Below are 55,370 nucleotides of genomic sequence, written 5' to 3'. Positions count from 1 at the left end.
CGACAGTAAAATAATGCAAGACACACAAGCAGGGTCGCTCTTCGGAGCGACCTTTTTGCCATGTTCAAGCGTAGTTGTTCCCTTACCGTAAACTGGATAGGTTACATACCATTATGGAGTCGGAATATCGTTGTTATAGTTCAGTCCCAAGTGATGCGCATGGTTCAGCAGTGCCTCATAATGCTCAGGCTTGGATTCCAACGTTTCATATAAAAACTCAACCCTTGATTGGGACACGCCACAGTAATCGGCAATACCCACATTGAGCAGATTGGCGATTGATTGCCCATAGTTGCGCTTATGCATCTGTTCTTCCGTCACGCCGGAAAGAGCGATCCACAATATCTGCTGATGAGGAAGTTTGTTCGTGCCATAGGCAAACCCGTTGTTCATGACACGATCCACATAACCTTTCAACATGGCTGGCAGATGCCACCACCAAAGAGGAAACACAAAAGCCACAGAGTCGTGCTTCTTCAATCGCGCCATCTCCGTTTCAACCTCAGGCGAGAACACCTGATTTTCTTGGGTATAGTCTGGTTCATCCATCTCTCGGAGAATTGGGTCGAAGCCAATCCCATGCAAATCCAATATCTCATAACCGTGACCAGCCTCAGTAAGACCCTGTGCAAAACGTTGAGCTACCTGAAAGGTCAAGGAGTCTTTTCTTGGGTGGGATACTACAACGAGTACGTTCATCTTATCTTTCACTACCTTTCTGGATTGCGGTCTTGTAGCCATAAATCAATGGCTGATGCTATTATAAACAAGTATGAAAACATCTGGAAGTACGCACTTTGATGTTCTATAGGAAGAATGAAGTGCCATAGGAACATTAAAGTACCCTAAATGAATGCCTCGAAATGAGCTTAATAATATAAAGAAGAACAGCAAAAAGTTTATATTCTCACTTGGGATACAGCCTGATTATGGAGGGGTTCAAAAATGACGGAACACGGAGAAACAAGCACTCCAAAGAAATATAAAGTTGGGGTAGAAGCGGCCTTGGAAGTGATGGGCGGGAAGTGGAAGCCTTTGATTATTTATCATTTAATGACCGGACGTAAACGCACATCGGAGCTTCGAAGATTGATACCGGACATTACGCAAAAGATGCTGACAACGCAGCTCAGAGGTCTGGAAAAGGACGAGATCATACAGCGCAAGGTATATTCGGAGGTGCCTCCCAAAGTGGAATATGAGTTGACGGACTACGGCTGGGGACTCAAGCCCGCGCTGGACCATTTATGTTATTGGGGAGAAGAGCATCTGGATAAAATCCACGGGGATAAGTTTAAAGTATTGGAGGACTTCGATTCTGAAGAGAAGGGGGCGAGAAATTGAATGGTACAGAGCACGTGAAACAGGCAGTTCCCATTCGTTGTGAAGGCGTGGCTGTAGTTCTGTTGAAGAAGAGCCTCGATCAATACCTTGTACTTATGCTGAAGCGGGCTGGTCGTATGTTGCATAATGAGTGGTGTTATGTTGGCGGCGGGATAGAGAAGGGCGAGAAGGCATGGGAAGCAGCATTGAGAGAAGTCCAAGAGGAAACAGGTATTACGGAAGTCCGTTTGTATTCTGCCAATCAATTCGAACAATATTATTCACCCTTGGAGGAGTATATCTATATTGCTCCCGTATTCGTAGGATATGTGGACGAAGGCCAGCCTGTCCGGTTAAATCATGAACATACCGAGTACCAATGGATGACGTTTGACGAAGCCAAAGAAAACGCGGCATTACCCGGAATTGATGATATTTTGGATTTTGTTGAAAAGCATTTTGCCAGAAAAGCCCCTTCCGAATGGCTTTGGATTGATGGAGAGAATGATTAGGAGGTGGAACTCATCACATACAAGACGATCTATCCAAGAGCATGGTGGAGCCTACTATGTATGTTGGTCATTGAAGCTATACTTTTCAGGGATGGTATTTACGATGAAAATGGTATTCTGAAGTACTCTCTGATCGTTATATTGACCTTTATTCTGGGTTATATCGTTTTCCTGATCTGGCGTTTATTTTTCACTAAACCCAGTATTACGCTGGAAGGTGATCATGTGATTTCTACCAAACATCAGAGATATGATGCATCTCAGATTGAGTGTATTTATATGAATTACAGACGGATTGGCATCAAACTTTATGGTAAACGGTTAGTGCGGATGGATCTATGTTTTTATTTTCAACGAGGTCAGGAGTCCGCAGGCATAGAAGCTGTGCATGAATGGGCGGCGCGAAACGACAAAGCAATCAAACACAAATTTTTTCAAACCTTGGCGTAGACCAGTACGTCTGTTAAATATAAGGAATCGTTGAGGCTGAAGATTTTGGAGGAGTAGCGATGAAAACAATAGAGCAGTTTCTAACGAGCGATTGGTATAAACATGTAACAGCTGAAATCGTTCAGCTTAAACCTCAGGTCCAATTTGTCGAGCATGCCAGTTATGAAGCATCGTGGCTGATGGATTCATTTAAAGAACGAAAATATGTGTTGGAGGGCTTTGGCGTCTCGGCTCCAACCGAAGAAGAGTGTATGCAGTGGATCATGGAGCAGATGGCTGGAGACAAGGCTAACATCATGTCCTATATTGTGGCTCGCTTAACATTTAGTGAGCACTTGAAAGATGACCCGGACGGAGAATTTCCGGAAGGCGAGGAGCCTGATGAAGGAGATCGATCTGAAGTGGTCGAGGTGCTAGGCTTTACGAGATCTGTTATCGCTAACACGATCATTGAATATGATTTTGTCAAAAATCATCCTAAGCAATTAACAGCTTATTTTAAACGCACACGAATTCCAGGTGCAGCTAAATTCTCGTCACAAATTAAAAAGCTCTACGCTTCAATAACAAAGTAGATTTCAGGAGAGATGCATATGAGATATCTAACGAAAGAATGGTATGAGTTGTGTCAGCAGACACATCTTCATTTTGGTTTAAGAGTACATAACGGAGCTTACGAGTTCGATGAAAATCTATTTTTAAGGCTGTATAAAAGAAAGGAAAAAGCGCATGTGAAAGAGGAACGCGGAATGTATGATCTGGACCCACGTTTCATGCTGGAGCATGATGGTCAAGTGCTCACTCGCGTAGACAAAGCTTTCGGTGAGGAAGAAGTGACTGAAGAGGATCAGATCGTTTACCACATGCCTCCGGAAGAACGAGCGCATATCGAGAAACTCATTGCAGAATATGATATACGCCCTCCTTTTGATGAGAAGAAATGCAAGGAAGAGTACAAAGAATCGATGGAGTGGAATTTTCAATACAAGGCGGAGAATTTGCCACAGGAAATCGTTGAACAAATTGCGGATATTCGTGTGTTTACGTTGGATTATTGCACGAGAGAGATTTTACAGCAATTAAAGAAACAGAGTGCGGAGAATAGGAGACAGCTGGATCACGTATCGAAAGAATTTAGAGAAGTGATGATGGTACAGGATATCCCCGATGAAATTCGTAGCCGGGTTCAATTTCATGATTGTACAGTGACGGAACTGTTGACAGGGGATGAAGTTGTCATTCGTTTTGACACCCGTGGGGGATTCACCAATATAAATAAACTCACGCTCGTTGCGCCGGAAATCCTTAAGCAAGATGGGGGAATTGTAGGCAGTTACTGGCTGTATCAAGAGCTGTATCGGATCGAAAACGGATATGAACTTCATGTTCTATTTGATGGAGAGAATATGCCTGAATTGATTGTTCGCTGTGCAGACATTCTTGCAGAAGAGGAGTAGGGTGCAGTGATGCTAAGCAAGAGTCGTCAACTTGGTAAAATAAGTGTACATCACGAACTCTACCGAAAAAGTGACGACTCTGATGAGAAAGTTAAATGTACAATCCGGTGTATCTTGCAATCGGTTCGAAGCATGCAGAACACGTATCATCGTTTCGAGAGTATATTAATCCCGTCATCCAATTGTCCTGATAATGAGAGAACATCATAGTAGATCCACTTGTCCGAATCCATGGTTTGCACTTGACCTTGACGGACAGCGGACAATTGCCTCCACACAGGGTTGTGCTGCAGTTGCTTATAGGTTAGGGCAGCTTCGGCCCCATATACAATGACAAATATCCGGTCTGCTTCATATTGCCAGAGCTGTTCCACCTCTACTTTTCTACCATACTGGTTAGGGTGTTCTACAAGCAAATGTTGAACAAGTGGCGGTGGCTGCAAGCCGAAGGAACGGTACATGACCTCGCCCGCATTCCGGTCTCCCAGCACATAGATTTCTGAACCTTCAATCAGGAGCAGGCCAACGGTCTCATCATTACTTACATAACTTTTGATTCGCTGATGTGCCACCTCACGCTTCAGTTCGTAATCGTCAATCCAGCTCTTTGCTTGTTTCTCCATCCCAAATACATCACCAATGGCTTGTAAATGTTCCGTGGCGTGGAGATCCATCCAAGGGATCGTCACGATGGGAGCGATATGCTCCAGTTGTTGTTGTGTTTCTTGGTCTAGCGTGTCACAACTGATAATAAGGTCCGGTTTCAGAGCTTTCATTCTGTCATAATAAAAGATCGATTTGTCTCCAATGTTCGTAATGTTCTGTCCTAAACGCCCAGCATAATAACCCAAATGATAGGCAGGTGCGCCAATCGGTTTGATGCCAAGTGCCAGCAGCGCACATACATAACTCATCGACATGATTTTGTACTGTTTCGTGTTCACATATACTCGCGGCGGGACGCCTGTGATCTGCTTAAAACGACGGTTAAAATAATAACTGTCCCGATAACCGACCTGTTCTGCAATTTCAGCAAGCGGTTGTCTGGAAACGATCAGCAGTTCCTTTGCCCTGCGTATACGAAGCGTTGATATATATTCATGAGGCGTTACGCCAGTGATTTGTTTGAACAAATGAATAAATTGCTTGATACCAATCCCGGCCTGTTCAGCCAATTGTTTTGTACTAATCTCTTCATTGAAATGGTCTTTCAAAAATAAAACACTTTGTTCCACCGCTTGCAAAGATGTCACGGTTTCGGATTTAATTATATTTTGCGTAAGCAATGTGTGCATCCATTTCTGGAAACGGAAATGGTAGCTTAGTTGTTCTTCTTCGCTCTCAGGATGCTTCAGGGCAATTAGCTTGCGTAGCACTGCAAGTGTACGAACAAAAGGATCGATGGTCATTTTGTTATTCGCGAAAGGATGCCGCATGCCGTCGTCAGACTGAGCAGAAATGATGTCAAAGGTCACGTTAAAATAATGCAAGTTCTCCTTTTCTTCAACAGCTGAAGTGATGATGAGCTTAGCGCCAGGAGAGACCGCATAACAATTGCCAGTGATAGCAGGGTAACAACTGTCGTCTATATGTATGCTGCCTGAGCCTTCAGATACAACAATCAGCCTGTAACTCAGACTAACGTCGGGAAGTGGCTGATGCGTAGTGTTAATTGTTACGGATTCAATATCAACAAACCTAAAGAAATAGGAATGAAAGGCAGTAGGAGGGTGAGGGGAGTTCCTATGCTCAGTACGTTTGTTCATGAAGTCACAGATTCCTCCTGCATACAATGAGAATTATTATCATTATATTAAATGACAAAGAAGAAGCTAGTCAACCATGAGGTGAACTAGCTTCTTCTTTGTCATTGTTTATTAGTCAGGAATGATCGCCTTCATGACATCTTGCATTTTTTTCTCATAAGCGAGTGGACCATTCGTGATCCATACATCACCACGGACTTCATAGACATGACCTTGTTTAACCGCAGGGATCGTCTTCCATAACTTGCTTTCTTTAAGCTCTGTAGCCTGTTCTTCTCGTCCTTCATCTACAGCGAGGAAAATATAGTCTGCATCGATCTGTGGAATAGTTTCCATCGAGATGGCTTGGATATCCATATCCTCTCCCCATGCCAACTTGCGTACAATCGGAGCAGGCTCCAATCCAAAGTCGCCATATAATGCTGTGCCTACCTGACCTCCGGGACCTCCATATAATCGCATTTCTTTACTGGCATGAATGCGAATCATAGCGGCTGTTTTTCCTTTAGCGGCGACCTGTAATTGCTCTTTGGCAAGCTTCGTTTCTGCTTCGCGCTTCTTGATTACGTCTTGTGCTTGTTCTGTCTTTCCGAGTAGATCAGCTACAGTAAGCAGGTTCTTTTTCCAGTTCTGCGGGTACTGAATTTCGCTGCCTGTAAATACATAGGTGGGAGCGATTTTAGATAATTTCTCGTACGTGCCGCCATCTGCCCAACCTTGGAAGCCCAGAATAATGAGATCTGGCTGTGCCGCCATGATTGCTTCAAAGTTAAATGCAGCTGTGTCGAACTGCGGTACATCTTTTAAATAATCCTCAAGATAGGTCTGGTAATAGGTCCCGCTTGAGTATTGCATGATTGGTTTAACACCAAGGGCACTCATCTCGTCTTCGACGAATAATCCAAGAACGCGCTGAGGCTCGGCAGGTACCTCAATTTTTCCAAGGATATGCTCCACAGTACGCGGCTCTATAGATGTATCTTTAGAAGATACAGGTGTTTGTCCTGTCTGTACCGCCCCAGCCTCCTCCTTCACAGTTCCCCCGCCGCATGCAGTAAGTACGAAGATAAGCACAAAGATCATGCTAATTATAGAAAAGCCTTTTTTAGTAAATGTCATTCATCTGCCACTCCTTCTACTGATACCTATTCTCATTTAGGTGCTTTGCTTATCTTAAGTAGCAGGACTGATTAATTCAATGGACTTTTGAGTGAAAATGACCCTTTTTCGAAATATGTCTTAAATGTACATTTAACAAGAGCGGTTCCGTTAATGAATTAAAGAGGATATTTCCTTTATTTTAATTTCAATAAAATGGTACTATTAACCAATGTTCGTTGTGCTGACATTCTCATAGAGGAAGACTGAGAGAGCTTAAGAGGCAAAATAGGAGGGAATGTAGTGAAGATTAGCACCTTAGAAACCAAATTAGCTTCAAGATACAATGAGTTCGATCCTGAACAGGATGGGAATAAAAATACGAAATTTGCTGACATCATTATTGATGGTACATCGCTTTATCAAAGGCTTCTTATTGATTATTTTTTACTTAAGAAACCCCATGAATCCATGTATTATAGATATCCCATTTTAGTGTGTCCTTGGTGTGGGGATGAAGAGTGTGGATATATTTCTGTAAAGATTGATAGAGAAGGTGATGTTGTGATCTGGAGAGACTTCTTATTGAATGAGAAGAAATTACAGGTAGGCCCGTTTTATTTTGATTGGGAAAATTATAAACAGGCCATTGAACATACGTTTGGTACGGCGGGAATTCAGTAAGATAAAAGGAGGATGAAGGAAATAGAGATGGAATGGACCACCAGTACCTTTGGTTATTTATCTATTCCCGTATTTGTCGTAGGCATTGCGTGTTACTTCTTTCCTGATTTTCTATACAAAATATTTGTTCTGATGAGATATCGAGGAATTAAACCGAATTACGAGTTTGAAGATAATCCACCTAATAGTGATATCCCTAAACATATAGAAGTGATCTTAAAAGTGCTAGGAAGCATTATGGTTACACTAGGGATCATATGGTTTTGGTTTTCGGAAGAGTTTTACTATTTATTATTTTGACAGCGAGGAGTTAAACAACAATATGGAGTTTTTATGGGCGTTAATCATCGTATCACTTATAAGTTTAATTGTGGTTCTTATCTTTGCTGCAATTGTACGTTATGCGATAGATTCATCCAAAACGTCGAGAAAGCTGGATGTATTGATCAAAGAAGTGCACCATCTGAAAACTGAAATTAAACAACAACAACACCTTAAGCAGCAAGATGATAGCAAACATATTATGATGAGAAAGTATAAAAAGCAAAACGGAGATACATCTATGTGGGGATGCTTTACCAAATGAATCAAGATCCTAGTTATATGAGGAGAAGCATATGTTAATCAATCCAACGATAAATGAGATCAATGACCTATTCAAGATGCATCATATCAACGAAGAAATCACTGAAATTCAAAGTTTCTCAGGCACCACAGCTGGACGTGTTTATCGGTTGAGTACGAATCTGAATAAGCAATATATTCTGAAATCGGATGAACCGGAGCAGACTCACATCGCTCAGCAGTTTCTAGACACGTATAAGAATTCCCCGTTACTGCCTGAAGTTTTGTTGACTGATCCGGATAACACTTATTTTATCTATACGTATATGGAAGGCACGACCCATTTCAATCGGGGACAAAAAAGAGACTGGTTAACTCGTCTGGTGAAAGAGCTGTTTAATACATATGTGCGTTCTTCAGATACGAAATCATGGGGCAGAATAGAGTTCCCACAGAGGACCTGGAAAGATTTCAATCAGATTAGTATTCAAGAAGCAAAGATGAATATCGGAAGTATTTTAACAACAGATGATTATAATTTGGTTCAATCCAAAGTGGATCGTCTCTTTCGTGAAAAAGAAAAGAAGTTTCTTTTACATGGCGATACGGGGATTCATAATTTTGTATATGATCAAAATGAACTCATCGGCGTCATTGACCCATCTCCAATGGTTGGACCTATCCTCTATGATTTCTTGTATGCGTTTAGCTCCTCGCCAGATGATATCAACACCGAAACATTATTTGCTACATTCGAACTTCTGGAACAAGTGGAAATGGAAAAATCCAGATTGATAGAGGAAACTCTGGTCCATCTGTATTGCCGAATTGGGCTGAGTAACAAGCATCATCCGGATGATCTGCCTGAGTATTTGGAGGCATGGAATGAATGGAAAAGACTATGTCAGGGATGTTAAAATAGTAAAGTTTTCACTTTATCATTTAAAAGTGAAAGAAAAAATCTGATTATAGGTAAGTAGAATATTGGTGAGGTATGAATATGAGATGGAATATTGATTTAGATATATTGAAGAGAAAGGTAATCACCTATGGAAAAGACAATTAGTAGTAGAATAATAGGCTCTTTTATGTACAAAGAGGAATTAAACTCCTATGAACATACGGAAGGGAAAGTATATTACAGTTTAAAGCTTGAGAATGAAAGCATGATACAGCAGATCTGGGAGACATCGTAATATGAAGGCATGACTGAAGAAAGAGGAGGTGAGTTTATGAATATTTATAGTCATATTAAGAAGGCTAACGAAATACTTGCGACGTATGTAATATTTGAACAGGGGACGGTAAACCCATTGAAAGTTATCGAGGGGATACAACAATCGTGGCCTCACATCGAGAAATTTATAAAGAATACATATCCGGATTGGACAAAATGGCTAAATGATCAACTTATGCAGATGAATATTGAGGAATTAGTATTTTCAGACGACATGGTTGAGGAATCCAAAAGGTTAATCGAGAGAATGCAGGTTGAACGAGAAGTGAAATATTATTTTCATCTATATATTTCTTTGATTGGGAATTTTCTTATATTCCATAGATCATGTGAAGAAGGGTGTGATGTTTGCGAGGGTGAGCTTCGATATTACACAAACTTAGGGAATGGTCGTGTGGTTAAAGAGTGTAGAACATGCCGAATGGTTTATAGCGGACAGACAGGAGAACGAATTGGATTGCCCAATGACGTCGTCCTAAGACCCTCAAGAAAAAGTGAACTCGTAAGAGAAGGTATTATCGAAGATACTTAGAATGAGGTGATTAGATTTAGATGGTGATATCATATAATACGATAGATTTATTAAAACGGAAATATTCAGGTACGAGCAGTTTTTATTTTTCGTTATTTCGATACTCGAAGCCAATGGATTTTGCATCACACCAAAAGAACACAGATTTGCTGAAATGCTTGATATTAAGCGACGAGTTCATAGAAGAGTATTCTGACTTTTTGCCGATTAACGACGATAGACTGGACCAAGCAGTAGTGTTGAACAGGTATGAGTTTGAAGGTTCATTAATCAGCATGTTCCTCCAAGGAACGTGTACCGACCAAATAGTATCCAATGAGATAGAAGCAAGAGAATTAACAAAAACGCTACTTTCCGACCTTAAAGTTGATTTAGATCAATTGTTAATTTTTAAATTGGAAAATATAGATTGGTCAAAATTTACTATGGAAGCAACATTATCATGCTTTTATATTGTGTTTTACTCAGCACGAAGATGCTGGCTGATCCTAGGGTTCGATGATGTTTATTAGACAGATTCCGCTCAAGGTAGATTCATCAAAGAGCGGTTGCAAGAGCAACTCCAGCTGTTCCTCTTGTGTCAGTTGTGGAGATTAACTATAGGAGGTAAGGTATGCCGGGGAATTTTTATTTGAAGCGTGTTGATATAGAAGATCCTGCAGATGAGGACAGAATGTCCGGATTTGGTTTTCTTGATTTTTTTCAATGCGAGGTTGAGTATCACTTTAGTGCCCAAGATATGAGTTTGGAAGAAGCGGAGTTATATATCAAGCACGTGCTGAATTGCTTACCGGATAATACGATTAACGAAATATGCAAACGATCATATGAATGGAAAACAGAGAAAATGTCGTATGATACGGCGGAATATCCTGCTGGCTTGGCTGAAGCTGAAGGTAAGGGCATCCTGGCATTCATGTCGGTTGCCGACGTTTAACTTTATCGGAATCCATACGATTCGAATGATGAGAGATTGGGAGCGATTCTGGGTGGAGGGACCGAATGGGACGCTGAAAATGGCATGGAGATCGTGATACTTGGTGATAAGGTACTTGAGGTGCGTGAGTATTTGGGTTACGGAGAATTTGCAATCTGGGCTGAAACGGATGAAAACGAATAGGAGCGGAAAAGAGGGCTGAGTACGGTGAACAGTATATCAATGCCACGGAACCTTGACCATATGTTTGAATCAATACGCATGTCTAACGGATTAATGTCAGTTTTTATAGAGGTGCTAACGATCAGTGGTTCAATGTTAGCCAAGTCGAATCGGGAGAGAGAAATGACGATCTGGCTGGCACAGCGAGATCAGTCTGTCGTGGGGATCGGTACGGTTGGTTTCGATATTGATGAGATGCCATGGACTATAGACACCTTTGATGAAGAAAAAGAGTTTCTGCTGCGCATGATTACTAATGCAATCACCGAAGCAGGGTGGAAGAAATTAAGTTATGAACCACGTAAAGACTGGGTCATACAATGTTTGGAGCAGTTTAGGGTGATGATTTATGCCTTCGAAAAATATAATGTTAATCTGGATCATTATCTGCAATGGTCTGAGATTGAAGAGGATGATGATCAACCAACTATCCCGAGAGGGTACCCTAAATGTGGAAAACATGAAACGTATTTGTCATGCCATGGCTGCATTTTATGTAACAATGAAAGTTAGTGAGGAGGAGAATCCGATGAGAGCCTATATACAAACAAATAACAATGGGGACTTCTATAATGTCAATGCGTTTATTGCTAATGAAGGTTTTAGTTCATTGGGTTGGGAAACTATTAAGTTTTTTGATTTACGAGAGATCCAGGATAATAGCCCCGAAAGCCTACTGGTGGGAGGCATTGGCAATGTAAGAAAGCGTCTAGAACAATTAGGATGTGGAAGAACACAAGGAGAAATAGATTATCCAAATGCCTTAGCAGGTTACCTGGGAAGAAAAGTGTGGAGTACAACGATTAATGAACTTTTTCAAGATAAAGAAAGTTGGAATGTGTTCATCAAACCGAAGGATACGACCAAAAAGTTTGCAGGAACAGTGGTGAAAGAATACATCGATTTTATTGGACTTGTGGAGGAGAATGAGGATACTAGCATATGGTGTTCTGAGATTGTCGATTTCAAAACAGAGTGGCGCTGTTTTATTCGTTACGGAGAAATTCTGGATATCAGGCGCTATAAAGGGGCATGGGATTCAACGTTGGATGCTAGCGTTATCGAAAAAGCAATTAGCGATTTTAAGGATGCACCGGCTGCATATGGAATGGATTTTGGCGTGGATCAAGAAGGGGATATGAAACTGGTAGAGATCAATGATGGCCATTCTCTAGGAACCTATGGAATCAGTTCAGTAAACTATGCGAAATTCCTCTCAGCCAGATGGTCAGAATTAACGAGTACCACAGATTATCTAAGAGCTTTATAACCAAATGGAGATTGCCGGAAAGGAAGAGAACATGCGAAGCAACAAATTCACACCGTATTTAAGTTTTATAGGTTTTGGTTTAGTCATTCTGACTTTGAGTGTGAATGTAAGCTTTAAGCTAGGAATTGAGAAAGGTTTGGATGAAGGTTCCCTTATGCTGTTGTCGGGTGCAAGTGCGTCTTTATTGATGTTTACATTGGTATGGGGTGTATTTGGTGTAATCGAGTTGGTGCTGTTATGGAAAGAAAAACAAAAGATGAAGTCCAAGCTGGAACGCGGAAAAATGAACAAAGAGGATTTATTAGATCAGATCAAGAAAGTTAAGACCAGCTTAGGAATCAACATCAGTTATATTATGATTCTGCTGTTTCAGCTTGGATACGTCATAGTGAACTGGGACGAGATTGATATTTAGTCTTCTGACCGGCCTTTCCTGATTTTGATAGAAACATACATAACATTTAGGAGGAACATTCATTGAAAGCATTATCGATCTTCAGCCTTATTTGGTTCGTACTCAATTTTTTATTAATAGCAGTTTTTTTAGATGGTTCGCAAGAAAGTGCGGAGGCAGCGGCAGGTTTGGGACTTCTGGGTGTACTGTATGGTCTGCTTTTCTCAATTCTAGCCCTAGTCATATCTAGCAAGAGAAAAAAGACCCCTGTGAATGTACATGAACAACTGCTTCAGCTAGGTGAATTAAAAGAAAAAAATATCATATCGGAATATGAATTCGATCAAAAGAAAGAGAAATTACTCTCCAGATACAAGTAGTCCAGAGATTGCGGACAAGGTAAAGGCTATACCATTTTCCATTCATGAAATAAGCTGAACTTCTGCAAACAAAAACAGGGCGTTCCCTTTAACGGGAATCTGCCCTGTTTTTGTTATAACTATATTTTGTTACTCATCTCAATGGTGATGATGCGCATGAGCATCTGGTGCGTCACCTTTAACGGTACATAGTACCGAGGTGTCATGCAGATGTTTTTCGGACTCCACTTGGAGCGTCACATGTTTGATTTCTTTATGTTCCAGCATATGTTCAATCTTCTGAACCAGGATCTCGGATGCATAGACATCCATCGTTCCATCCACCACGATATGAGCGGTCAGCGCGTTCAGGTTACTGGTAATGGACCAGACATGCACATCGTGCACACCTTTGACGCCATCGACTTGTTTAATGGTTTGCACCAGTTCATTCACATCCACATTGGCCGGTGTACCTTCCATCAAGATATGAAGGGATGATTTGGTGACATAGAAACCACTACGCAATACCAGTGCCGCGACAATCACACTCGCCAGTGGATCGGCCCAACCCCAGCCAAAGAACATCATGAGCAGTGCCGCCGCAATGGCCCCAACCGATCCCAGCATGTCACTGATGACATGGAGATAAGCCCCACGCATATTCAGGTTATTCTCGGTATCGCTACCACGCATCATGATCCAGGCCACCAGAATATTGATGAGCAATCCAATGACGCTGATGATTAACATGCCTACGGTTGCCACTTCTGGCGGGTTGATAAAACGACCAATCGCTTCGTAGAAAATGTAGAGTGCAATGACGATTAACGTAATTCCGTTTAACGTAGCGGCCAAAATTTCAAAGCGTCTGTAGCCGTAGGTTTTGCCGGTATTTACTGCTTTTTCACCAAAGGTAAACGCCAGTAGTGCGATCCCTAGTGCAATGGAGTCGGACAACATATGACCCGCATCGGAGATGAGCGCTAGACTGTTGGTGACGAATCCCCCGATGGCTTCAACGACCATGTAGATGGTAATAATAATGAAGGAAAACAATAGTACTTTTTTGTTATTGGTTGTGTGAGCGTGGTTGTGTCCATGATCGTGGCCATGGTTATGATCGTGATGATGTCCGGACATATAAAATCCTCCTTTGGAGCGAGGCTCCGTTATGTAATATGATTTCTAGTGTGAAATATAGATGATTCTTGGCAATGTGTGATCACCTACAAATGAATATATGAGCGTATGTTCATATGTTATGGTTTTATTATAGTTGCGCCTCATAATAGTGTCAACCAGATTTAAGAAAATATAAACATGTCCAAGGTGTCTCCATGCATGTGCTGGCGAATAAGATTGCTTTTATGCTACCATCTGTGCAGGATCAAAGTGAGATGTACTCGCTACATAGAAGGGCGGACAACGATATGAAACATCTGCTGCTGGCAGACGATGATGCCAATATTCGAGCACTCCTGCGGCATGTCATGACCAAGGAAGGGTATCGGGTACATGAAGCGCAGGACGGACTGGAAGCGGTCAAACTGATGCAAGAAACACCGATCGATCTGGCAATCTTAGATGTGATGATGCCAGGCATGGATGGACTGGAGTTATGTGATTACATTCGACAGCATTACGACATTCCCATTATGTTGCTGACGGCTCGAGATCAACTATCGGACAAGAGAGATGGTTATTTGAAAGGAACAGATGAATATGTGACTAAGCCATTTGAACCGGAAGAATTAGTCTACCGGGTAAAGGCTTTATTTCGTCGGTACCATCGCACATCCAGCGATATCATCCGTATGAACCGGATCGTCATTGACCGTAACAATGTGGAGGTTACCGATGGGCAATCCATTCTCTTTTTGCCGATGAAAGAATTCGAATTACTCTCACAGCTTGCCCAGTTTCCAGGGCGGTTGTTCTCGCGGGATGAGCTCATTCGGCTCGTTTGGGGAGCAGACTACGAAGGAGATGACCGTACCGTTGATGTGCACATCAAGCGGCTGCGTGATCGTTTTGCCGATTATACGGACGATTTTGTCATTCAGACTGTGCGGGGCATTGGTTACAAGATGGAGGTGAAATCACCTTGAGGACCTTGTACGTCCGGGTATTCCTCATTACAATTGCGGTGATTATGGTCAGCGGCATGCTCGGTTTTCTTTTGTCCAACATCTACTATCATACAAAGCTCAAGGATTTCAATGATGAGAAGCTGGTGGGCATCGCGACGCAAATGAAGCAATTTGTGGAACAGCAACCCGGCACGATGGAGCAGTATTTGAACAATGCCGCCGCACTCGGGTACGAAATCTATGTGACGGATGGAAAAGGCAACGACCAATTCTACGGCCGTGAATTCCGTGAAAAAGATCTGGACAAGCAAGCTGTAGAACTGGTGCTAAGTGGTGAGGTATACCATGGCGTTGCCCAGTTTCCAAGCAAACCGTTCATTACCGGTTTCTTCGATAATCAATTAAGCAATACCGTGGGTGTTCATCTACAGCTGGACAATGCGAATTATGCTCTCTTTATGCGTCCGGATGTAATTCTGCAATTCGGTGAGCTGCGGATCTTTTTTGCGCTGATTGGAGCATTTACGATAGGTATTAGTATCCTGATCTTTCTGATTAGTACCCGCTATCTGGTCAATCCCATTGAACGACTGTCCGAGGCAACCAAACGCATTGCGCAAGGAAAATATAATCTGAGATTACCTACCGCACGGCGTGATGAGATTGGACAGCTGGCCCAGCATTTCATGACCATGAGTCGTGAATTGGAAAGGGTAGATCAGGCGCGACAGCAGTTTGTATCGAATGTATCCCATGAGATTCAATCACCGCTGACCTCAATTCAGGGGTTTGCCCAATTGGTGGCGGATCGGGATCTGCCTGAACAGGAACGAGAGCACTATGCATCGATCATTGAGGAGGAGAGCCGTCATCTCTCTTTGCTCAGCAAACAACTGCTTCTCCTGTCCTCCCTAGAACAAGGGAACGAAGATCTGAGCAAAGTAAAGTTCTCTTTGCGAGATCAATTCCGGCAAGCGGTTCAGGTGCTGCAATGGCAGCTTGAGGAAAAAGAACTGCTGCTTCGGATATCGGTGCCCGAATCCATCCAGCTAGTGGGCAATGAAGTGCTACTCTTGCAAGTGTGGATGAATCTGCTGGGTAATGCAGTGAATCATCTGCCACAGGGAAGAAGCATCGAGATTCATGCCGAGCAGACAGATAACCAGTGTGTGATTCAGATTCGGGATACAGGAGACGGGATTGCTGCGGAGCATCTGCCTTTCCTGTTCGATCGATTCTATCGGGTGGACCGTGCGCGGGAACGTTCTTCAGGACGAACCGGGCTTGGACTTGCCATTGTGCAGAAAATTATTCGAATTCATGACGGTACAATCGAAGTTTCCAGTTCGCCTGAGGGTACGGTCTTCACCGTGACCCTTCCGCAGATGTAATCTGTTATTCATTTGCCGTTCATTTTCGCCTCCTATACTTGGGTTATCAAGAGGGAGGTCACAGAACATGTACTTGGCTATTCGGGAAATGAGGTATGCCAAAGGGCGCTATGCCTTAATTGCTACAATCATGGTGCTGGTTTCATTTCTGGTACTTTTTGTTACAGGTCTTGCACAGGGGCTGGCTTACGATAACGCAGCTTCGGTCAAAAATATGGCAGCAACCCATTTTGTGCTGGAACAGGATTCGAATCATCGGTTTACCCGGTCACAAGTGGATCAGGATCAACTTAATCAAGCTCGCTCCGTGGTAGGGAAAGAGAACGCTGAGCCGCTCGGTGTGAAAATGACAACCGTCAGTCCAACCGGCGACACGAAAAAGATCGATGTCACGCTGTTCATGGTTAATCCGGAAGGTTGGCTTGCTCCAACCGTTACCGAAGGGTCTCCGATTACAGATCAGACAAACGGGCAGGTTGTGGTGGACCATAAGTTGTCTGAATCTGGCGTCACCATTGGTACCGTCCTGGTTGATCAAGCTTCGGGAACGGAGTGGACTGTGGGTGGATTTGTTCAAAATGAGTCCTTCAGTCACTCCCCAGTGGTGTTCCTGAATGAACAGGAATGGCTTACGTTTCAAGGAGGTTCACGAACTTCGCAAGGTTCAGCCGACACCAATGCTAATGCTCCTGTGTACAATGCCATTGCGATTAAGGGTGCAGGCGAGCAGGTAGACGGCCTGAATGCTGCAATGCCTAATACAGAAATCATTACGAAGTCGGATGCCGTATCGGCCATCCCTGGATATAAGGAAGAGCAGGGATCGTTGCTCATGATGATCGCTTTTCTATATGTCATCTCGGCGTTTGTACTTGCGGTATTCTTCTATGTCATCACGATTCAGAAAACGAGTCAGTTCGGCATATTAAAAGCCATCGGAACTCGGAATGGTTATCTGGCGGGTAGTGTTTCGTTGCAAGTGTTGGTTCTGTCGATTGGCAGTCTGGTGATCAGCGTGTTGTTGGTTCGACTGTTTGAGTCCATATTGCCAGCATCGATGCCGTTTCAATTAGGTTTATCCACCCTCGCACTGACCTGTGTATTATTCATACTCATGTCTGTGGCGGGTTCGTTATTCTCGGTGTGGAAGGTTACCAAAATTGATGCGCTTGATGCGATTGGGAGGACAGCAGCATGAGAAACCGATTGGTATTGCAGGGAATTACACAGACCTTTGAAGATGGCGGCAGCAAACGCACAATTCTGGACAAGCTGGATCTTGAGGTTGCTGAAGGGGAACTTGTAGCTGTGATGGGGCCTTCCGGCTCGGGCAAAAGTACATTCCTGTCCATTGCTGGCGCACTTCTTGAACCAACGGAAGGGCAGGTTCTACTGGATGGGGCCTCTATTATGGGCAAAAGCAAACAGGATATATCCGATGTACGACTTCAGCAGCTCGGTTTTATTTTTCAAAGTGCCAACCTCATTCCGTATCTGAAAGTAGAAGAACAACTTATGGTGGTCGCGAAGCTCGCCGGAACGGAGAAAAACAAGGCGGAGAAACGAGTGGATGAGCTGCTGGGTACGGTAGGCTTGACTCATCGGCGGAAGGCATATGCGGAGAAGCTGTCAGGCGGAGAACGTCAGCGGGTCGCCATTGCACGGGCGTTGATGAACGATCCGGCTGTCCTGCTCGCGGACGAACCAACAGCCAGCCTGGATGCGGAACGTGGGCTGGATATTGTCGGCATGATTGCACGGCTCGTGAAAGAGCAGGGCAAGAGTGCAGTGATGGTTACGCATGATGAGCGGATCTTGCCGCTCTGTAGCCGGGTTCTTTTTTTGGAAAAGGGAAAACTGGTGCAGCATTAGAAGGAGAATGGTCTGAGCGTCTGGAGAGAATACTGATCCAAGGCTTAAGGGCAGAGAGTATAAGAAGAGGGTCACGTATTCCCGGTGGGAAAGTGGCCTTCTTTCTGTGTTTTCGACTATAATTGGAAGAATAGTGGAATTAGATAGAGAGGATCGGGTGCGGATGAGTAGCTTGAGTGCGGAATTATATCCGGCGCTGAGTACGTCAATTCATTGGGGAATTATTGAGGCAGAGTTCAGATTAAACGAGATCGTGGATGAAAAGCTGGTGAGTAATATTAGCATCATTCCGTTTGTCGGGGATCAATGTGTCGTCTTTCAACTGGATAATGGAGATTGGGAGCTGCCTGGAGGCACGCTTGAAGCGGGTGAGCCGTATATGGATGGGCTAAAACGCGAACTGATGGAGGAACTTGGGGCAGAAATGCGGTCTTATCAGATTTTCGGTCAATTCCACTGTACATCCAGTGCGTTGGAACCGTATCGACCGCATATCTCGCATCCCCATTTCGTACGAATCATCGGATATGGAGATGTTGAACTTGTCGGTGATCCGCTGAATCCGGAAGATGGCGAGCAGGTGGTTGCAGTGGAAGTGGTAGAGATTGATGAAGCGATCCGAAGATTCCAGGAACAGAACAGACATGACATTGCAGAGATGTACAAACTGGCTTATGTACTTCGAGATGAAGCTAAACAGTCAGGCAAGAACTAGATGATCTAATTCCAATACCTTACGGAGGTAATGATGATTCGAGATAAAATTAACGAGCTGCTGGATGCGTTACCCGAAATGGAACTGAACCGAGCATATTGGGGGATTGAGCGTATCCATCAGGAATATATGTTCAAGAAGAATTTGCAGGATAAAGGGGTTGTCGTATACGAACTGTATGAGGAATCCGAAGGGATTGTACAGCAATGGGACAGCGTATTTGCCCATAATATCGATGATGTGGTCAAAGCGTCTATCCATTATAGCCAGTACAAGTGGCATTTGTTCAGTTATGAGCAACAAAAATGTCTGACACATGATGAAGCACGAGATGCTTTCGATGCCGAGCCGAAAGATGAAGTATATGTGATGTATGAAAGTGGTGGTTGGGTGCTTTTATACGAAAACGCGAATCGGGTCATTGCAGCGGATTTTGATTCGGAGCAGGATATCTATATCTTCGACCGAGCGTTTACATGGACGTACGTGTATACGCACGAATCCATGTGTGGCCCTTATTTTTATAAAATAGAACAAGCATGATTTTGAACAAATGGGGAGTGATATCTTATACAGGAACTTTTTAAGAAGATCATCCATACAGACGTCAAACCCTTATTTGCCAAACACGGCTATTCCAAGAAGAATCTGAATTTCTACAAAGCGGATGGAAACCTCACATATAAGTTCAACATTCAAAGAGCAAAGGTTAACACCAGTAGTCAAGTCCAGTTTTATGTTAATTGTGGTGTTCATTCCACCGAGCTTGCGGAGATGCATTCCGTTGGATTGAATGGAGACATATCGGAGTAAATATCTCATTTTACCTGCCGAATCAGAGAAATAGCCCCTTCCGCGTCCTGCTAAAGCCGGCGATACGGAAGAAGCCAAGCATTATTTACAGCAACTGCACACCAAATACGGAGCCGAAAAGCGCTGGGCGATATTAGAAGAGAAATATTCAGCCGTATTTGCCGAGTATGGATTGTAAGCTTATCCAAATGTAGCATAGCAATACTTAATTCAGAAGGAGACATCCACATGGCAAACGATAAAGGAACATTCAGAACATGCGAACAAGGACATTCGTATTATAAAAAAAGCGACTGTCCAACCTGTCCAACGTGCGAAGCTGAACGTAAACCGACAGAGGGATTTCTAGTCTTGTTGTCTGCTCCCGCCAGACGCGCCTTGGAGAATGAAGGTATTACGACACTACTGCAACTTGCGGAGTACACAGAAAAAGAGATTCTGAAGCTGCACGGAATCGGACCGTCTGCCATGCCCAAACTGCGGAACGCATTGGAAGAAGAGGGATTGTCTTTTAAGAAATAACCCTCTTCACTCCTGTCATTTAATCCAAACGAGAAGCGGAAGTAATCTCCTCCATCGTTACCCGATATAACAAGTTACCTTCACTAAGTAGCAGACGATGTTGGCGAAAATCTTGCCGTGCCTGCTTGAAGGGCTGATCATCTTCATTTAGAAATTCAATTTGCTGCCCCTTGCTCAATCGTCCGGGCTTCTCCATTTTCTTAAGCACAAACGTACCATGTTTACCGTACCCTGCATCGAACAAGAAATGATAACCATCCGTACTGAAGCCGGAGGAACTGGAGATGTTTGGATTCATGAATGTAACGTCGGGTTCACTGGTTCCCCCTGAGATACAACCGAGTTCAAAATCGGTATAGAAGTAGAACCAGACCTGCTTCTCATTCACCACATTGAGTGCGTAACAATCTGCAATATCAGCTGCGCTATTTTCGTACACTTTATTACCGTGCTCATCCCAGGCCAACAGACCGTTTGAACCAATTGGATCGCTCCATCCGTAGTTACCAAACACCCCTTCATCGAAGTAACTGGTCCAGATCGTTCCCTTCTCTGCGACCTGTACACTTTGGATACCATCTCCCAACAGAAACTCGCGGATCGTATTTCCGTCCAGATCACACACTTTGGCATTCAGATCAAACTTTTCATTTCCGTAATTCGCACACCGTGCTCCGACGAGCAGCAGATGATCATGTAATGGTTGTACGTAATGATAATTGAACGTCTGTCCCCAAATGACAACTTCCTCGATAGTTTGATCTGTCACAATAAGCACTTTGTACGTATAGCTTTGCTTCAATTTACTTTGGACGAACATACCTCGCTCTCTTTCGGGGATCTGATTCAGCAGCAGCACATAGACAAGGCCATCACCACCCCACTGGGTGGAAACGATATCGAAGCCCTCGACATAATTCGAAATGTCGGCAAAAGGTAAAAGTTTTACTTTAGGATTGGTCATATCCATATCCTCCTTCGTAGTCAAATGCAGAGTCACCATCTGCATCTGTATAAGAGCAATTATGACGTACGTGAACTTTGCTGAACATGGCGGAAGTATAGCGAAGGTCTTTTTTGGCTTTTGCAGCATCTGAATACGATGGTTTAAAATGGATGCTTTGTTCTTGACACTCGTAGTACAATAAGGAAGTTGTGTAAAATTCTATTTAAAAGAAGGATGGAGAGGTACCTATAAGGAAAGTGTGAGAATACATACAACGCACGTAAAGTAGGGTGAAAGAATTATCCGTAGATTCAATTGGCAATATTACGAGGAAGACTCATCTCAGAAAAACAAAACTACATAAGGAAGTGTTACAAGGTGGAACCACATATTCATGAGCAAAAAACAGACTACCGTCCACTAGGTGTATCGGGATTGGGTGGTTGGCTGATTCTCATCCAGATTGGATTATTTCTTACCATTATCCTGCTCGCAGTACAGTTGATGCAAAACACGTTACCAGCATTAACATCCGAAATGTGGGACTTATTTGTTTCCAAGGACTCCGAATACTATCACGTTCTGTGGGGGCCATTAATTATTTTTGAAGCTATATATAATGTGGTCTTTTTATTGTTCACCATATATATAGTTGTAACTTTTTATAGAAAAAAAGCAATCTTACCCCGGTTAATGATCATCTATTACAGTGTGAGTTTGGTGCTCTATATGGTTGATTATATACTCGTACTTCAGATACCTATGATGCGGGAATTGGAAGATGGAAGTGGAATACAGGAGATTGTGAAATCTGTCATTACTTGTGCCATCTGGATTCCTTATTTTATCAAATCCGAGCGAGTTCATAACACATTTGTAAGATAAATGGTAAGCAGGAAATGCCCGATCTTGGATAGAAGCTATCTGAGGTCGGGTTTATTTGATACAAGCGAAACCAGTTACATATATAGTTAGCCTGTTCAATGTGAAAAGGAGGAGAGATCTTGAAAATTTATCTGGTAAGGCATGGGATGGATGAGGAAGGGTATCGAGGCGGATGGAGTGATCGTGGACTTACGGAACAGGGACGTATTCAATCGAAGAAACTGGGAGAGCATTTGCATCATCATGCTGAGGAGTACAACATACATACGATCATGAGCAGTGATCTTCCTCGTGCAGTGCAGACTACACGGGAAATGGAGAAACAGTTAAACATGCAGGCTATCTTAATGAAAGATTGGCGTGAGATGAATAACGGAGAATTGGCAGGCATGCTCCATAAGGATGCTGAAGTGAACTACCCAGGGGTTTATTTCAATACCCTTGAGATGGATTCGCCTTTTCCGGGAGGAGAAAGTCCGAGAGATTTTTATAACCGGATAAGCATATCTTTCGAGAATCTTCTTAGAGATATAGAGGAACAAACAGTCAGGTCCAATGTTCTGTTAATTACTCACGGCGGAGTGATTAACATCCTGTATTATCTGCTTGAGAATAGGGAATGGAGCAATAAGTCCGGTTTTTATCCCATGGACAATACCAGTGTACATACCATTGAAAAGGGAAGGCATGGTTGGAAACTTAGCAACGCAAATGTGTTGAGTCATCTAGATTAGTCGTTTTTCTATAACAAGAATGGGTGAACCATGAATGATCTTGGGTATTTATTTGGAAGAAGACAATGATCTGTTTACATGGGAAGCGGAGAGTAAAGGATAAAAATAAACGGATAGTTAAATAGAAGACGGAGGCGATGGCATGACTGATCAACCCATTGAACTGCTACAACATTTGAAGTCTTTATCTGAACCATTTCCAACGTGGGATATGGGGCAGTTGCCGGAGCGGCCAGGGAAGCTATTCTTGGATTGGTTGAGAGTGGCAGTTGAGAACGAAGTGAAAGAACCTCATGCCATGACGATCTCGACCGTGGATCATGATGGTTACCCTGATGCGCGGGTGTTGATTTTGAAAAACGTAATCGACGAAACGTTTTATTTTGCCTCCAGTTCGGAGAGTAGAAAAGGACAGCAGTTGAAGGAGAATCCTCATGTAGCTCTGACATTCTACTGGCCTTCACTTGGAAGACAGATTCGGATAAGGGGAATAGCCGAGGATCGGGGAGATGAAGCGGGCGCTGATGATTTCCGCAAACGTTCAGCTGGAGCGCGAGCAGTTACTATGACAGGCCATCAGAGTGAGGTTTTGGATAGTGAAGAATTACTGGATAGTTCCATTGAAGCTCAGAAAGAAAAGATAAGACGTGACCCCAGTGTCGTTACACCTCATTGGAGATTATATGCTGTGAATGCACAAGAAGTGGAGTTTTGGCAGGGAGATTCGGAGCGCAAGCATGTACGAGTCCAATATGTAGAGCAAGATGGGCAGTGGAAGACACTCAGATTGTGGCCTTAATTTTAGAACAGATGAGTCAGGCAAGATGAAGCGAGCTGCTGTGTGTTTCTTTTTCATAACAATCTGAGGGAGGATAAATCTATGAAAACGATTGAAAGTTTCTTCGAAACATTTCCCGTGTTGGCAACCGAACGGACATTACTCCGACCTCTCACCTATGATGATCTGGATGATATGTACAGTTATTGCGTTGTACCTGCTGTATCGGAGTTCACTACCTGGGACGCGCATCAGAGCAAAGAAGACACCAAAGCTTTTTTAGATTTTGTCATGAGTCGCTATGAAATAGATCTAATAGGCCCGTGGGGGATTGAAGATAAACAAACCAAGAGGCTGATTGGTAGTTGTAACTATCTAGGGTGTGATAGCGATAACAGGAGAGTTGAGCTGGGATATGTGTTATCTGATCAATATTGGAATCAAGGCTTAATGACCGAGGTAGTGAAACGAATCATCCAATTTGGGTTTGACGAAGTGGGGTTAGAGCGAATTCAGGCCAGATGTTTAGTGAAGAACATGGGCTCAGCCAAGGTCATGGAGAAGGCAGGCATGCAATTCGAAGGTATTTTACGGAAATACATGAAGGTGAAAAATGAACTTCAGGATCTGAAGATGTATGCTATTTTAAAAGAAGACTTCTATACTCGTATTAAATAAAGAACGTGTTGTTGAAAAGTCGTGTGTCATTTATCATGCTGGCGAGCCATGGATTTTCCTATAATCCTGAATTTATCAGTGGTACACAATAAAAGCAGAAGTAAGAAAGAGCTTAAATTGCTGCATCAAAAGGTCAAGCTATCGTATTTTATATTGTCTAATTCATGCCAAGCTCTGGCCCATTCCTGATCATTGAGGAAATGGGTTTTATTTTTGTTTTTAACAACCAACGTACATAATGTCATATCGTGAACTGGGTGCCTTCCGCTATAATCTTCAAGTTATCCAAACGTGGATAGAATGAAGGAACCAGGAGGTACAACGAATTGATAGCCAAAAACAAATATAAATCACTCGAACTGGAAACCCCCGGCGTCTATGAGCTGGAAGGGCTTGAGGTGGGAGTGACATCGAACTGCAATTATAAATGCGACTATTGCTGCGCCTACAATCGGGATGATGGAGCATGTATCAATAGTGAGGAAGTCATCCGTATTATTAGTGAGCTTCCTCGTCTCAAGAGAGTGCGATTGTCAGGGGGAGAAGTTACTCTGAAATACCAGGATTGCCTGGAGATTGTGACGTACTGTGCGGCACATGGCATTGATACGCAATTGAATAGTAATGCCAGTCTGCTGACAGAAGAACGGATTCTCGCATTGCGTGATGTAGGATTGTCCAACATTCATATCTCTTTCAATTATACGGATGCGGAGGCCTATGCTGCGTACTACCGTGTGCATCCTCGCATGTATGAGAGACTGGAGCAGAATATCCGTTTGTGTACGGAAGCTGGTCTGGAGACGGTATTGGAAACGTTACTGTTTGAAGGTAACCAAGCGAACATGCAGGCCATTAGCGATAAGGTCTATGACCTGGGTGTGCGCATCCATGAGATCCAGAACAGCATTAAGATGCCGCATACCGATTGGAGTCAGATTGTATCCAGAGAGTCCCTCATTCGATCTGTAACGGAACTGATAGAACATAAGAAACCAGATACAACGCTCTATTTTACCTGTATGGATCGGTTCGCTGAACAGTTGAATTTGCGTGAACAACCCGGTGTGTATTTCTCGAATTGTGTGGATGGCACGAAACAGCTGCACCTGCACGGCAACGGGGATATTCTCATCTGTGAGTTATGCCATCCTATCGTGATTGGCAACATCTATAACGGAACGTCGTTGAAGGATATCTACGCCCAACAGCCACCAGCGTTAACGGAATTTTTGGAAAAGCGGCCTTGTCCTGCATACGATGCTCTATTTGCAGATGTATAACAGAATAGCAAGACCTATTGAAGATATGTTATATGTATGTTGAACGAATATGTACACGGTATTAGTGGCCTTTAGGGTTGTATAGATTGAAATTAAGGTGATCTGATTTCCTCAATAGGAAAACGGATGACCTTTTTTGATATGGTTTCAGATTCATTTAAGCTACTCGGCCTAATATGGCATTAAGAACTTAGATGAAGAGGTGAGCTTCACATGATGAAGATCTATGAGAAACCAACCCGGAAAGACCCACATAAACGACCGATTTCCCCAAGAAAGCGCAGATGGCTCATCATCACACTTGTCATCGTGCTCGCGGTAGGTGGAATTCTGTATAGTCTGGCTGACCGTTACCTGATCCGGCATGTACAGGTGGTTGTAGCGGATGAGAACACAGCAACGGCAACAACTGGCACTAACAATGATTCCAGCAGTACTTCGACCACCGCGACGGAAGTGAATGCAACATCAGATGATTGGAATTATTCGAGTGATGATATGAAAGTTAGTATTGAAAAGGTACAGACTGGTTCAGGCTCGGATCAGATTACCTATTATGTCGCTGATGTTCAGGTAACGGATGCAAGCAGCCTGCGAACTGCGCTGGCAGATAATAGTTTTGGTACTAACATTACCGAGAATACGTCAGAGATTGCCGCTGCCAACAATGCGATCTTTGCCATTAATGGTGACTACTACGGATTCCGCGATGATGGTGTCATTATCCGCAATGGAACATTGTATCGAGACAGCCCAACGCGGGATGCATTTGCCCTGTTCAACGACGGAACTATGAAAACTTATAACGAGAACGAGATTTCTTCCTCGGAACTGCTAGCCGAAGGTGCAACCAATACGCTATCCTTTGGACCGATTCTGATTCAGGATGGCGAGATCGTCAGTGATTTTAGCAGTGTGAAAATCGATAACAACTTCGGCAACCGCTCCATCCAGGATGCAAATCCAAGAACAGCGATCGGCATGATTGCTCCGAATCATTACGTCTTCGTGGTGGTGGACGGACGGCAGGACGACAGCCGTGGCATGACCTTGGCAGAACTGGCTGATGTCATGAAAGGCCTCGGGGCAACTGAAGCCTACAATCTGGACGGCGGCGGTTCATCCACGATGTATTTTATGGGCAGAGTCGTCAATAATCCGCTGGGGCGTAACCAGGAACGTGGCGTAAGTGACATTCTATATCTGACGGAGGGACAAGGATCATGACGATATTAATTCCATCATATGAACCCGATGTACGTTTACTGAATCTTGTTCTGCAACTGCAGACATTCAAACTTGGACCCATTGTGATTGTGGATGATGGCAGCGGCCCTGGTTACCGTGGAATTTTTGAAACGGCAGAAGCCTATGGCTGTACGGTCCTGACACATCCCGTCAATCTGGGTAAGGGCAGGGCGTTGAAGACGGGCTTTCAATATATTAAGGAGTACGGACCACAGGGCGGTGTGGTGTGCGCAGATAGTGACGGACAGCATCTGCCACATGATATTAAGCGTATCTTCGAAGTGCTGCTCGTACAGACGACACCAGGAATTGTACTCGGCAGCCGTCGCTTCAGCGGTAAAATTCCAGCACGCAGTCGTTTTGGCAACACAGTCACACGGGCGGTCTTTTCCCTCACGACAGGTACCAAAGTATATGACACGCAGACCGGTCTACGCGGTTTTCCTTACGCCATGCTGGACTGGTTGAACCAGATTCCGGGGGAACGGTTTGAATACGAGATGAACATGCTGTTAACGGCACACAAGGAAGGGTATGAGATTACGGAGGAGTTCATAGATACGGTGTATCTGGATCACAATGAGTCCTCCCATTTCCGCCCGTTGGTCGATTCATTCCGGATCTATATGCCGATCCTGATGTTCAGCACATCTTCGGTGCTGTCTGCTCTGATTGATTTTGGATTACTGTTCGTCATTCAGTATTTTACGCATAATCTGTTTCTGTCGGTTGTCGCAGCAAGGCTGTGCAGCTCCATCTTCAACTATACGATTAATCGGAAGTATGTGTTCTCCGCAGGACGAACTTCGAAGATTCGGCAGTCTTTGCCCAAATACTTCTCACTTGTCCTACTGGTACTGCTATTAAACTATGGTTTACTGTATTTTTATAATGAAAAACTGATTATCCCGCTACTCGCAGCCAAGCTATTGACCGAGGTGTCCATCTTCCTGTTCAGCTATTGGGCGCAGCGCAGATTTGTCTATTAACCTGAAGAGAGAGTGAGCTTATGGCTTGCTCTTTTTTTGGTTGAAACGGTTTCATATGCACCCCTTTATAGGGTACGATGGAGAAGGGTGAACGAGAAGCAGTGATCACAGATCAAGGTGAAATGGACGTGAACCGATGTTGAATCGTGTGCGCAAGGACTTGCGTTATTATCTTCAGGAGCATCAGGATCGGAACAACCGCATTTTGCATTATTTCGCGTTTTTGTCGGCCTTTGTGGCATGGATTTTTTTGTTTGTTAATATCAAAGTCACGCTGCTACTCGCTGTCATCCATTACGCTTTATCCTGGATTGGGCACTTCTATTATGAAGGCAATAAACCCGCAGCTTTTCGTTATCCTCATATCGGTTTTTATGCCGGGTTTACCTGGTTTTTCATGAAGACGATTGAGATCATTACCCGTAAGGATATCATTCGTCCGTGGCTTGACCAATCAGAGTGAACTGAATGTGAATAGGAAGATAAGTGCGAAGTTGGTGTGTAAATATTCTTTAGTTGAACTTATATAAAATAAAGGTGGGAGGTTGATTATGTATCTTCGAAGTGTAGAACTCATGTCGGCCAAGATCGAGAATCGGGACCAATACCCTTTTGACATCCCCGCGATCCAGTCCTTGGAACGATTGGAGCTCACGAATAACATTACTTTTTTTGTAGGTGAAAATGGTTCTGGGAAATCTACGCTGCTGGAAGGCATCGCTCATCAATGTGGATTCAATACCGCAGGGGGCGGCAGGAATAATGCTTATGAGACACATGCTTCGGAATCCTCGCTCGGGAATTACTTAAGACTGGCATGGCTGCCCAAAATAACGAATGGCTTCTTCATGCGCTCTGAATCTTTCTATCAATTTGCATCACATGTGGATGAGATGCCAGAGTCGCTTCAATATTATGGAGGGCGTTCATTGCATGAACAATCCCATGGAGAATCTTTTCTCAACCTGTTCGTCAACCGCTTCAGTTCCAAAGGCATCTATCTGCTCGACGAGCCCGAAGCCGCTTTATCTCCAGCTAGACAGCTCTCCTTATTGCGTATCCTTCATGATCTGTCTGGCACTTCGCAATTCATTATTGCGACGCACTCACCCATTCTGCTGGGGTATCCGGGGGCGGAAATTTTAAGTTTTGACGATAGCCATATTCAAGAGGTAGCCTATGAGGATACTGATCACTACCAGATTACCCGTAGCTTTCTGGAGAACCGAGACCGGATGCTGAATGAATTATTTAAGGATTAAGTTAAGTTTTCCGTGTAAGCAAGGGAATTTACAAGGCGCAAAATTTATTTGTGAGGAGAGATGGGATGAAAGTAGGTTTGCTTATTGTTGATATGCAAGAGAGTATTGTGCGTAAAAAGATGGACCAGACTTCGATAGACCATGCCTGCGAGTACATTAACCATGTGGCTAACGTGCTGCGATCAAGTGATCATGTGGTCGTTCACGTTCAGGATGTGGAGGGCATGGAGAAGGCCAAACCGGAAGAGTATCGTATAATTCCCGAGGTGGATGTGACTGAGAAGGATCTCACCGTTACCAAGGAAGCTTCCAATGCCTTCTGGCAAACGGATCTGGAGCAGGTGTTGAAGAGTCATGGCATTGAATTGGTGATTATCGCCGGGTTTGCTGCAGAGGAATGTGTTCTATTTACCTACAACGGAGCAATGGAGCGAGGATTCCGTCCGGTGATGTTGCAAAACGGAATTCTTAGCACGCGTCACGAAGCAGTGATTTCAACGTACAGAGATCGCAATGTGATCTCATATCCTGTAGTTGATTATCTGATTCAATAAGTGTTGGATAAATACAGATGGAGGGATGGTGAAAAATAAAGATAGGACCAATAATCTGACTCTGTAGGAGTCTTTTTTTTGTACAAATGTACATTTCCACTAAGACAGTTAAGGTTACTTCATGGTTTAAACCAAACTTTGCCTATATCTGCTGTAGTTGAAAGGATATATTGAGAACAGGGCACAGCAAGCGCGCTGTGGACATCGGCAAGGTCGTGCGTAGATCACTAACTAACTAATTAACAAAGGGGGATGGCAATGATGATGAATGTACAAATCACAAGCATTTTGCCAGAGCAGAAGGAATTGTTTCTCAACCTGTACAACTTGTATTTATATGATCTGTCCGAATTCTCGGGCGAAGATTTGCGTAAAGAGGGCACATATGATCCAACGAACACCTATCTATATCTGGAACGCGATGAATTACATCCGTTTTTGATTCAGCATGAAGGGAAGGTTATTGGATTCGTACTGGTGTGCTCACCTCCATATGTGCCGAAAGACGTGGATTATACGGTGCAAGAGCTGTTCTTGGTCAAAAAATATCGTGGACAGGGGCTGGCAGCACAAGCGGTTGACTTGGTTTTTGCTCAATTTGAGGGCACATTCCAAGTAGAACAGCTTGCTAACAATGCGGCAGCAGTTTCATTCTGGAAAAAGTATTATGAGCAACATCAGATTGAATATACCGAGTCTGAATATAGCATTGAGATTGACAACATCGCTGGCAGCCACCGGATTTTGTCCCAGACTTTTGTGCGTGTTGATGGTATAGAAGTATGAAGGGAGCAAGTTGGTTAAATGTCTAAAGAGCAATATTTCAAGGACCTCGAAGAAATTATTCATGATGTGATCTATATAGGTACTTCAGATTCAGAACTTCAGAAAGAAATACAAATGAATATGTGGTGTATTTCAATTTCAGAAGAAATGTCTAATGAGGTGAGTTTGATTGATTTTCGTGGTTTTATTATGGATGTCATAGCCAACCGCCAGAATCAGATTAATCATTCGAATAATCAGAGAGGAATGATATTTTATCTATGGTTTGATTCTATGGCGAGTCAATTAAGATTTAATCTAATCTCGGATAGCAATAAAAAGCTACCTTTCAGATGCAAAACTCAGAATGTGAGTGAGCCTGATGAAATTATAGATCTTTTCTTGAAGTCGAATGTTTATGGTGAGATAACCCAAGATACTAATGAAAATGATGTAGATAATGAATACGTATTAAAGGTATATACACAATATTTAGATAAACAGTAAAACGTATATCATAGGAATATTTAAATTAGAAGGTGATTAGCTTGTTTATTATCGTAGCAACCAAGGGGGACTTGAAGTGGATTTCGGGTGTCTTTCAGGCAGAAGATGTAGCTAGACAGTACATGGATCTTATACCTGAAGAGCTTAAAGGATACCAGGAAATCATTCAGGTAGAGAACATCACATATCCTTTTTATATTATAGAGCGTCAGGAATCTCCATTTAGGTTTCTCGGCGAAGCTGAAGTGATTTCACTTTTTGATCATACAGATATGTCAGATGACGAAGATGAGGTGCACTTCAATATCTACACGATTGATTCCGACTATAGACCGAAGAAACCAGGTACAGACTATATGGGCACACTTAGACATGATCATGTGACCAATGAATTTATAGCGATGTATCGTGAAGAAGGAACAGTGTTTCTGAGTAAACGAAGTATGTTCTAATGTCATGGATGCGACGATGTCGTGTCCATTTTGTTATATATGTAAATCGAATTGTGATAGAGCTTACGTGAGAAATGTTTACTGTGGAAACTGAAAAAAAATATGCGACAAACTCTTAAATGTCCTGGATTTAAACGGCAGAAAACTGGATTTCAATTAACATATACTATTGCTGATCTTTGTGTTAAGTTGAGTGAATACCAATAAGATCCAGTAATCATACTATGAGTGAGAGGACTAATATCATGAATTGTGCTAAAAAGCTTGTGACCACTCTATTGATTACAGTTATGTTGTTTTCATCGTTTAATGTAGTATTTGGTGCCGCCGAGTCTTCGGTATCAGACATCGAGGGAAACTGGGCAGAAAGCCAGATCACGAAATGGATCGACAAAGGTTTTATTCATGGTTATGAAGATGGCAGCTTTAAACCGAACAATACCATAACAAGAGCAGAGTTTTTCTCATTGGTTAATCGTTCATATGGATTTACTGAAACAGCATCTGTATCCTTCAAGGATGTTACTTCATCTAACTGGGCATATGCTGAGGTTTCCAAAGCTGTAAAAGCTGGATACATAAAGGGTTATAGGGACGGTACAATCGGTGCCAATAAACCCATTAGTAGACAAGAAGTTGCAGTTATTATCAATGATCTTCTAGATCTATCGAATGAAGCTAGTACTGGGGAGCACTTTACGGATTCGAGTGCAATAGCTTCATGGGCTAAAAATTCGGTGGATGCTACTGTAGCTAAAGGGATCTTGCAGGGCTACGATAATAACTTCAACCCGAATAAACCGATTACTCGTGCTGAAGCAGTCGTTGCGCTGGATCGTTCAGTCAATGCGAAAGCAACGGATTACAGCTTAGCTGGAACATATGGCCCTGAGGTTGGAACGCAGACTATTGATGGGGATGTGCTCATTAGCGCGGCTGGGGTTACATTGAAGAATATGATCATTAAAGGGAATCTATTATTTAGTGAAGGTATCGAAGAAGGAGATGTACACCTTACGAATGTTACGATCAAAGGTGTGACTCGGGTAGAAGGTGGGGGCGTTAGTACCATCTATTTAAAAAATACCGTGGCATCTACCCTTATCGTTGATAAGAAAAAGGGACCCGTTCTCATTATTGTAGAAGGTTCAACGACAGTTGGAGAAGTAACCATTCAATCCCCTGCTACGCTACAAGAATCGGATACTACGGGGAATGGTTTCGGCAAGATTACGTTATCTGAGCGATTACCTGTGGGTTCGAAAGTGGGTTTAAAAGGAACATTTGATTCCTTAACCGTTAAAGGCAGCGGGGTTCAGGTAGATATTCCTGAAGGCCGTGTTAAGGACGTTATCGCGGCAGTAACAGCAACGGGGATGACACTTAACTTAGGGACGGACGCAACTATTGTAAATCTTTACTTAGATGCAGTAGCTAAGATTCTAGGCACGGGAACTATTGAAAAAGTGACGTTAAGTTCCGTAGCTAAAGATGGTACGACTTTTGAAACTACAATTCGACTGTTGGATAAAGTTATAAATACTGTGACTCCAGTTAATCCAACTGCTCCGGCGACTTCACCATCCACTGGTGGAACGGATACAGTCGCTCCTACTCTGTCCAATGTAACGAGTGGTTATATTGCAGGTGGAGATCCTGTGGTGGGTAGAAGCAATGAGAATGGATATGTGTATCTGGTTCCTTCCACAACACCAAAAACAATCACAAGTTTTAATCAATCTGTTGCAGGATTGTTAGGCAAGAAGCAGTCTGTTACAGCAAACGTAAATGCCACAATTAATACAGTGGGATTAGCGTCAGGTACGTATGTCGTATATGCCATTGATCTCGCGAACAATATATCGATGGCTTCGGCAGAGATCGTTATTGGTACAAATCAGTTAACCGTTTCGACTCCAGTACTCTCAACCCAGAAAATGTACGATGGAACGTCTTCGGCTACAGTAATAGCAGATTCACTAACCGGAGTTGCTGCTGGAGACCATGTAACCGTAAGTGCAGTTGCCACCTACAGTGATGCAACAATAGGTACAGCTAAAACAATCACGGTAGTTTATACGTTAGGTGGAGCAGATGCAGCCAAGTATATTTCGCCTGCAAACTATACAACCCAGACAGGGGCCATTACAGCCGCGCAGTTGACGATCGGCGAACCGATGTTGACTCTTGATGAGATAAATGGAGATTCATCCGTAGTCGTATCTGCAGGTTCATTAGTTGGGGTTGTTCCAGGTGAGGATGTGACTGTGAGTGCAGAGGCGGTATATGATACATTAGCTTCTGAGAAAGCTAGGCTATTAACTGTGGTATACAAAATAGGCGGCACGGATAGTGGCAAATATATTGCTCCGGTTAATAATACGAACTACACTGTTTATATACAATCTAGTGCAGATACGGGGACGATTATAGACCTAATCACCACTTTCAAAGTGTATGATGGATCAACAGAAGCAACAGTAATAGCCGGTTCTAGAGTTGGATCTTGTGGTGTAGATGAACAAGGTATTTGTCCTGGGGATGACGTAACGGTAAGTGCTTCAGGAGTCTATGATAATGAAAATGTAGGAACAAATAAGAAGATAACTATATCGTATACTCTATTGGGACCACCTGTAGAAGTAGGGAATTATTCTCCACCAAAGGATATTGAAGTAGTTGGTGTGATCACTGCAAAGCAATTGATAATCGCGGCTCCTACATTAATACTCTCCAAAGTATATGATGGAACTCTTGCAGCAAATGTAACGGTAGGTGCATTAACTAACGTGATCTCTGGGGATGACGTACAAGTAAATGCTGTAGCGACATACAATAATGCAGCTGTTGGTACAAGTAAAGTAATAACAATTAAGTATACTCTTACAGGGTTTGATGCAGGAAATTATATTGCCCCAGCAACTCAGACGGTTGGTACGGGGGAGATTACTGCTACACCTTAATATTTATGTATGAAGACCATTTTCATTAGTGACTATTCTGATGAACGTGTAGAAGCAAATAGAGTCTCCACTGTCGAATAAGACTGTGGAGGCTTTTTGATGTTTTCGATTCAAAACAACTTCGCATTTACCAATACATGGGTTATGATGAATTAAGAGGAGTCTATGGGAGAGAAGCGTGTGAGGGGGCGTGAGCATGCCGAAGCATCATTTTGTGATTGAAAACAAAGCGGAAGTAAACGAGTATATCCATACTTCCTACTCTTGGGACTCTCACGGCATGATACATAAAAGTGGGTTAACGCCAGAGAAATATGCGACCCTGGAAGACGAATTTATTGCATACATCTATGATTCCCTTCAATGGTTGCATTCATGGAATCCGTCCACCTGTACGAGATGTAGAGGACTGAACAACTATGGAATAACGGTTATTGAAGAGCAGAATGCATTGTTGAAGTTACATCAACTGATTCGGGCCTGGATTGTACTATTTAGTCATGCGACAGATCCGATTGTTCTGACAGGGAGTTACTGTTTTCATGGAGAAGAACAGAAGGGCTACTTCGAGAAACTCGTTTACAGCAAATTAGAATTAATCAATGAATTACACAAGGTTGCGAACATGGCAAAGTACGCTGAGATAAATGGGAAATGCATTGTGCATTTTGGAATATAAAATTTAACTCTTTTATTTGAGGATAAACAAAAAAAGAATTGCTATAGCTTGTTGTTTTCAAAAGTCTATATGAGATTGATATTATCACTAAGAAGGTGTAGGAATGGAACAAAACAAAATTAAAGCATACCAAACATTAATATACCAAACATTAATATACCAAGCCTTTTTAGATATACGTGTGATTGCATCCAAGTTAGCACATCCCTCAGTTGTAGATGTTGAGGATGCTAAAAGAAGTAGTCTGCTCATATTTCATATGACAAACGCTTTTCACAATCTTGCATTGTCCCTGGCTGAAGACACAGTTTCAAATTGTGAAGATGACTTTTGGAGTAAAATAAAGTTTATCAATGAAAAATTTCCTGAGGCGATACATTATAAAGACATATTTAATCAGTTGATTCAAAATTCAGACTGTTAATGTAAATCCATTTCAATATAGAAGGGAGTTTTCACATTGCCTTGGCCGATGGTTCATTTTGCAATTGCATCCGAATTGATATCCAAGCCTTCCCCTGAATTGTTATTGGGAAGTCTCGCTCCTGATTCTATCCATGTAAGAACCAACACCCGTACCGAAAAAGCAAAAACTCACCTCATGCCAGAGGCAGGAAGATTCGCAACAGACGAAGAGCTTGAAGCCTTTTTCGAGTCCAACAAGAAGTTGGCTTATAGTGATCCCAAATTCATGCAATATCTGTGCGGTTACATCGCCCACATCTATACGGACCGCGTGTGGACATTCGATATTTACCCTGCATATGAAGCCAACCCCAATGGAAGAAGCGTGTATACGCAGGATGTCACGAAGCTGGAGTTTATGATTTTGCGGAATTGGGAGGGGACCAATGATTGGATAAATGAGCTGAACATGGGAAGAGCATTTGATTTAGGTGGATTGCTAGAATCTGAGGTGTATCAGTATAGGGGAGAGAAACTTGAGTTTTTAGCTGACTCTCACAACGAACCCGTGGGTGATTTAAATATTTTATCCATGGAAGCTATGGAAGAGTTCATACATACAACAGGATTGGCGCTAAAACAATTGTTCACGAAATGGAATGTTTATAAGGATCTACGTGAAAGGAAGTAGCATAGTGCAAAAAACAATAATAGAACTATCTGATTTGATGAAGAAGTATCCTAAGAGTGCTGCATTTTTATTATCTATCGTTGTGTTAACTTTGGTTTATGCCTTTGGTAAAGATATCGGGGCGTGGCTTTACCATCTGACTCATTAGAATATCTCAAATGAAAGGCATCGTCTCCAGTTAATCTTGCATCATAGAATCACATAAAGGAGGATGGCTATGGACATCGTTATGACGCTTGAACCGCACGGATGGCTGGATATCCTGGTTCAACCTGATCAGGGAGAACAGATTGAGATTCCGGTTTCTTTTTTGTCGGATGCGGTTGAGGAGATAGCACGTCAAATCGTTACATTGCACAAAGGAGCCACGGAGGTAACCATGACCATGCAGACCGAACCTGGAGAATATCGATTCTGGATCAAAAAACGTTCGCAGGTAATCGTTCAATTTATGGTGTATGAGATGAGTGATAATTTTAGCACGGAAGCCGTCACAGAGGGGCGATTACTTATGTCCGAGGAGTTATCATTGGTCAAGTTGACTAAGCTATTTTACAGAGGGTTAAGCAAATTGAAGGAAATGGGACCGGAGGAATATCACAAACGGTGGAGTTTTGAGTTTCCCCTGAATGCCTATGAGCGGATAGGAAGGGTCGTCCAGATCCGATGAAATCGAATGTTTTTGAAGAGAAGGAGGGGTAACGTGGCGAACATACATAAGGGGAGATATTCAGCTCAGATCGAGGGAGAATTTGTTGTTTTTATCATCGGCATGAGGATTAATCGTCTGTGGGCTATACATAAATGGCTGCCTGTTTTTAAGTCCATGGGCCCGATGATTAAAGAATTGTATATGAATCCGGAGACTGGATTTCTGAGTACAGAATATTTTATAAGCTGGCGTGGGGTGACGCTACTACAATACTGGCGCTCTTACGATGAATTGGAGAAATACGCACGAGGTGGACTGCACTTGGAAGCTTGGAAAAGATTCAACCGCTCCATTGGTTCCGATGGAACTGTAGGGATCTATCATGAAACATACAAGGTTCAGTCAGGATCTTTCGAGACCATATACGCTAACATGCCAAAATTCGGATTAGCTAAAGCGTCTGAACATGTTCCCGTGACAGGCAGGATGGAGACATCCAGACGCAGAATGGGCGGAGAGAGTGACCCGCCAGTGGAAGCACCAGAGAATCCTTAAAGCGTTGAACAGAGAGGGGAATGTTATTGAGGGCTAGAGTGCGAGCAGAAGATATACAGTCAAAGCAACTTAGCTGGTTATGTATTGAACCGATGCTTATTTCTGTACGGGGCAGAGATATGGCCGCCAAAGCAGAGATATACCGACAGCTACATGAAGGGCAACAAGCCTTATTTCTGTTCTATTCCTATCACAATCACACGAAGAGTCTGGCAGAGTTTTACTGGTTTTCGGCATATAACATCATCGAGATTAAGAGCTGGCATGGAATTAAAAATGGGATGCACTTTTTTCGTTTAGATGAAATGGTGAATGTACTGGACCAGATTGAAAGTCTGATTACGGACAAAAACAGAGTGGATGAAGCGTGGAGTGAGGTACTGCCAACTGATTTGGATAAGGACCCAATCTTGCTCCAGAAAACAGAGGTGTTATATGAGACCTATCAGACCGTGGCGCAAGCAGCTATTGTACACATGAACGAGATGATTCTGCAAAATCAGGAGATGTATTTTGAGATTGAGTAAGGTTATATGAGTGTATGAATGCATAGGGGCTACTCATGAGTGAGTAGTCTTTTTATCATGTATGAGAACATTGGCTGCAGATCATCGCTTTTTATTTTTATGCTAGAATGGATAGCAGGAAAAAAAAGCGGAAGCGTTAAATAACATTCTCAAGTAGGTAAGGAGAACAAGTATGAACGAGGAAGAACTGCTGGAGTTTTACGGATTGGAGCCTGATGACATCCATCGAGAGCCGATCCGAGAACTATTGAAGCAAGAGATTGAAAACCGAAAGTCAGAGGATAACGAGGTTTTGAGACTGTTGTGCATCATGTTATTCTGTATTGGAAACGTGGAGGACACCACGCTGATTTGGCAAGCCAAACGAAAGAATCAGGACACAGGCAGTTATATTGATGTGCAGTTATTATGTGGTGCGGGATATGAGCAGACCTTAATTTATCTGGAAAATATGGACCGGGAACAGGCGCATGAGGAGTTGCTTTACCTTAGACAGTGCGAGCCGTATGACTTTGTTGATTTTTCCAAAGCGGAATGGGTCTCAGACTATAAACAATATTACAGTGTTTGATATACGAGCACACCAGAAGGAGAGGTACTATGCCAAATTTGCATGACAATATCATACTAAGTTACGAAGTCGATTTAGAGAACGAAAGGATCAGGATGCGTACTCGTTCGAGTCATGAGGTGCCGAAAAATATGGATGTTTTATTCTCTGGTGTAATGGCCCATGCGTTTGATACACCGCTGCATGGCAGCATTATTCTGGATTTAAATGAGTGGGATATAGAGCATTTTATCCCTTATAATCGCGAGTTGTTAGAATCGCGTATGGGTCAGGGTTGGCCTGTCAGCTATGATTCCTATGACGAATTGCAAACTCGGCTGATAGAAGAGAAATACAAGTACATGGTGATCTCATCCTCGTATGGATTGAATGGTTGGGTTTTGGCGAAGAACGTAGAGATCTCTGTTCAAGAAACGGGGTGAACGTGATGAAGCGTGAGCACAAGCAATATGGTAGCAAGAGGGGCGCGGGACTAAGAACGGGCATTGTTGTGTTTATTGTTCTGCTCGTTACTCTAATAATGACCAATCCAAACGAAGAAGATTTTGTTGCATGGCTCGCAAGTGAACATGACATCCATGCTTCGTATGATGTGAATGATGGCAGGACGTTCACGAAGACGATCGACGGTGAGGAAAAGAAGCTTCACTATAAAGGCCGACATATAGGGCATATGGGGATTTTATCAACATACAGTTACCGTTTTGCGGATACTGAAGAAAAGGAGATCCAGATTGAAGCGGTCGGCATAATGAATATGTTATTTAATAGATAGCTAGATGGATTGTGAACAGTTACAAAAGTTTGATGAAAGTTCTACTGATATCCACGCGCTTTGCATGATGTAACTCGTGCAGAGCAGCGTGTTTTTGGCGAGAAATGCGATAGAAACAGAGATGGTTTACTTCGTTTATTCGCAAATTCCACATTATGGGTTATGATGTACCTTGAGAGAAAATTTTACATACATAGGAAGTCTTCTTTTGGAAAAATAAAAGGCACGCAAAGTTTTAACCGGGATGGTATTATCCGTGATTGAATTGAAGAAGCAGTGGGAATCCAGAGTCCAACGCAGCTCATGATCTAGTTTGGAGGAGTAGACGAACGCTGATCGGAGGACAGAATTATGAAGAAGTTAACGATCTTTTCATTATTTTTTCTACTTCTGGTTGCCTGTCAGAACAAGGAAAGCACTGAAGATGCACAGCAATCAATAGATTCCTCACCTCAAAATGTCACAGCGAAAGAGACACAACAGGATGAAGAAATATCGACATCCCAAGAGAAGGAAGACATCCCACCAGAGTACCTCGATGAAACAAACTATACAGGTGACAAATTGGAAATCGTCAAACTTATGAATGCCCGTATGCGTTATTTATACGAAGGAGACGAAAAGGGATATATGAGTTTGATTGATCCTGCATCACCCGTCTCAGGCATGGCAGGTTCTAAAGTCCGAAAGATCATCTCAATGGATGAAATCATTATTCAAGAGCAAAAAAAGCTCTATCAGGGAGTCGTGACGATTACAGAATTAAGAGAGAATGAAGAAGAAGCTAGCCATATCATGGTGTTTTGGAAAAAGAAAGCGGATGGCGATAACGCGCAATGGATTTTTGCAGACATAGATTAAGAACAGTAGAACATTATCTTGATCATGAATATGGAAATTTTATACAAAATAAAGGGTGGTGTAATGATGGCTAGGCAATTAATTCTCATTGAAGGATTACCGGGTTCAGGCAAGTCAACGATTGCCAAGATGGTTTCCGAAATTTTAATAGAACAAGGCAAGCAGGTACAACTATTTCAGGAAGGAAACCTGGATCACCCTGCTGATTACGAAGGCGTTGCTTTTTATTATGCAGGAAACTTCGAGGCTTTATTGAGCACGCATGAAGAATACAGAGAGACTCTGGAAAGTAATGCGATTGCCCATGATCAAGGTTTCCTGATCCCATACCGTAAGATGAAAGAACAGTGGGGAATAGATCTTCCCGATCATGTCGTACAGGCTATAGTCAGCCGAGATGTTTACGAAATCCCTTTTGAACAAAATGTAAAACTGATCACCGAGAAGTTGCAAGATTTTACCCAAAATATGTTAAGCACGAATGATGAATCCATCACGATATTTGAATGTTGTTTTATCCAGAATCCACTGACCATGGGTCTTGTAAAATGTAATCAATCGAAAGAGCAGAACGTGCAGTATGTATTGGAACTGGGACGTATCATTCATGCTCTGAATCCGCTTCTCATCTATATTGATCAGAAGGATATATCATATACATTTAATAAGGCGGTCAGTGAAAGACCAAAAGAATGGTCAGAGGGCTTCATTAATTATTATACGAATCAGGGATTCGGGCAAGCGCAGGGTTATCAGGGTGTTGCGGGTACAGTACAGGTTTTGCAGGAAAGAAAGAAACTGGAGTCCGAAATTTATGGCTTACTTCAGATGGATAAGGTATGGCTGGACAATTCGGATTATGACCGCGAGGCTTCAAGGCGCAAACTAGAAAAGATTCTGGAGTAGCCATACGTTGCTAGGATCATGAGAAAGCAGGTTAACAAAACAATATGAAAAATATGTTATTTGAACTTGTAAATGAAGTGGAAGATGAAGTGACCTTTGTGGCTTTCCTGCAACAATTAAGCAAAGATCGGAAAGATCATGCAGATGAATGGCAGAATGATTCGATAGCGTCATTTTTGGAAGCGGCAGCCGAGTGGGGGCAAGAGTCGGTGGATGGATTACTCCATTACGAGAAGCCGGATAACCCGTGGAAGAGATGTGCTCAGATCATGTATATGGGTAAGGTTTATGAGTAAAACATTCGCCAATGGTATGACCACATACGAACCAAAAAGAAAATTAAGAAATTGGCACGTGAGAGCAAAGGGATACTGGGTGATCATCAGCTAGAAATCTCGGAGCAGGAGATTCGCTGGAGCAATGATATGACTTCAGGTGCAACACAATGGAAAGGTTTGGAGAGCTTCAGTGAGACAAAAGACTATTTCTTTATTTTCATTAATAAGGCAAGTGCGCATGTGATTCCAAAACGATTTTTTGAAACTGAGACGGAAGAAGTTCAGTTTGCGGAACAGGTTAGAGCACATATGAAAACTGCTAATCATAATACATAACGGAGGTTTATTTTCATGGCTTTTTTTGAAGTAGCATTGATTGTTGTAACGGCACTATTGTTGGTATTCGGTGCAAAAACGAAACGTAAACCATTACTTAAATGGGGGATAGCCAGTTTGATTTTATTGCTCGTACTCATTATCCCGTCATTCATTATGGGATTCATGGATGGATTGTCTGATGGATGGTCAGCGAGATGAGTAATTCAGAAAACAAAAATATATCGTATGAGCAGCATAATAACAAATTCAACTTTCGTGTGGCAGGTATTGTGATAGATAAAGGAAGAGTTCTTTTGCATACGACGGAAAAGGATGATTTCTGGAATCTGCCCGGAGGGCGGGTAGAATTGAACGAAACAACAGAAGCGGCTATTGTGCGAGAGATGATGGAGGAACTGGCTGTTCATGTAGAAGCGCACAGGCTCGCATATGTTAGTGAAGATTTCTTTGAATATGATGGCTTGAAGTATCATGAAGTTGGTTTTTATTATGTCATCACATTGCCGGAAGCCCATAAGCTATATAGCGAAGTTGAGTTCAATGGTCTAGAAGACAACGGTAAGCTAATCTTCCGATGGTTTTCCTTGGACGAACTAGAGCAGATGGAAGTATATCCTGTGTTTTTGAGAAAGGAACTGACTAATCTCCTTGATGTAAAAGGTATCAAACACTTCATTCAGAAATAGAGGATAGAGGTTCTATGGACATTACATTTATTCGTCATGGTCATGGTGAACACTTGATAGATTACCCTAACCATTTAAATTTCCTGCATCCCGGCCTCACTGAATTGGGGAAAAGTCAGGTCATAGCGTTGCGTAAACAAGTGGTTTTTACGCCTGAGGACGTCATTTTGGTGAGTCCAACGAAACGTACTATTGAAACAGCACTCCTTCTAGCCCCAAAAACCAATCTCGCGTTCAGCCCGCTGGTTGGCCCAAGAATGTTTCCTCAGAATCCGGAGTTCGTTCCTTTAATCTGCGATCAGATCTATTCCAAGGAAGAACTGAGCGATCAGTATACTGACATAAGAATGCTTGATTTGGGTTTGGATTGTTGGAAAGAAAGTATTAATCAGATGGATGTACATCGATTCAAGAAATTAGCTGAAAAGCTTCTTGAATGGTGCAGGCAACAGAGTTGCAATACGTTTATCATTTCACATGATGGTACGATATCGAACTACAGGGTGTTACTCGGAGAAAAAGGGTTAACCAAATGGGATTTTCTTGGTGAAGCAGGGCAGTACACGATCAAGAACTTTTAACGATTCAAGGAGATACCGTCAATCTTTTCTTTACACATTACACAAGGCGTCTGTTTTGGTAAGTGATCTATAACTGTACTTAGGAGGACTTTAAAATGAAGTTATCGGATTATGAATATTTAACTTTAGCTCTGGAAGAAGCAGAACAATCATTTACTGAAGGAACGTATCCGATTGGTGCGATAATCGTGGATGTGGATGGGATTGTCGTGAGTAAAGGCAGAAACCGAGTTTTCTCAGATTGCGACCCCACCGCACATGCTGAGGTGGATGCCATTCGTCGGGCAGGAAAACATTTGCTGGATGTAGAGAAGAAGAGATTCTCGAAGAAGAAAGACTTGACGCTTTATACTACCTGTGAACCTTGTCCCATGTGTTCGTGCACCATATTAATGTCGGGCATTAAAAAGATTGTATGGGCAGCAGATGATGAAGAATATGGCGGGCTTCGACGTTTCAAGGAAGGGCCTCATTTTATCCATATGTTTGACACGTTATCCTGTGTTGCGGCTCCCTATCTTGATTTGGAAAATAGACAAAGAGCTTTACTCGCCAAATGGAATATTGGTAGAGGTTTGTTTGATACAGAGTGGGAGATTCCCAAACAATGATCATAATCCAAAGAAAGGAGATGAAGCCACATGGAGTTCGTGGGAGAGAAGGTAAAAATAACAACAGTGAAAGAGCAGGACCTCAACTTCATAGGTCAACTTGAATGTGACACAACCATATGGAGTTTTGAAGAGAACGTTGAAACGCATGAGGAAAAGGTCCGTGAGAAATATCGCAGCCATTTTGCTGTCGCAGATGAGAAACCGTATGCCTATGATTTCGTTATACGCCGCTTGAATGATCCGGAAGATACACCCATTGGTATTGTTCAGATGTGGAGTTATGTGGATTACCGAAAAAGCTGGGAACTTGGATTCGCTGTACTTTCGGAATATGCAGGTAGAGGATACGGGAGTGAAGGTACCCGACTTTTACTACAATTTGCATTTCAAGAGTTACAAGCTCATAAGGTCGTCGGCATGTGCAATTCACAAAACGTTCGCTCAGCCGCACTGATGCAGCATGTGGGTATGACACGGGAGGCCGTCTACCAGGAAGAACTATGGTGGAACAATCAATGGACAGACCAGTATTTTTTCTCGATTTTGGATAGAGAGTTTAAGCCAGTCTAATAGGTAGGGGAGGAAATAAGATATGACTACGTTGGTTCTGCTAAGTGATTTGGTATTCAAATCTAATGATAAATTGGATCAGAGAATACGAAGCTTATTCAACAGTGAACAGCCTTCCATCGGATATATCCCTTCAAGTTCTGACCCGGACCGAAAGTATTTTGAACACACTAGACGTTACTATAATCAAATAGGAATAGATAACATTCAATATTATGATCTTGATCTGGAGTATGAGGAGAGCACATTTGGCGCTATTTTCGAATGTGATGCGATTCATCTATCCGGCGGAAATACGTTTTATTTTCTAAGTTTATTACAGAAGAGAAATGCGCTTGGTCTGTTACATTCCTATGTGAAGAGTGACGGCATTTTGACCGGGGTCAGTGCAGGCAGTATTCTGACGACACCTACGATAGAGATAGCTGGGTATGGTGAAGATGCAGATGAAAACGATGTGGGATTGGATGATATGAAAGCACTGGGACGGATCTGAAGATACCCTGAATTCATTAAGAAAATTCACGCGCGTTAACCGTACAACGGTCTATGCGTGCCAAGATGGTGGCGGGATTGTAATAGACGGTGAAAGCGTAGAGTTATATGGAAATGTACGTCTCGTAGATTACAGAGAGAGTGGGTCTGATCATGAGTGATGTTAAGGTCTATCATTATGATGCTTTCTCCACAGTTCCCGGGCAAGGTAACCCTGCAGGAGTGGTTTTTGATGCGGATCATTTAAGTGAGACGGAAATGCAGCAGATCGCTTATAAGGTTGGTTTTAATGAGACGGTATTTGTGTTGAACTCTAAAGTAGCTGACTTCAGATTACGTTATTTTACGCCGGGCCATGAGATTAATCTGTGTGGTCATGCCACAATGGCATCACTGTATGGTATGAAGACACGTGGGATGTTGAGTGACAAAGAGTTAATCACGATTGAAACCAATGTAGGTCTATTACCCATACGATTTGAGCGGAATGCCGACACCATTTACATGGAAATGAAACAGGATCAGCCGCAGTTTATACCGTTCCAGGGTGATATCGAGAAGCTGGTGAGTGCCATAAACCTCACTCTGGATGATGTAGACCTTTCTACGCCAATCGTTTATGGAAGTACAGGAACCTGGACGTTATTAATCCCGATTCGTGAACTGAGCTCTTTTATGAAAATGAAACCGGATTCTTCTCTGTTCCCTGGTATTTTACTTGAAAACCCCAAAGCTTCGCTACATCCCTTTTGTTTCGAAACCCGTGATTCCGATGCGATGATGCATGCGAGACATTTCTCTTCACTGTACTCAGGTACTACAGAAGATCCAGTGACAGGAACAGCCTCCGGGGTAATGGGTGCCTATTATTTAACGTATGTGAAACCGGAGATCGATGAGGTACAGTTTGTGATAGAACAAGGGCATGAGATTGGTAGAGATGGAAAGGTTCAAGTGAGTGTGATTCGGGATGGTGAGGATATGGATGTCAGAATGAAGGGGACAGCTGTTTTCGTGCGTGAACTGAACGTTGAAAATATAAAAGTATGAAGGGAGTTTAACATTTTGCAAATTATTGATATTCGGCAGAAGCCGGACGTGCTGCAAGAAGCAGTACAGTATTTTTGGAAACAATGGGGCTCGGAATCGAGCTTCCATTTCTATCGAGATTGTATAGAGCGTTCTGTGGATACAGAGAGTGATGTGCCAAGATTTTATGTGATGTTGGATGGAGACCGAATTATCGGTGGGTACGCATTATTACGAAGTGATCTGAATAGCAGACAGGATCTCTTTCCCTGGTTTGCATGTCTTCATGTTGATCCAGAATATCGGGGCCGAAACCTGGGTGGACAACTTCAGACCCATGCATTAAATGAGGTGAAAGCAAAAGGGTATGACAAGCTGTATTTGTGTACTGATCTGACCGATTATTATGAGAAAAATAACTGGGCCTATATAGGTAAAGGATATCTGCTGGATGATGAAGAGACGAGAATCTATGAATATAAGATTTGATTTCGGATATGAAGGAGGATGTGCTGTGAGCGAATCATTACAGGATCAGATTCAATTTCTCATTGAAATTGATAAACTCAAAACGATTGAACGAAAGACGAGAATTATGCATGGTGAGAGACTTGAAAATGATGCAGAGCATTCCTGGCATCTGGCGATGATGGCCTTGGTTTTGCAGAGTCACGCCAACACGGATGTGGATATGCTTAAAGTCATTAAGATGCTTCTCGTTCATGATCTGGTTGAGATCGATGCCGGCGATACTTTTGCCTACGATGCGGTGGGGAATACGGATAAATATGATCGTGAACTCAAAGCGGCTCATCGGCTATTTGGTATGTTGCCTAAGGAACAGGCTGAGGAACTACTCCAGTTATGGTTAGAGTTTGAAGCAAAGCAGACGTCTGAAGCACAATTTGCCTCATCTCTCGATCGGTTACAGCCTCTTATCCACAATCATCAGAATGAGGGAGATACATGGCAGAAATATAACATTACAAGTGAACAGGTGTTAAACAGAAACCGTGAAATTGCGAACGGTTCCGAAACATTGTGGGAGTATGCGCAGCAGCTTATTCAGAAATCCGTGGATCAGGGAATCCTGTCCAAATCATGAGGATATGTTTTCACTTATGCACTTTGAAGATGGGGGAGAAGCCGGACTGAGAGCGGAATCGTACAAACTCATTAGCGTTTTTTCAGGTGAGGATATGTACTATCAGTACCCACATGGTGATGAAGTTTACAACGTCATGGCTGTTTATGAAGCTTCAGGCATCAAGGGCAGCCCAACCATTATGGATGATGAAGGGCTGGAACTCCGATATTTTGATCTGGATCAGCCGATCCCTGAGATCAATCCGTTTACGGAATATGTGTTGAAGAAGGCAGGATATATCAGAACTAACTAGTAAGAGGAGGGGATGTTATGACGCAGGACTTCTATTGTGATGAGGTGCTGAGTGGTAAAACGCAAGTCAAAGTTGTCATGGAAACAAATAACGTTATGGCTTATCATCACACTCTGCCTTACTACACGCACCACATTGTGGTGATTCCCAAAATTCATATCCAGTCATTCATTTCAGAAGAGGAAGAGAATAATGATGAGCTACTCATAGAAATGATGCGTGTCATTAAGAAGATTGCTGCTGACATGTTAGCTCAGACAGGCTCATCGAAGATTGTAACTAACTTGGGCAGTTATCAAGACTCGAAGCACCTGCATTGGCATATAGTCAGTGGTGAACGAACTTAGGAAACTGTAAATCGGATCTTCCGCCCCTTATTTAAGGGTCTGGGAGATTTTTTATTTTTCAACCAATTAAGAACGTTAAACGACCCTCATATCCACCATAAAAGTTAACTGAGGAAAAATATGTTAGAATAGGGAGTGGTAGTTTAATAGGTTCATAGGAGGAATAACAATTATGATTACGATATTTCTAATGTTGATTAATGTGTTGTTGTACGGTCTGGGTGTGTATGCGCTGATCCTGTTTATTAAGCTTGCCCGACGTGGGATTCAGGCACTGGATATCTACCTGTATGAGAAACGCGGAGAGCGCTTCTAACGTTCAGCATCTCATACTCGAACAGAATTATCATTTTTCTCTCAGTGTTTTATCTTTTCTATTCTAGTATGATTAACGCATCATTAGAGTAAAGAGAGGGTTCATAATATGGAAGCTTTTTTAGAGCAAATTAACGAGTTGAACGAGCTTCAGAAAGACTTGGTCAGCCTACATCCTTTGTTTGCAGAACATTATCCAGTGGTAGTAGCCTATGAAGCTTTATTATATATCTATGATTATTCGTCCAAAACGCAGCAATATGAGTGGGTGAAGACGGTACCGGACGATTTATATATTCCAGATGAATGCCTTGCGGCAATGCCGGTGCATCATATGGACGGAAGAATGTGTGCGATTGTAACGGATGCAGCGTTCAAAGATCTGGAGCAGAAAGTCTATCTGTTCCACGAATATGTTCATTGCTATATATATGAGAAATATGATGAACGGATCGTAAACCGTCTTCAGATTAAGCACAAAATGGACCAACTGAAGCGCGTAACATGGGAACTGGATTATGAATTTCCTTATGAAGATGAAATCGTTGTGGAGCGGATTAACTCATTGTTGTCTGCTTTGAAGAGTAAAGACCTATCGAAAGTGCAAACAGCTAGAAAGGCGTTGTTCCGTTCATTAAATGAAGAACAAGCGGAGTACTGGAGCTGGCTGGAGTGGAACGAAGGTTACGCAAGGTATGTTGAGAATCTGATTCGGGCAAAATTTGGACAGGAAAGTAATCATTTTGGAGATACAGCTCCGTTCAATCGTCTGGTATTCTATGAGTGTGGATCGGAATATATTAGCCTGCTCGTGAAGGAACAGCCGGAGTATCATACGGATCTGGAGCAGCTATTTGACCGGATGCAATTGGAGAGAATAGAGGGTTAATCACGAACTTACGGTGAAAAAAGGTGGAACATAGCGGAGTCTTACTATTCCAGTGATCTGTACGTTGCACCCGTAGGTTATATCGTTTTATCCTAAGTCAGTAGAATACTACCCGATAAAAGGAGATTATTTCTATGCCGCTACCTATGGTTCATCTCAATATTGCTAATCGAATTGCAGAATCTCTGCAAATGCAGTTTGGTCGAGATTCATTCTATCTGGGGAACATCGCCCCGGATTCCATACATATGCGTGAAGGCACAACCAGAGAGGACAAGGAATACACCCATTTTAACCCTAAAGATAATGGAGATTACCTTGGTGGACTGAAGGAACTATACTCATTCTATATGCAACAACTTACCGATGAAGGATGGAAGTGGTTTGTGCGCGGGTACTTTATGCATGTGTTGACAGACTATTACTGGTTCCGAAGTGTGCATCCTGAATTCGTCGAACGGGTCAATAAGGCAGACCAACACACAGGAAGTAGCAGATCGAAGGATGAACTGGCGCGTTTATATTACCAGGAGACGGACCAGATAGATTTCAATATCTATCAAGGTTCAAGTTGGAGTGAAGAAGTGTGGCAGGTGCTCAACAGTTCACCAGGCTATGATATGACAGATCGTTTAACTGCGGATGAGATTATTCGCTGGCGGGACCATACGTTTTCTTTTCTTAATGGGGAGGAACCGGGAATTACTCCTAAGTTCATTACGGGTGAGAGGGTTCAGGTATTTGTGGGAGAGACCGCAGAGCGACTGATCGCTCTGTTGTCTTCATGGGACCCGGAGTTACGTAACTGGATATGACTACGGATATTTAGATAGTTCAGTTGAGTCACTAGATGCTGTAATCGTTACTTCTCTATTCATTACGAAGTCAGGGAGGCAGGTGGTATGGTGAAATATGTAGGATGCTTGATGGTGCTCGTCATTGCTACGTTCATGACAGGATGCAGTCAACCGAATGAACCGGACTCGGAAGAAGGGCTTCCTGTGCTGATCACTTTAACGTGTAATCCAAACCTCACTTTGGAACCATGCCAAGATGTTGAGTTTGATCGAGCTGATGAGATTCGGATCATGATGGAGGCCATACATAAGGCAGAGCGTTTGCCGGGCAATCTGAATTATGGTACACAGTACAAGATGAGTATAACGAATGCGGATGGCTCAGTAACACGGTATGATTTTTCATTAGGAATGGACCCCAAGATGCAGGGCCTGTTAGTAAACCAGGAAGACACGTCTACTGGGTATAGTATATCCCTTGAGGATGCTAACCAATTAAGAAGACTGATCCAGCGACGTACAGATTAAGAAGTTATATGGAATGGAGAAGAACCTGTGGATGACCAAATTACTATTGAACCTTTGACGCGAGCGGATGCAGATGGAGCATGTCAGGTGTTTGAAACAACGATCCCCGCAGCATTCGAACAGGAGGGCATAGGATCGCTACTGGATGATATCCAGCATGAAATAGCACATAAGAGAGCATTAATTCACACTGCATTGCAGTCAGATCATAACAAGGAAGCAAATGTATTTTTCCTCGTGGCCAAAATGGGTAAGTCCATTGTAGGCACAATTTCGTATGGACCTTGTGGTGAGGAGATTCGAGAATGTACAGATCAACGGCTGAATGATATCGGAGAACTGGGTAGCCTGTACGTTTTGCCCGAGGTTCAAGGTCAAGGGATTGGTTCAGCGCTCATTCTAGCACTGGGTACTGAACTTCAGCGGCTGGGTATTCAGCAATTCTGCTTAGATAGCGGCTATCGAATCGCACAGCAGAAGTGGCAACGCAAATTCGGTGAACCCTATGTGGTGGCGAAGAACTATTGGGGCGAAGGAACAGATCATATGGTATGGTTATGTAAAGTACAGGATTTTATAGTAAAAGTAAAATGAAATGAACAATAGAGATGACGACCTGTGCTATACAGGGGTCATCTCTTTTACTAACTAACGGAATCTTTCTGCATCGATCGTGGGCGATTGTTCGTACAGTGTATCATGTGTGTTTTGATGTACCCGAGGAAAAAGGAGTGAACATATGTCAATACAGTGGAAGCCACCCGAGCAACGGTTATCTCCTCATGCAGTAAACCTGTGGAGAATTAGCGCCATCATATGGAATGTCATAGGCCTTCTGATACTTGCCGGACTGTTAATACTCGACTCTATCTATGGGTGGAAGACGTGGATCGGTTGGATATTGTGGGGGGTTACAGCCATATCTGTACCTTATGCGGTGTGGGATATTTTTATCCAGCCTTCATGGTTATACAAGCACTGGTACTATGATTTGAATGAGGAGTTCCTGCAACTGAAGCATGGGGCGCTAACCAAGGTTTATCAGATCATTCCCATGGCGAAAGTGCAATCGGTTACAACGAATCAGGGACCATTGATGCGAAAATATGGACTCTATTCCGTATCGGTTGGCACGATGGGTTCATCTCATGATATCCCGGCATTGCCAGAGGAAGTCGCGCTCGCACTCCGTCATCAGATCGCATCCTATGCGCGGATTAATGAGGTGGACGAATGATCGATATGAAACGACATCACCCATTAGCCATGCTGTGGAGCTTGTGGAAAATGGTGAAGAATTGGTTCGCGATCATCCTGTTTTTGTTTGTCTTCCGTCAGGACTCAGAGTCCCAATGGCTCTTCTATGGAAGAATTGCCTTTTATGTAGGTATTTCAATTGGTGTGATTTCGATCATCTGGAAGTGGTTTACCTCTCGTTATACAGCAGATGATACAGCCTTTCATATCTATAGTGGTGTGTTCAACCGTACTAGAAGAACTATCCCGTATACCAAGATCCAGAATGTGAATCGTCATACGACTGTGTTTCATCGGTTGTTCCGCGTGACATCGATCCGATTCGAGACTGGGATTAAGGGAGAAGATGCTACCTTTCAGTTACACGTTGTTTCACTTTCCGAAGCGGAACAGCTGGAGAAGATTGTAGCGGGTTATATGGCAGAAGACGCAGAAACAGTAGAAGCAACAGAGGAACCTATTACGTTGGATGTAGATGAGCCCATGGAAGAGGAAGAGGGGCAATCTGAACCTGTTATACCGGATAAAGCCATGTTTCTGCCTGCAAAAGTAAAACAGGAACGGGTTGTTCATTATCATTCCACCCGGAAGGATATATTCAAAGCATCCTTTACCTCGCTTAGTTTTCTCGTACTGATTCCGGTCTTGGCTACGCTCTATTCTTGGGTGAAGGACTTCTTCCCCGATGAGGAAGTAACGGAAAGTTTATTGTTAACCTGGCTCGATTCCTGGTGGATTGCTGGTTTGATGATTTTGGTTTTATTGATCATATCTATTGCTCTGGGCATTGTCAGAACCTTTGTAAAGTATGGAAATTTCCAGATCACCTCGGATGCCAAGCGGATCTATATCACGAAGGGCATGATGGAGCAAACGTCATTCTCAATCCTGAAAGAACGCGTTCAGGCCGTGAAAATTACACAGTCTCCGATGAAAAGGCTACTTGGACTAGCGGAAGTAGAATTGACCACTGCGGGGAGTCTGGGGGAGTCCGAACATGAGGTGAACTCGCTCTATCCCTTCCTGCCTGTGAAGCAAGCCTATACCATGATTGAGGAGATCCTGCCATCCTATCGAGTTACGCAAGAGATGGAAAAACTTCCACGAATATCGCTATGGCTGCGTCTGCTCAAACCAAGCTGGGGATGGATCATAATCACGGGTTTATTGTGGTATTTCAAACCGTTCGTGTTGGGGCAGAAGCATGCCTGGTGGATGATTTCGGCGATTCTGTTAGTGTGGATTGCAACATGCAGAGTGGTGGATTTTTTCCATACCCGATACATCTTGAATCAGAATTTCATTCAACTTCGAACCGGTGCGCTCACTTCAACACTCTTCATCTCCAAACGTGAGAAAGTCATCGAAGTGCAGATCACCCGCAATGTATTACAGCGTTGGTTCGGCGTAGCTTCCATTCATACCGTGAACCGTGCCAAACCTGTTCTGCATCATCGAGCACATGACATTCCCTTGGTTATGGCTGAATCATTTCAATCATGGTACATGGGACGTACCCAAGATGTTCAGACCCGTTAATTACAAGAGCAAGTGCAGGAAGACCATACAAGGTTATTCTGTATTTGCTCTTTTTATTTGAAGACTTTTTACTACTAAGGAGGGGGCAAGGTGAGTAAAAGGAAAAAAATCATATCTCTGACGATCTTGATCACTCTAGCGATCTTAGTTGTTACGCCCTCTGTATATGTAAAAGTGAATAAGATGATCTACGCTCATCGAGTGACTGAATATTTAATTGAGAAGAAGAAGTATTCTCCCGAGGAAATTGAATCTGTAGAAGGCGTATGGTCAATCAAGCTGCCGCCATTCCTTGCCATAGTCAAATTCAAAGATGAGCCTGATGTAGAATGTATCTATTTTGCTCATAATGATGTCATCCAATTTAGTCACCGCATTTCGGAAGACGCTCAGAAGAAAGGCAAGACGAAGTCAGATCTGAAACATTTTGTACCCATGAGCGACCAAGATTAGAGGAGGAAAAATAATTTGATTAAAGCTGTGTTCTTTGATGTGGACGGTACATTGCTGAGTGAACTAGATCGGAGTTTATCACCACGTACAGTAGAGTCGATCCAGAAATTAATTCGTAAAGGCATCCAAGTCGTACTTGTCACAGGTCGGCCTTATAATTTATGCGAAGAATTCAGGAATCTCGGAATCGATACGATCATTTCGGCTAATGGGGCATTGATCAAAGCAGGTAATGAAGTGATACATAAGTCTGTACTGTCTGCACAGATGGTTAGAGCATTCAGTGAGTTTGCCGAGTTGCAAGGGCATAGTATTTCATATTTTACCGAGTCATTTGAGATGAACGGGTTGTGTACAGCAGATGGCCGTGTTATTGAGGCATTGCGAGATACGCTTGGACTCATGGATTCCCCGCAGAAAATCAGCACGTTGAAACAGGACGTATATTGCATTTGCTTATATGCAGATAAAGCTGAGACGGAGAAATTCCAGTCTAGATTTCCTTCCTTACGATTCGTGAGATTCCATCCGTATGTAGTGAATGTGCTGGAAGCGAGCGAAGTCAGCAAATCTATAGCTGCAGAGAAAGTTCTCGACTACCTGAAGATACCCAGAGAAGAGATGATGGCCTTTGGTGATGGAGAGAATGATGTGGATCTGCTAGCGTATGCGGGGATCGGGATTGCAATGGGAAATGGCGGAGAACAAATTAAACAAAGCGCCGATTATGTCACTTTGCGAGCAAGTGAAGATGGAGTCACCCATGCGTTAAAGCAGTTTAAGATTTTATGAGAATGTATGGATGAGAAATAGATGAAGGATATCCCATTTGTGGATTTTCATGTAGAATAATATAGCACGTATTAAGCCCTAAAGCATAGGGTGTTTATCGAAGGGTGACTTATGAAAAAGGTTGTTATCGTAATTCTGTCTCTTGTCGTACTTGTTGGTGTATCCTCTTCCGCTTATGCTCATCCAGGCAGACTGGATAAGAACGGTGGACATAACTGTTCAGCCAAATCCAAGCAAAAGGGCCTGTGCATGGGTTATCACTATCATAAAAAGAAAAAATAAGCACTGCTTCACATTCTTGAACTGGGGGAAAGAAGCGATGGATCATATTAAAGCTGTTATTTTTGATTTGGACAATACAATTCTGAACAGAACAATGACCTTTGACGGCTTTACGCAGCGTTTAATCAAGACATATTTTGGTCACCTTGAGTCAACCGAAGATATAAGTAAGCGAATTATTGAGCTCGACCAAGATGGTTATAAGGACAAATCCCTTCTGTTCAACGAGTTGTTGCATGAACTCCCTTGGGCAGAGCATCCGCCACATGCAGAATTGATGGCCTTCTATGGCAGAGAGTATGTGCAAAGTTCAGTTCTGATGGAACAGGCACGAGAAGTCGTTCAGCATCTGCGAGGGAAATATCGAACTGGATTAATTACCAATGGGCAGACCAATATTCAGTATGGAAAAATCGATCAACTCGGTATCCGGGAGGATTACGACCATATCATTGTTTCAGAAGAGGCTGGAGTCAAAAAGCCCGACCCACGCATATTTTGGCTGGCATTGGATCATTTCGGTCTAACACCCGAGCAATGCATCTACATTGGCGATCATCCGGTGAACGATATTGAGGGAGCAGCAAGCGTAGGCATGAGCACCATCTGGATAAAGGTTAACCAGCCATGGCAGGACAGCATTACGACTGGTCCGTTACATACGATTGAGCATCTAAGTGAGCTAAAGAGACTGCTTTAGAAGACGGTTATATAAACAAGTAAATTTCAATATCACAGTCTGGAAAGCGAGGTACATATGGAGATTAGACAGATGGCTACAGCGTTTTTGAGCAATGGCTCAGACATGCTGATGATGAAGAAGGCAGGCAGCAGACTGTTTGATTTTGAATTTTGGGGCGGCATTGGCGGACATCTGGAACAAGGAGAACTGAACGCACCCATGACCGCCAGCTATCGGGAGATTGAAGAAGAGACCGGATTCAAGCCAGAGGATGTAGAACACTTTGGACTTCGATATATTCTGTTAGAGGTTAGCGGTGGTGAGATTTGGCAGCAGTTTGTATATTTTGGTGAGACCAAGCATCGACGGTTTGTGCCCTCGGATGAAGGGGAGTTATTCTGGATACCGCTGGATGAGGTACTGGATTTACATGCGTCTATTCTGATCAAAGCGACACTTAGGCACTATTTACAACATCCGGGAGCAGAGGATATCTGGATTGGCAACGTTCAGAGCGGAACAGACCTAAAGGGCACTCCACAGGTAATATGGAACAGAATGCAGGAAACGAAATCATTTGAGCCAAAGGGGGTTATCGATAATGTTGAAATATAGAACTG

The 55,370-nt window shown here is 42.9% G+C and carries 82 protein-coding genes (2 of these 82 only partly in view); 77 read left to right on the top strand and 5 right to left on the bottom strand.

Annotated elements, in window-relative coordinates; translation table 11 throughout:
• Positions 1-14, top strand: the 3' portion of a protein-coding gene (locus OM416_RS14890) for a FusB/FusC family EF-G-binding protein (RefSeq protein ID WP_264930469.1). The gene continues 628 nt to the left of window position 1, outside the view; the window shows 14 of its 642 coding nt (coding positions 629-642); its start codon lies beyond the left edge, outside the window; its stop codon occupies positions 12-14.
• A gap of 97 nt (positions 15-111) precedes the next feature.
• Here the strand turns inward: OM416_RS14890 and OM416_RS14885 are convergent, their stop codons facing one another.
• Entirely contained in the window at positions 112-699 is a 588-nt protein-coding gene (locus OM416_RS14885) for an NAD(P)H oxidoreductase (RefSeq protein ID WP_264930761.1), read from the bottom strand.
• A gap of 246 nt (positions 700-945) precedes the next feature.
• Between OM416_RS14885 and OM416_RS14880 the strand changes: the two genes are divergently transcribed.
• From OM416_RS14880 to OM416_RS14860, 5 genes are read left to right on the top strand one after another with little or no spacing between them, the layout of a single operon-like run.
• Positions 946-1,344 carry a winged helix-turn-helix transcriptional regulator gene (locus tag OM416_RS14880; protein WP_264930467.1) on the top strand — a complete coding sequence of 133 codons (399 nt, stop codon included), beginning with the start codon at positions 946-948 and terminating at the stop codon, positions 1,342-1,344.
• Positions 1,341-1,835 carry an NUDIX hydrolase gene (locus OM416_RS14875; protein WP_264930465.1) on the top strand — a complete coding sequence of 165 codons (495 nt, stop codon included), beginning with the start codon at positions 1,341-1,343 and terminating at the stop codon, positions 1,833-1,835. The genes OM416_RS14880 and OM416_RS14875 overlap by 4 nt, the downstream gene beginning before the upstream one ends.
• A gap of 60 nt (positions 1,836-1,895) precedes the next feature.
• Complete coding sequence (locus OM416_RS14870; protein ID WP_264930463.1) at positions 1,896-2,285, top strand: hypothetical protein; 390 nt, start codon at positions 1,896-1,898, stop codon at positions 2,283-2,285.
• 59 nt (positions 2,286-2,344) lie between these two features.
• On the top strand, positions 2,345-2,860 hold the full coding sequence (locus OM416_RS14865; protein WP_264930461.1) for a hypothetical protein: 516 nt from the start codon (positions 2,345-2,347) through the stop codon (positions 2,858-2,860).
• 18 nt (positions 2,861-2,878) lie between these two features.
• On the top strand, positions 2,879-3,742 hold the full coding sequence (locus OM416_RS14860) for a DUF4085 domain-containing protein (RefSeq protein ID WP_264930459.1): 864 nt from the start codon (positions 2,879-2,881) through the stop codon (positions 3,740-3,742).
• A gap of 146 nt (positions 3,743-3,888) precedes the next feature.
• Here the strand turns inward: OM416_RS14860 and OM416_RS14855 are convergent, their stop codons facing one another.
• Positions 3,889-5,508 (bottom strand): AraC family transcriptional regulator, encoded by a 1,620-nt coding sequence (locus OM416_RS14855; RefSeq protein WP_264930457.1) that lies wholly within the window; start codon positions 5,506-5,508, stop codon positions 3,889-3,891.
• A 111-nt stretch (positions 5,509-5,619) separates the two neighbouring features.
• The gene (locus tag OM416_RS14850; RefSeq protein ID WP_264930455.1) at positions 5,620-6,627 is read right to left on the bottom strand and encodes an ABC transporter substrate-binding protein; all 1,008 of its coding nucleotides are present in this window, start codon (positions 6,625-6,627) and stop codon (positions 5,620-5,622) included.
• Between the two features lie 282 nt (positions 6,628-6,909).
• Here OM416_RS14850 and OM416_RS14845 point away from each other — a divergent pair, with 282 nt between their 5' ends.
• The 11 genes from OM416_RS14845 (at position 6,910) to OM416_RS14795 (ending at position 12,826) form a co-directional block, all read left to right on the top strand.
• A complete protein-coding gene (locus tag OM416_RS14845) occupies positions 6,910-7,290 on the top strand; it encodes an oxidoreductase (protein WP_264930453.1) in 381 nt (126 codons plus the stop codon).
• Positions 7,291-7,302: 12 nt separating this feature from the next.
• Positions 7,303-7,590, top strand: a complete 288-nt coding sequence (locus tag OM416_RS14840; RefSeq protein ID WP_264930450.1) for a hypothetical protein — start codon at positions 7,303-7,305, stop codon at positions 7,588-7,590.
• A 22-nt stretch (positions 7,591-7,612) separates the two neighbouring features.
• Complete coding sequence (locus OM416_RS14835; RefSeq protein ID WP_264930448.1) at positions 7,613-7,876, top strand: hypothetical protein; 264 nt, start codon at positions 7,613-7,615, stop codon at positions 7,874-7,876.
• Positions 7,877-7,907: 31 nt separating this feature from the next.
• Positions 7,908-8,771, top strand: coding sequence for an aminoglycoside phosphotransferase family protein (locus OM416_RS14830; protein WP_264930446.1), 864 nt, complete (start codon positions 7,908-7,910; stop codon positions 8,769-8,771).
• A 315-nt stretch (positions 8,772-9,086) separates the two neighbouring features.
• A complete protein-coding gene (locus tag OM416_RS14825) occupies positions 9,087-9,623 on the top strand; it encodes a hypothetical protein (protein ID WP_264930444.1) in 537 nt (178 codons plus the stop codon).
• A gap of 613 nt (positions 9,624-10,236) precedes the next feature.
• Positions 10,237-10,560 carry a hypothetical protein gene (locus OM416_RS14820; RefSeq protein ID WP_264930441.1) on the top strand — a complete coding sequence of 108 codons (324 nt, stop codon included), beginning with the start codon at positions 10,237-10,239 and terminating at the stop codon, positions 10,558-10,560.
• Positions 10,561-10,596: 36 nt separating this feature from the next.
• Positions 10,597-10,743 (top strand): hypothetical protein, encoded by a 147-nt coding sequence (locus OM416_RS14815; protein WP_264930438.1) that lies wholly within the window; start codon positions 10,597-10,599, stop codon positions 10,741-10,743.
• A gap of 24 nt (positions 10,744-10,767) precedes the next feature.
• Entirely contained in the window at positions 10,768-11,295 is a 528-nt protein-coding gene (locus tag OM416_RS14810; protein ID WP_319951910.1) for a hypothetical protein, read from the top strand.
• 16 nt (positions 11,296-11,311) lie between these two features.
• Entirely contained in the window at positions 11,312-12,052 is a 741-nt protein-coding gene (locus OM416_RS14805) for an ATP-grasp domain-containing protein (RefSeq protein WP_264930436.1), read from the top strand.
• A gap of 31 nt (positions 12,053-12,083) precedes the next feature.
• A complete protein-coding gene (locus tag OM416_RS14800; protein WP_264930434.1) occupies positions 12,084-12,467 on the top strand; it encodes a hypothetical protein in 384 nt (127 codons plus the stop codon).
• 62 nt (positions 12,468-12,529) lie between these two features.
• A complete protein-coding gene (locus OM416_RS14795; RefSeq protein ID WP_145146591.1) occupies positions 12,530-12,826 on the top strand; it encodes an SHOCT domain-containing protein in 297 nt (98 codons plus the stop codon).
• 138 nt (positions 12,827-12,964) lie between these two features.
• On the opposite strand, the gene OM416_RS14790 is transcribed toward OM416_RS14795, so the two are convergent.
• Positions 12,965-13,948: a cation diffusion facilitator family transporter gene (locus tag OM416_RS14790; protein WP_264930432.1), complete on the bottom strand. Its 984-nt coding sequence runs from the start codon at positions 13,946-13,948 to the stop codon at positions 12,965-12,967.
• Positions 13,949-14,238: 290 nt separating this feature from the next.
• Here OM416_RS14790 and OM416_RS14785 point away from each other — a divergent pair, with 290 nt between their 5' ends.
• From OM416_RS14785 to OM416_RS14755, 8 genes are all read left to right on the top strand, one after another.
• The gene (locus OM416_RS14785; protein ID WP_264930757.1) at positions 14,239-14,916 is read left to right on the top strand and encodes a response regulator transcription factor; all 678 of its coding nucleotides are present in this window, start codon (positions 14,239-14,241) and stop codon (positions 14,914-14,916) included.
• The gene (locus OM416_RS14780; RefSeq protein ID WP_264930430.1) at positions 14,913-16,289 is read left to right on the top strand and encodes a sensor histidine kinase; all 1,377 of its coding nucleotides are present in this window, start codon (positions 14,913-14,915) and stop codon (positions 16,287-16,289) included. Before OM416_RS14785 ends, OM416_RS14780 begins: the two co-directional genes overlap by 4 nt.
• Positions 16,290-16,356: 67 nt before the next feature.
• Complete coding sequence (locus tag OM416_RS14775) at positions 16,357-17,487, top strand: ABC transporter permease (RefSeq protein ID WP_264930429.1); 1,131 nt, start codon at positions 16,357-16,359, stop codon at positions 17,485-17,487.
• A complete protein-coding gene (locus tag OM416_RS14770; protein WP_264930427.1) occupies positions 17,484-18,161 on the top strand; it encodes an ABC transporter ATP-binding protein in 678 nt (225 codons plus the stop codon). Before OM416_RS14775 ends, OM416_RS14770 begins: the two co-directional genes overlap by 4 nt.
• A 163-nt stretch (positions 18,162-18,324) precedes the next feature.
• Positions 18,325-18,876 (top strand): NUDIX hydrolase, encoded by a 552-nt coding sequence (locus tag OM416_RS14765; RefSeq protein ID WP_264930425.1) that lies wholly within the window; start codon positions 18,325-18,327, stop codon positions 18,874-18,876.
• Between the two features lie 30 nt (positions 18,877-18,906).
• Positions 18,907-19,419, top strand: a complete 513-nt coding sequence (locus OM416_RS14760; RefSeq protein ID WP_264930423.1) for a DUF4275 family protein — start codon at positions 18,907-18,909, stop codon at positions 19,417-19,419.
• Between the two features lie 27 nt (positions 19,420-19,446).
• Positions 19,447-19,689 carry a DUF4304 domain-containing protein gene (locus OM416_RS31910; RefSeq protein ID WP_413775792.1) on the top strand — a complete coding sequence of 81 codons (243 nt, stop codon included), beginning with the start codon at positions 19,447-19,449 and terminating at the stop codon, positions 19,687-19,689.
• A gap of 228 nt (positions 19,690-19,917) precedes the next feature.
• Entirely contained in the window at positions 19,918-20,211 is a 294-nt protein-coding gene (locus OM416_RS14755; RefSeq protein WP_264930421.1) for an RNA polymerase alpha subunit C-terminal domain-containing protein, read from the top strand.
• Positions 20,212-20,230: 19 nt separating this feature from the next.
• Here OM416_RS14755 and OM416_RS14750 read toward each other — a convergent pair whose 3' ends face one another.
• Positions 20,231-21,175, bottom strand: a complete 945-nt coding sequence (locus tag OM416_RS14750) for a hypothetical protein (protein ID WP_264930419.1) — start codon at positions 21,173-21,175, stop codon at positions 20,231-20,233.
• 360 nt (positions 21,176-21,535) lie between these two features.
• On the opposite strand from OM416_RS14750, the gene OM416_RS14745 reads away from it, so the two are divergent.
• The 52 genes from OM416_RS14745 to OM416_RS14490 all read left to right on the top strand — a co-directional run.
• Positions 21,536-22,042 carry a DUF2569 domain-containing protein gene (locus OM416_RS14745; protein WP_264930417.1) on the top strand — a complete coding sequence of 169 codons (507 nt, stop codon included), beginning with the start codon at positions 21,536-21,538 and terminating at the stop codon, positions 22,040-22,042.
• 119 nt (positions 22,043-22,161) lie between these two features.
• Positions 22,162-22,776, top strand: coding sequence for a histidine phosphatase family protein (locus OM416_RS14740; protein ID WP_264930415.1), 615 nt, complete (start codon positions 22,162-22,164; stop codon positions 22,774-22,776).
• Positions 22,777-22,918: 142 nt separating this feature from the next.
• Positions 22,919-23,575 (top strand): pyridoxal 5'-phosphate synthase, encoded by a 657-nt coding sequence (locus OM416_RS14735; protein ID WP_264930413.1) that lies wholly within the window; start codon positions 22,919-22,921, stop codon positions 23,573-23,575.
• An 81-nt stretch (positions 23,576-23,656) separates the two neighbouring features.
• On the top strand, positions 23,657-24,232 hold the full coding sequence (locus tag OM416_RS14730) for a GNAT family N-acetyltransferase (RefSeq protein ID WP_264930412.1): 576 nt from the start codon (positions 23,657-23,659) through the stop codon (positions 24,230-24,232).
• 326 nt (positions 24,233-24,558) lie between these two features.
• Positions 24,559-25,515, top strand: coding sequence for a radical SAM protein (locus OM416_RS14725; protein WP_264930409.1), 957 nt, complete (start codon positions 24,559-24,561; stop codon positions 25,513-25,515).
• Between the two features lie 213 nt (positions 25,516-25,728).
• Complete coding sequence (locus tag OM416_RS14720; RefSeq protein ID WP_264930407.1) at positions 25,729-26,742, top strand: phosphodiester glycosidase family protein; 1,014 nt, start codon at positions 25,729-25,731, stop codon at positions 26,740-26,742.
• Positions 26,739-27,752, top strand: a complete 1,014-nt coding sequence (locus OM416_RS14715; protein WP_264930405.1) for a bifunctional glycosyltransferase family 2/GtrA family protein — start codon at positions 26,739-26,741, stop codon at positions 27,750-27,752. Before OM416_RS14720 ends, OM416_RS14715 begins: the two co-directional genes overlap by 4 nt.
• Before the next feature lie 136 nt (positions 27,753-27,888).
• Positions 27,889-28,215 (top strand): DUF962 domain-containing protein, encoded by a 327-nt coding sequence (locus OM416_RS14710; RefSeq protein WP_264930403.1) that lies wholly within the window; start codon positions 27,889-27,891, stop codon positions 28,213-28,215.
• A gap of 88 nt (positions 28,216-28,303) precedes the next feature.
• Positions 28,304-29,014: an AAA family ATPase gene (locus OM416_RS14705; protein WP_062833308.1), complete on the top strand. Its 711-nt coding sequence runs from the start codon at positions 28,304-28,306 to the stop codon at positions 29,012-29,014.
• A gap of 65 nt (positions 29,015-29,079) precedes the next feature.
• Positions 29,080-29,568, top strand: a complete 489-nt coding sequence (locus OM416_RS14700) for a cysteine hydrolase family protein (protein WP_264930399.1) — start codon at positions 29,080-29,082, stop codon at positions 29,566-29,568.
• A 258-nt stretch (positions 29,569-29,826) separates the two neighbouring features.
• Positions 29,827-30,354: a GNAT family N-acetyltransferase gene (locus OM416_RS14695; RefSeq protein ID WP_264930397.1), complete on the top strand. Its 528-nt coding sequence runs from the start codon at positions 29,827-29,829 to the stop codon at positions 30,352-30,354.
• A gap of 18 nt (positions 30,355-30,372) precedes the next feature.
• Positions 30,373-30,840, top strand: coding sequence for a hypothetical protein (locus OM416_RS14690; RefSeq protein ID WP_264930395.1), 468 nt, complete (start codon positions 30,373-30,375; stop codon positions 30,838-30,840).
• Between the two features lie 41 nt (positions 30,841-30,881).
• Positions 30,882-31,292 (top strand): hypothetical protein, encoded by a 411-nt coding sequence (locus OM416_RS14685; RefSeq protein ID WP_264930393.1) that lies wholly within the window; start codon positions 30,882-30,884, stop codon positions 31,290-31,292.
• Positions 31,293-31,570: 278 nt separating this feature from the next.
• Positions 31,571-34,255 carry a YDG domain-containing protein gene (locus tag OM416_RS14680; RefSeq protein WP_264930391.1) on the top strand — a complete coding sequence of 895 codons (2,685 nt, stop codon included), beginning with the start codon at positions 31,571-31,573 and terminating at the stop codon, positions 34,253-34,255.
• Between the two features lie 196 nt (positions 34,256-34,451).
• A complete protein-coding gene (locus OM416_RS14675; protein WP_264930389.1) occupies positions 34,452-34,934 on the top strand; it encodes a hypothetical protein in 483 nt (160 codons plus the stop codon).
• A 103-nt stretch (positions 34,935-35,037) separates the two neighbouring features.
• The gene (locus OM416_RS14670; RefSeq protein WP_264930387.1) at positions 35,038-35,358 is read left to right on the top strand and encodes a hypothetical protein; all 321 of its coding nucleotides are present in this window, start codon (positions 35,038-35,040) and stop codon (positions 35,356-35,358) included.
• A gap of 36 nt (positions 35,359-35,394) precedes the next feature.
• The gene (locus OM416_RS14665) at positions 35,395-36,030 is read left to right on the top strand and encodes a hypothetical protein (protein WP_264930385.1); all 636 of its coding nucleotides are present in this window, start codon (positions 35,395-35,397) and stop codon (positions 36,028-36,030) included.
• A gap of 4 nt (positions 36,031-36,034) precedes the next feature.
• The gene (locus OM416_RS14660) at positions 36,035-36,178 is read left to right on the top strand and encodes a hypothetical protein (protein ID WP_264930384.1); all 144 of its coding nucleotides are present in this window, start codon (positions 36,035-36,037) and stop codon (positions 36,176-36,178) included.
• Positions 36,179-36,247: 69 nt separating this feature from the next.
• Positions 36,248-36,700 carry a hypothetical protein gene (locus tag OM416_RS14655; protein WP_264930382.1) on the top strand — a complete coding sequence of 151 codons (453 nt, stop codon included), beginning with the start codon at positions 36,248-36,250 and terminating at the stop codon, positions 36,698-36,700.
• Positions 36,701-36,733: 33 nt separating this feature from the next.
• Positions 36,734-37,237, top strand: coding sequence for a DUF4188 domain-containing protein (locus OM416_RS14650; protein WP_264930380.1), 504 nt, complete (start codon positions 36,734-36,736; stop codon positions 37,235-37,237).
• Between the two features lie 26 nt (positions 37,238-37,263).
• A complete protein-coding gene (locus OM416_RS14645) occupies positions 37,264-37,764 on the top strand; it encodes a hypothetical protein (protein WP_264930377.1) in 501 nt (166 codons plus the stop codon).
• A gap of 172 nt (positions 37,765-37,936) precedes the next feature.
• Positions 37,937-38,335 carry a hypothetical protein gene (locus OM416_RS14640; protein ID WP_264930375.1) on the top strand — a complete coding sequence of 133 codons (399 nt, stop codon included), beginning with the start codon at positions 37,937-37,939 and terminating at the stop codon, positions 38,333-38,335.
• A gap of 29 nt (positions 38,336-38,364) precedes the next feature.
• Positions 38,365-38,757 (top strand): hypothetical protein, encoded by a 393-nt coding sequence (locus OM416_RS14635; RefSeq protein ID WP_264930373.1) that lies wholly within the window; start codon positions 38,365-38,367, stop codon positions 38,755-38,757.
• Between the two features lie 5 nt (positions 38,758-38,762).
• Positions 38,763-39,110, top strand: coding sequence for a hypothetical protein (locus tag OM416_RS14630; RefSeq protein WP_264930371.1), 348 nt, complete (start codon positions 38,763-38,765; stop codon positions 39,108-39,110).
• Between the two features lie 351 nt (positions 39,111-39,461).
• Complete coding sequence (locus tag OM416_RS14625) at positions 39,462-39,971, top strand: hypothetical protein (RefSeq protein ID WP_264930369.1); 510 nt, start codon at positions 39,462-39,464, stop codon at positions 39,969-39,971.
• Positions 39,972-40,037: 66 nt separating this feature from the next.
• Complete coding sequence (locus OM416_RS14620; protein ID WP_264930367.1) at positions 40,038-40,877, top strand: adenylyl-sulfate kinase; 840 nt, start codon at positions 40,038-40,040, stop codon at positions 40,875-40,877.
• Between the two features lie 44 nt (positions 40,878-40,921).
• Positions 40,922-41,173: a hypothetical protein gene (locus OM416_RS14615; protein ID WP_264930364.1), complete on the top strand. Its 252-nt coding sequence runs from the start codon at positions 40,922-40,924 to the stop codon at positions 41,171-41,173.
• A 51-nt stretch (positions 41,174-41,224) separates the two neighbouring features.
• Entirely contained in the window at positions 41,225-41,491 is a 267-nt protein-coding gene (locus OM416_RS14610) for a YcxB family protein (protein WP_264930362.1), read from the top strand.
• 15 nt (positions 41,492-41,506) lie between these two features.
• Entirely contained in the window at positions 41,507-41,692 is a 186-nt protein-coding gene (locus OM416_RS14605; RefSeq protein ID WP_264930360.1) for a hypothetical protein, read from the top strand.
• Positions 41,689-42,180 carry an NUDIX hydrolase gene (locus OM416_RS14600; RefSeq protein ID WP_264930358.1) on the top strand — a complete coding sequence of 164 codons (492 nt, stop codon included), beginning with the start codon at positions 41,689-41,691 and terminating at the stop codon, positions 42,178-42,180. The genes OM416_RS14605 and OM416_RS14600 overlap by 4 nt, the downstream gene beginning before the upstream one ends.
• Before the next feature lie 14 nt (positions 42,181-42,194).
• Entirely contained in the window at positions 42,195-42,761 is a 567-nt protein-coding gene (locus tag OM416_RS14595) for a histidine phosphatase family protein (RefSeq protein WP_264930356.1), read from the top strand.
• A 95-nt stretch (positions 42,762-42,856) separates the two neighbouring features.
• Positions 42,857-43,372, top strand: a complete 516-nt coding sequence (locus tag OM416_RS14590; RefSeq protein ID WP_264930354.1) for a nucleoside deaminase — start codon at positions 42,857-42,859, stop codon at positions 43,370-43,372.
• Positions 43,373-43,402: 30 nt separating this feature from the next.
• The gene (locus tag OM416_RS14585) at positions 43,403-43,945 is read left to right on the top strand and encodes a GNAT family N-acetyltransferase (protein WP_264930352.1); all 543 of its coding nucleotides are present in this window, start codon (positions 43,403-43,405) and stop codon (positions 43,943-43,945) included.
• Positions 43,946-43,967: 22 nt separating this feature from the next.
• A complete protein-coding gene (locus tag OM416_RS14580; protein ID WP_264930349.1) occupies positions 43,968-44,441 on the top strand; it encodes a Type 1 glutamine amidotransferase-like domain-containing protein in 474 nt (157 codons plus the stop codon).
• A gap of 152 nt (positions 44,442-44,593) precedes the next feature.
• The gene (locus OM416_RS14575; RefSeq protein WP_264930347.1) at positions 44,594-45,490 is read left to right on the top strand and encodes a PhzF family phenazine biosynthesis protein; all 897 of its coding nucleotides are present in this window, start codon (positions 44,594-44,596) and stop codon (positions 45,488-45,490) included.
• Positions 45,491-45,505: 15 nt separating this feature from the next.
• Positions 45,506-45,958, top strand: coding sequence for a GNAT family N-acetyltransferase (locus OM416_RS14570; protein ID WP_264930345.1), 453 nt, complete (start codon positions 45,506-45,508; stop codon positions 45,956-45,958).
• Positions 45,959-45,983: 25 nt separating this feature from the next.
• Positions 45,984-46,574, top strand: a complete 591-nt coding sequence (locus OM416_RS14565) for an HD domain-containing protein (RefSeq protein WP_264930343.1) — start codon at positions 45,984-45,986, stop codon at positions 46,572-46,574.
• A 16-nt stretch (positions 46,575-46,590) separates the two neighbouring features.
• On the top strand, positions 46,591-46,869 hold the full coding sequence (locus tag OM416_RS14560; RefSeq protein ID WP_264930341.1) for a hypothetical protein: 279 nt from the start codon (positions 46,591-46,593) through the stop codon (positions 46,867-46,869).
• A 17-nt stretch (positions 46,870-46,886) separates the two neighbouring features.
• Positions 46,887-47,216, top strand: coding sequence for an HIT domain-containing protein (locus OM416_RS14555; RefSeq protein WP_264930339.1), 330 nt, complete (start codon positions 46,887-46,889; stop codon positions 47,214-47,216).
• Positions 47,217-47,388: 172 nt separating this feature from the next.
• On the top strand, positions 47,389-47,532 hold the full coding sequence (locus tag OM416_RS14550) for a hypothetical protein (RefSeq protein WP_165790066.1): 144 nt from the start codon (positions 47,389-47,391) through the stop codon (positions 47,530-47,532).
• A gap of 108 nt (positions 47,533-47,640) precedes the next feature.
• Positions 47,641-48,420 (top strand): hypothetical protein, encoded by a 780-nt coding sequence (locus OM416_RS14545; RefSeq protein WP_264930335.1) that lies wholly within the window; start codon positions 47,641-47,643, stop codon positions 48,418-48,420.
• A 134-nt stretch (positions 48,421-48,554) separates the two neighbouring features.
• On the top strand, positions 48,555-49,235 hold the full coding sequence (locus OM416_RS14540) for a zinc dependent phospholipase C family protein (protein WP_264930333.1): 681 nt from the start codon (positions 48,555-48,557) through the stop codon (positions 49,233-49,235).
• Between the two features lie 87 nt (positions 49,236-49,322).
• Positions 49,323-49,745 carry a hypothetical protein gene (locus OM416_RS14535; RefSeq protein ID WP_264930331.1) on the top strand — a complete coding sequence of 141 codons (423 nt, stop codon included), beginning with the start codon at positions 49,323-49,325 and terminating at the stop codon, positions 49,743-49,745.
• A 27-nt stretch (positions 49,746-49,772) separates the two neighbouring features.
• On the top strand, positions 49,773-50,339 hold the full coding sequence (locus OM416_RS14530; protein WP_264930329.1) for a GNAT family N-acetyltransferase: 567 nt from the start codon (positions 49,773-49,775) through the stop codon (positions 50,337-50,339).
• A gap of 145 nt (positions 50,340-50,484) precedes the next feature.
• Positions 50,485-50,982: a PH domain-containing protein gene (locus OM416_RS14525; protein ID WP_264930327.1), complete on the top strand. Its 498-nt coding sequence runs from the start codon at positions 50,485-50,487 to the stop codon at positions 50,980-50,982.
• On the top strand, positions 50,979-52,541 hold the full coding sequence (locus OM416_RS14520) for a PH domain-containing protein (protein WP_264930325.1): 1,563 nt from the start codon (positions 50,979-50,981) through the stop codon (positions 52,539-52,541). The genes OM416_RS14525 and OM416_RS14520 overlap by 4 nt, the downstream gene beginning before the upstream one ends.
• 90 nt (positions 52,542-52,631) lie before the next feature.
• The gene (locus OM416_RS14515) at positions 52,632-52,994 is read left to right on the top strand and encodes a DUF3139 domain-containing protein (RefSeq protein WP_264930323.1); all 363 of its coding nucleotides are present in this window, start codon (positions 52,632-52,634) and stop codon (positions 52,992-52,994) included.
• Between the two features lie 15 nt (positions 52,995-53,009).
• Entirely contained in the window at positions 53,010-53,786 is a 777-nt protein-coding gene (locus OM416_RS14510) for a Cof-type HAD-IIB family hydrolase (RefSeq protein WP_264930321.1), read from the top strand.
• 111 nt (positions 53,787-53,897) lie between these two features.
• A complete protein-coding gene (locus OM416_RS14505) occupies positions 53,898-54,068 on the top strand; it encodes a YHYH domain-containing protein (protein WP_264930319.1) in 171 nt (56 codons plus the stop codon).
• Between the two features lie 37 nt (positions 54,069-54,105).
• The gene (locus OM416_RS14500) at positions 54,106-54,768 is read left to right on the top strand and encodes an HAD family hydrolase (RefSeq protein ID WP_264930317.1); all 663 of its coding nucleotides are present in this window, start codon (positions 54,106-54,108) and stop codon (positions 54,766-54,768) included.
• 72 nt (positions 54,769-54,840) lie between these two features.
• A complete protein-coding gene (locus tag OM416_RS14495) occupies positions 54,841-55,365 on the top strand; it encodes an NUDIX domain-containing protein (RefSeq protein WP_264930315.1) in 525 nt (174 codons plus the stop codon).
• Positions 55,352-55,370, top strand: the 5' end (the start) of a protein-coding gene (locus OM416_RS14490) for a DUF3298 and DUF4163 domain-containing protein (RefSeq protein ID WP_264930313.1). It continues 653 nt past the right edge of the window; only the first 19 of its 672 coding nucleotides appear in the window; the start codon lies at positions 55,352-55,354; the stop codon falls past the right edge of the window. Before OM416_RS14495 ends, OM416_RS14490 begins: the two co-directional genes overlap by 14 nt.

This window comes from Paenibacillus sp. LS1 (assembly GCF_026013365.1).
Lineage (GTDB): Bacteria > Bacillota > Bacilli > Paenibacillales > Paenibacillaceae > Paenibacillus.
This window is presented reverse-complemented; position numbering and strand designations above follow the sequence as displayed.

Coding starts and splice junctions, on each gene's coding strand:
- OM416_RS14885 (WP_264930761.1), bottom strand. CDS start 699: ATGAACGTACTCGTTGTAGTATCCCACCCAAGAAAAGACTCCTTGACC.
- OM416_RS14880 (WP_264930467.1), top strand. CDS start 946: ATGACGGAACACGGAGAAACAAGCACTCCAAAGAAATATAAAGTTGGG.
- OM416_RS14870 (WP_264930463.1), top strand. CDS start 1,896: ATGTTGGTCATTGAAGCTATACTTTTCAGGGATGGTATTTACGATGAA.
- OM416_RS14865 (WP_264930461.1), top strand. CDS start 2,345: ATGAAAACAATAGAGCAGTTTCTAACGAGCGATTGGTATAAACATGTA.
- OM416_RS14860 (WP_264930459.1), top strand. CDS start 2,879: ATGAGATATCTAACGAAAGAATGGTATGAGTTGTGTCAGCAGACACAT.
- OM416_RS14855 (WP_264930457.1), bottom strand. CDS start 5,508: ATGAACAAACGTACTGAGCATAGGAACTCCCCTCACCCTCCTACTGCC.
- OM416_RS14850 (WP_264930455.1), bottom strand. CDS start 6,627: ATGACATTTACTAAAAAAGGCTTTTCTATAATTAGCATGATCTTTGTG.
- OM416_RS14840 (WP_264930450.1), top strand. CDS start 7,303: ATGAAGGAAATAGAGATGGAATGGACCACCAGTACCTTTGGTTATTTA.
- OM416_RS14835 (WP_264930448.1), top strand. CDS start 7,613: ATGGAGTTTTTATGGGCGTTAATCATCGTATCACTTATAAGTTTAATT.
- OM416_RS14830 (WP_264930446.1), top strand. CDS start 7,908: ATGTTAATCAATCCAACGATAAATGAGATCAATGACCTATTCAAGATG.
- OM416_RS14825 (WP_264930444.1), top strand. CDS start 9,087: ATGAATATTTATAGTCATATTAAGAAGGCTAACGAAATACTTGCGACG.
- OM416_RS14820 (WP_264930441.1), top strand. CDS start 10,237: ATGCCGGGGAATTTTTATTTGAAGCGTGTTGATATAGAAGATCCTGCA.
- OM416_RS14805 (WP_264930436.1), top strand. CDS start 11,312: ATGAGAGCCTATATACAAACAAATAACAATGGGGACTTCTATAATGTC.
- OM416_RS14800 (WP_264930434.1), top strand. CDS start 12,084: ATGCGAAGCAACAAATTCACACCGTATTTAAGTTTTATAGGTTTTGGT.
- OM416_RS14790 (WP_264930432.1), bottom strand. CDS start 13,948: ATGTCCGGACATCATCACGATCATAACCATGGCCACGATCATGGACAC.
- OM416_RS14785 (WP_264930757.1), top strand. CDS start 14,239: ATGAAACATCTGCTGCTGGCAGACGATGATGCCAATATTCGAGCACTC.
- OM416_RS14775 (WP_264930429.1), top strand. CDS start 16,357: ATGTACTTGGCTATTCGGGAAATGAGGTATGCCAAAGGGCGCTATGCC.
- OM416_RS14770 (WP_264930427.1), top strand. CDS start 17,484: ATGAGAAACCGATTGGTATTGCAGGGAATTACACAGACCTTTGAAGAT.
- OM416_RS14765 (WP_264930425.1), top strand. CDS start 18,325: ATGAGTAGCTTGAGTGCGGAATTATATCCGGCGCTGAGTACGTCAATT.
- OM416_RS14760 (WP_264930423.1), top strand. CDS start 18,907: ATGATGATTCGAGATAAAATTAACGAGCTGCTGGATGCGTTACCCGAA.
- OM416_RS14755 (WP_264930421.1), top strand. CDS start 19,918: ATGGCAAACGATAAAGGAACATTCAGAACATGCGAACAAGGACATTCG.
- OM416_RS14750 (WP_264930419.1), bottom strand. CDS start 21,175: ATGACCAATCCTAAAGTAAAACTTTTACCTTTTGCCGACATTTCGAAT.
- OM416_RS14735 (WP_264930413.1), top strand. CDS start 22,919: ATGACTGATCAACCCATTGAACTGCTACAACATTTGAAGTCTTTATCT.
- OM416_RS14730 (WP_264930412.1), top strand. CDS start 23,657: ATGAAAACGATTGAAAGTTTCTTCGAAACATTTCCCGTGTTGGCAACC.
- OM416_RS14720 (WP_264930407.1), top strand. CDS start 25,729: ATGATGAAGATCTATGAGAAACCAACCCGGAAAGACCCACATAAACGA.
- OM416_RS14715 (WP_264930405.1), top strand. CDS start 26,739: ATGACGATATTAATTCCATCATATGAACCCGATGTACGTTTACTGAAT.
- OM416_RS14710 (WP_264930403.1), top strand. CDS start 27,889: ATGTTGAATCGTGTGCGCAAGGACTTGCGTTATTATCTTCAGGAGCAT.
- OM416_RS14705 (WP_062833308.1), top strand. CDS start 28,304: ATGTATCTTCGAAGTGTAGAACTCATGTCGGCCAAGATCGAGAATCGG.
- OM416_RS14700 (WP_264930399.1), top strand. CDS start 29,080: ATGAAAGTAGGTTTGCTTATTGTTGATATGCAAGAGAGTATTGTGCGT.
- OM416_RS14695 (WP_264930397.1), top strand. CDS start 29,827: ATGATGATGAATGTACAAATCACAAGCATTTTGCCAGAGCAGAAGGAA.
- OM416_RS14690 (WP_264930395.1), top strand. CDS start 30,373: ATGTCTAAAGAGCAATATTTCAAGGACCTCGAAGAAATTATTCATGAT.
- OM416_RS14675 (WP_264930389.1), top strand. CDS start 34,452: ATGCCGAAGCATCATTTTGTGATTGAAAACAAAGCGGAAGTAAACGAG.
- OM416_RS14670 (WP_264930387.1), top strand. CDS start 35,038: ATGGAACAAAACAAAATTAAAGCATACCAAACATTAATATACCAAACA.
- OM416_RS14655 (WP_264930382.1), top strand. CDS start 36,248: ATGGACATCGTTATGACGCTTGAACCGCACGGATGGCTGGATATCCTG.
- OM416_RS14640 (WP_264930375.1), top strand. CDS start 37,937: ATGAACGAGGAAGAACTGCTGGAGTTTTACGGATTGGAGCCTGATGAC.
- OM416_RS14635 (WP_264930373.1), top strand. CDS start 38,365: ATGCCAAATTTGCATGACAATATCATACTAAGTTACGAAGTCGATTTA.
- OM416_RS14630 (WP_264930371.1), top strand. CDS start 38,763: ATGAAGCGTGAGCACAAGCAATATGGTAGCAAGAGGGGCGCGGGACTA.
- OM416_RS14625 (WP_264930369.1), top strand. CDS start 39,462: ATGAAGAAGTTAACGATCTTTTCATTATTTTTTCTACTTCTGGTTGCC.
- OM416_RS14620 (WP_264930367.1), top strand. CDS start 40,038: ATGGCTAGGCAATTAATTCTCATTGAAGGATTACCGGGTTCAGGCAAG.
- OM416_RS14615 (WP_264930364.1), top strand. CDS start 40,922: ATGAAAAATATGTTATTTGAACTTGTAAATGAAGTGGAAGATGAAGTG.
- OM416_RS14605 (WP_264930360.1), top strand. CDS start 41,507: ATGGCTTTTTTTGAAGTAGCATTGATTGTTGTAACGGCACTATTGTTG.
- OM416_RS14600 (WP_264930358.1), top strand. CDS start 41,689: ATGAGTAATTCAGAAAACAAAAATATATCGTATGAGCAGCATAATAAC.
- OM416_RS14595 (WP_264930356.1), top strand. CDS start 42,195: ATGGACATTACATTTATTCGTCATGGTCATGGTGAACACTTGATAGAT.
- OM416_RS14590 (WP_264930354.1), top strand. CDS start 42,857: ATGAAGTTATCGGATTATGAATATTTAACTTTAGCTCTGGAAGAAGCA.
- OM416_RS14585 (WP_264930352.1), top strand. CDS start 43,403: ATGGAGTTCGTGGGAGAGAAGGTAAAAATAACAACAGTGAAAGAGCAG.
- OM416_RS14580 (WP_264930349.1), top strand. CDS start 43,968: ATGACTACGTTGGTTCTGCTAAGTGATTTGGTATTCAAATCTAATGAT.
- OM416_RS14575 (WP_264930347.1), top strand. CDS start 44,594: ATGAGTGATGTTAAGGTCTATCATTATGATGCTTTCTCCACAGTTCCC.
- OM416_RS14560 (WP_264930341.1), top strand. CDS start 46,591: ATGCACTTTGAAGATGGGGGAGAAGCCGGACTGAGAGCGGAATCGTAC.
- OM416_RS14555 (WP_264930339.1), top strand. CDS start 46,887: ATGACGCAGGACTTCTATTGTGATGAGGTGCTGAGTGGTAAAACGCAA.
- OM416_RS14550 (WP_165790066.1), top strand. CDS start 47,389: ATGATTACGATATTTCTAATGTTGATTAATGTGTTGTTGTACGGTCTG.
- OM416_RS14545 (WP_264930335.1), top strand. CDS start 47,641: ATGGAAGCTTTTTTAGAGCAAATTAACGAGTTGAACGAGCTTCAGAAA.
- OM416_RS14540 (WP_264930333.1), top strand. CDS start 48,555: ATGCCGCTACCTATGGTTCATCTCAATATTGCTAATCGAATTGCAGAA.
- OM416_RS14535 (WP_264930331.1), top strand. CDS start 49,323: ATGGTGAAATATGTAGGATGCTTGATGGTGCTCGTCATTGCTACGTTC.
- OM416_RS14525 (WP_264930327.1), top strand. CDS start 50,485: ATGTCAATACAGTGGAAGCCACCCGAGCAACGGTTATCTCCTCATGCA.
- OM416_RS14520 (WP_264930325.1), top strand. CDS start 50,979: ATGATCGATATGAAACGACATCACCCATTAGCCATGCTGTGGAGCTTG.
- OM416_RS14505 (WP_264930319.1), top strand. CDS start 53,898: ATGAAAAAGGTTGTTATCGTAATTCTGTCTCTTGTCGTACTTGTTGGT.
- OM416_RS14500 (WP_264930317.1), top strand. CDS start 54,106: ATGGATCATATTAAAGCTGTTATTTTTGATTTGGACAATACAATTCTG.
- OM416_RS14495 (WP_264930315.1), top strand. CDS start 54,841: ATGGCTACAGCGTTTTTGAGCAATGGCTCAGACATGCTGATGATGAAG.